Below are 52,495 nucleotides of genomic sequence, written 5' to 3' on the forward strand. Positions count from 1 at the left end.
ACAGCGCAAAAGCGGAAGCGGCCGACAAGCCGGCGGACAATTCGTCCCCCCAGTCCTGAACCGCCTTCCTGCGCCATCGGTGCGGCTATGGCCCGTCACCGTCCTGCTTGTGTGGCAGCAGTGCCCGTCATTCCCGGTCGCTGCTGCCAACGCCTCCCTCCGGATGCCCTCCTAGCCTGTTGATCAGCGATCAATCACAACAACAAGCTGGAGTGTGCCTGCATGTCCCGTCGACCCTGGTTGCGATGCCGCATGGGCGGTATCGCTCTGTTCCTGATGTTCCTGTTCGCCCGCGGTGTCCTGGCCGCCGACGGCGAGATAATCCAGCGCAGTTTCTGCGTGTTCGATCCGGTCGGCGCCAACGGCCCGCTGTTCGCGATCACCCAGACTTTCAAGCCGGTGGCCCTGCGCGAAGGAGTGGCGCTGGACCTGCGCGCCTATACCGATGAGAAGGTCGCCGCCGAGGACTTCAAGGCCGGGCAGTGCGACGCGGTGCTGCTGACCGGTACGCGCGCGCGGGAATTCAACAAGTTCACCGGCAGTCTGGAGGCGATGGGCGCGATTCCCGGCGAAGAGGAAATGCGCTTGCTGTTCAACACCTTGAGCCAGCCCAAGGCCAAGCCCCTGCTGACCAACGAGCGCTACGAAGTGGCTGGCATCTTCCCCGGCGGGGCGGTCTACCTGTTCACCCGCGATCGCCGCATCGACACCGTGGAAGAGCTGCAGGGCAAGAAAGTGGCAACCCTCGACTACGATACCGCGTCGCTCACCATGGTGCGCCACGTGGGCGCGTCGGTGGTGGGCGCCAACTCCGCCAGCTTCGCGGGCAAATTCAATAACGGCTCTGTGGACATCGCCTACGCGCCGGCGGTGGCCTACACGCCGCTGGAACTTTACAAAGGTGTCCAGCCGGATGGCGGCGTGTTCCGGTACGCCGTGGCCTACATGAATTTCCAGGTCATCCTGCATCGTGACCGCTTCCCGGAAGACGCCGGCCAGATGGTGCGTGATGAGGCGGTCAAGCGGATCAACGAGGCCTACCAGATCATTGCCCAGGCGGAGGCGGAAATCCCCGAGGAGGCCTGGATGAACCCGCCGCAGGAGGACGTGGCCGAGTACGACGAAATGTTGCGCCAGGTGCGGCTGTCGCTGCTGGAGCAGGGGGTGTACGACGAGCGGGCCATTCGCCTGATGAAAGCGATTCGCTGCCGGGTGGATGGGGCGCGGGCGGAATGCGCGTCGAGCTGAAGGGTGAATAGAGGAGCCGACCGGCGGCCCGGGCCGCCGGTCGCGGTGATTACTTGGAAACGGCCTCTTTCAGGGCCTTGCCGGCTTTGAAACCGACGGTCTTGCTGGCGGCGATCTTCATGGTGGCGCCGGTTTGCGGGTTGCGGCCGGTGCGGGCCTCGCGCTTGCGCACGTTGAAGGTGCCAAAGCCAATCAGGGACACGTCGTCGCCCTTGGCGGTGGCGGCGGAAATCTGGTCGGTAAAGGCGGTGATGACTTCGCTGGCTTTTTCCTTGGTCAGGCCGGTCTGTTCGGCGATGGCACTGGCAAGTTCGGGTTTACGCATGAATCTCTCCTTTCGTGGTGGACTGGTGACACCGTCTTGTCGCGGTTTCACCGACTGCGGCCGGGGTTCCACCCGACCATAGGTTACAGGTATAGCGTGTCGCCGATGGCTGTCAATGACTGTCGGCGGGCCGGCAAGACCCGGGGTCATCGCTTTGAGGGCTTTGTCTCACTAATCCAGGGGCCACTCACGGATAATTCATCGCTGTAAACAAATGTTACAGACCGTGCCGTGGTCCGACGGATCAAGTCACAGATGAACCCAACAATAACAAAGGCGCTCCAGGCGCCGCAGGACAGAAGGTGACAGGCAGATATGACAACCACAACACCATCCCGTTCCCGATTCTTCGAGGTTTTCAGGGCTATCCTGGCGACCGGCGGACTGATCGTGTCGCTGGCGGGCTGCGGCACCATGAACAACATGCTTTATTCCACCACCGGCGATGTGATGCAGGGCTTTTCCAGGGAACACACCATGCCCTACCTGCTGCACACCGGCGACCTGGACATGGCCTGCTCCATGAGCGAATCGGTCCAGCCGCTACTGATGTCATTCGGGCGGGTCACCGACGATCCCGATCAACTGGCGGTGATGCTCAACCTGCAGGCGGCGGGCTGCGCCGAGGACCGCGCCCGATCCGCCGAACTGGCCAGCATTGGCGCCCTGCGAGCGCGTCAGCCGGACCAGGCACAGGATGCCCAGATCCAGCAGAAGCGTTACTACGCCCTGGCGGCGGAACGCTATTTCCAGGGCTGGAAGCACTTCAAGGCGCACTACGGCGAGCCGGGAACCGGCGAGTGTCCGGATTTCGACGAGGACCTGGACGAGTTCATCTACCTGGCGGGTCTGCTGTCCGGCCTGCAGGCGCTGAATGCCGAAATCCAGTCCACCGTGCCGGTGGGTGTGCCGCGTAACGTCGGATCCGTGGTGGCGCGGGCGTCCGGCTGCCTGGACAACGACAAGTGGTGGGGCGCGCCCATGGCCCTGCGGGCCACGGTCTGGGCGATGATTCCGGGCACCGAACCCCAGGGCGAGAACGCCTTTGAGCGGCTGGCGGCCTCCGACGCCATCGGCGAGGCGGATGCGGTGCGCATCAGCCACGTCTTCCACGCCCTCGCCGCCTGGAACCAGGGCGACATGGCCCAGGTGAGGGCGGTCATCAGGCGCCACGCGGAAGCCATCAACAGCCAGCCGGCGGATCCCGAGTGGGTGCTGGTGGACCGCATCGCCACCCGCAACATCCTGGCGCTGTCGGACAAGCTGTGGATGGAGAACACCGGCCACCGCACGCCCGTCGGCGGTCTGGGCACCTTCTGGAACGATCCGGCGCCGACTGGCGAGGTGATGGAGCTGGACTCGCTGCTGTGAACGCGGCGGTCGCCCGCCAGCCATTCACGCCTCACAGGGACGATCCGCCATGCCGGTAACCGTGCTCAGCCAATCCGTGCCCTCGCGCAGCGGGCTGGAGTGGTTCTCCTCGCTGCCCGCCTGCCTGCTGCTCCTGCTGGTGGTGCTGTTTTCCACCAGCAGCGATATCCACAACCAGATGCTGCGCTTCGGCGAGCAGACCTGGAACGGCTATTACAAGCTGCGCACCGATCCGGTCGCCCCGCAGTGCAACCCGGCCCGGGACGTCGAGGCGGCGGTGGCGCGCAAGCTGGCGGAATCGCGCCAGGCCCAGGATGACCCGGTGATGGGCCTGCTCGGCGAGCAGGCGGTTGATCCGGCGGATGTCCGCGCGGCGGTGGAGAATGCCGTCGCCCTGTGTCGGGCGAAGCACGCCGAATTCGCCAGCCTCCAGGGCCAGCTCACACCGGCCCTGGAGGCCTATCGGGCCGTTGAGCGGGCGGTGGCCGACCTGATAGCCCTGGGTCTCACCTCCCAGCGTTACATCCTGGTGGTGCTGGTGATGCTCTGTGCGGCTACGGCCACGTTGACCCGCCACCACATCGCCATGCGCGCCATCGAGACGCGGCGGGACTACCGCGTCTCCTATGGCCTGCAAACCCTCGCCAACCTGATGCTGCTGGGTTCCAGCGTGCTGTTCCGCCAGACTTCCCATGACGCCGCGGCCATCAGCCTGGAGCGGGAGATCCTGCACGATCTGTGGATTGTCGGCTTCGCCGCGCTCAGTCTGGCCAGCGCCTATCGGCTGTGGCGCGTGCCGGATGATCTGGCACCGGGCGGCGACTGGTTCAAGGCCGGGCTGGCGGTGCCGTTGTACACCGGCATGTGCCTGGTCTCGGGCACCTACTTTGCGCTGCAGGGCCACGCCGCCGGTATTGGCGTCTACCTGGACAAGATGATGGAGCTGGCCGACATGTTCCTCAACGTGGCGCTCTACGTCTGGGTCGGCATGATGCTCAAGCAGACGCGGCTGGCGACCCTGGTTTTCAACGTGTTCCGGCCCTGGCGGCTGCCGCCGGAAATGCTGGCGGTGGTGGCAGTGATCGTGGCGGCGGTGCCGACGGCCTACACCGGCGCGTCGGGGATCTTCGTGATCGCGGCAGGCGCGGTCATCTACTCCGAGCTGCGCGCGGCCGGCGCCCGTCGGCACCTGGCGCTGGCGGCGACGGCCATGTCCGGTTCCATGGGGGTGGTGCTGCGGCCCTGCCTGCTGGTGGTGGTGATCGCTTACCTGAACCGGGAAGTGACCACCGATGACCTGTTTGGCTGGGGTGTCTGGGTGTTCATGCTCACCGCGGTACTCTTCCTTGTCGTGTCGCTGAGCGTGAATCGCCAGAGTCGTTTCCAACTGGCGCCTGTTTCGGAAGCCGGGCCGGCCATGATGCGGGCGCTGGTTCCCCTGGCCCCCTACGCATGGGTGACGGCCGCGGTGGTCCTGGGCTACCGCTGGCTGCTGGATGTGGACATGGATGAGTTCTCCGCCCCCCGTATCCTGCCGGTGATTATGCTGGCGCTCCTGGTCTACGAACACCTGTCACCGGGGCGCTCGGAAACGCGCAATGGAACGCGTCTCAACCGGCCGGGGATCGAGCGCTGCGTGCGCGGCGCTACCAACGACACCACCTCGGAAATTGGCGCGCTGTTGCTGTTGCTGGGATTGTCGGTGAGCATCGGCGGGGTGATCGAGCGGGCGGAAATCATGCAGATGCTGCCCCAAGCGTTTGCCTCGCCCTGGACGGCAATGATCTTGATGGTGGGGGTGCTGGTGATTCTGGGCATGATCATGGACGCCTTTGGCGCGGTCATCCTGGTCAGCGCCACGGTGGCGACCATGGCCTACGCCAGCGGCATCGATCCGATCCACTTCTGGATGACCACGCTGGTGGCCTTCGAGCTGGGTTACCTGAGCCCGCCGGTGGCGCTGAACCATCTGCTGACGCGCCAGGTGGTGGGCGAAGCGGAAGTCTCGGCGGCTATGGCCCAGACCGGCACCTTCTACCAGCGCCATGAGCGGATCATCATGCCTTTGATTGTCATGGGCATTGCGTTGCTGTTGGTGGCATTTGTGCCGTTGGCTTTTTATGCGTGATGAGATTCTTTGCGAAGGGTGAATCTCAGATAGCCCCACTTTCAGAGTGTGCTCTACAGGTTGCGGTTAAAAGCCTCTCCCGCCAGGGGAGAGGGAGCTGGCCTGTGCAAACCGGCAACATAGGTAACACCTCAAACCGGGGGCGTGGGTGATACGCTTCCTAGGTTGGCGCTGGCGCAGGAAGCCCAACAGGGCGCGGCAATAGGCTGATATCCCGTTCTCGCCTGATCGTTTGCTGGGCTTCCTGCGTTAGCCCAACCTACCTGTTTTCTATCATCCGGGCACAAAAAAGGCGCCCATCGGGCGCCTTTCTCAAACAACCGTTCCGGATCAGGCTTTGGGGCCTGCCGCCACGATGGCGTCGGAAACGTCGAACTTGGTGAAGTTGTCGACGAACTGGTTGATCAGTTCCTGGGCCTTGGCGTCGTACTCGGCCGGATCGCTCCAGGTGTTGCGCGGGTTCAGCAGCTTGCTGTCCACGCCCGGAACGTTGGTCGGTACGTCCAGGTTCAGCTTGTCCAGGTGTTCCACCTCGGCACCTTCCAGGTCGCCGTTCTGGATGGCGCTGATGATGCCGCGGGTGGTGGGGATGCTGAAACGCTCGCCGACACCGTAGGGGCCGCCGGTCCAGCCGGTGTTGACCAGGTAGACCTTGCTGCCGAACTCTTCCATCCGCTTCATCAGCAGCTCGGCGTAGACGCCGGCCGGGCGCGGGAAGAACGGTGCGCCGAAGCAGGTGGAGAAGGTGGATTTCAGCTTGGAGGACGAGCCCATCTCGGTGGAGCCCACCAGCGCGGTGTAGCCGCTCAGGAAGTGGTAGGCCGCCGCTTCCTTGTTGAGCAGGGACACGGGCGGCAGGACGCCGGTCATGTCGCAGGTCAGGAAGACGATGGACGATGGCTCGCCGGCGCGGTTCTCGAGGACGCGCTTCTCAACGTGCTCCAGCGGGTAGGCGCAGCGAGAATTCTCGGTCAGGGAAACGTCGGTGTAGTCCGGCTCGCGGGTCTCGTCGTCGATCACCACGTTTTCGACGATGGCGCCGAAGCGGATGGCGTCCCAGATGATCGGCTCGTTCTTCTGGCTCAGGTCGATGCACTTGGCGTAGCAGCCGCCTTCGATGTTGAAGACCGTGCCCGGGCCCCAGCCGTGCTCGTCGTCACCGATCAGGAAGCGATCCGGATCGGCGGACAGGGTAGTCTTGCCGGTGCCGGACAGGCCGAAGAACAGGCAGGTTTCGCCGTCTTCGCCAACGTTGGCGGAGCAGTGCATCGGCAGCACGTCTTTTTCCGGCAGCAGGAAGTTCTGCACGGAGAACATGGCCTTCTTCATCTCACCGGCGTAGTGCATGCCGGCGATCAGCACCTTGCGCTTGGCAAAGTTGATCATCACCGTGCCGTCGCTGTTGGTGCCGTCGCGCTCGGGATCGCACTGGAATCCGGCGGCGTTGAGAATCTGCCACTCCTGCTTGTCCGCCGGGTTGAAGCTGTCCGGGCGGATGAACAGGGTGCGGCCGAACAGGTTCTGCCAGGCGGTTTCGGTGGTCATCTTGACCGGCAGGTAGTGCTCCGGATCGGAACCGACGTGGACGTGAGACACGAACTGGGTCTTGTCCGCCAGGTAGGCTTCAACCCGGTCCCACAGGGCGTCGAACTTGTCCCCGTCGATGGGGCGGTTGATCGGGCCCCAGTGGATCGCGTCGGAGGTGCTGGGCTCCTCGACGATGAACCGGTCCATCGGTGAACGGCCGGTCCGCTTGCCGGTTTTGACAACCAGTGACCCGTTGGCAGCCAGACGGCCTTCTTTGCGCTCCAGCGCCAGTTCGACCAGTCGTGCTGTACTCAAATCAGTGTAAGTGTTACTCACTTCTCGACCTCGCCCTCGAGTAGTTTCGGCATTGTTCGATCCGGCGCAGGATGCGGGCTAACCCACCCGAATCTGGCGGTTTTATGAACAATCGGATTCGCACAGGCGCGCTATTATGCCAGAGAGCTGTTCAAAAAACGACTGCCCGCAAAGCCCGTGGTTGACGGCTTTGCGGGCATTTCGAACGGCTCCCGGCAGCGTGCTCAGTGCAGTGGGTGTCCGTGGAACAGTTGATCGATCTCGTTCCGGTCAAACCGGTACTGCGTATGGCAGAACTGGCAATCCATCTCGATGGAGCCCTGCTCATCGAGAATGCTGTAGCACTCGTCCTTGCCGACGGATTCCAGCGCGGCCAGGGTACGCTCCCGGGAGCAGCTGCACTGGAAACGCACCGTTTCCGGATCGAACAGACGCAGCGTTTCTTCGTGGAACAGGCGATGCAGCACGGTTTCGCTGTCCAGACCCAGCAGCTCCTCCGCCTTGATGGTACTGGCCAGGTGGCCGACCCGTTGCCATAGATCGTCGTCGGCGCTGGTAGCGCCCGGCAGGCGCTGCAGCATCAGGCCGGCGGCCTGCTCGCCGTCGGCGAACAGGAACAGGCGCGTGGCAATCTGCTCGGACCGTTCGAAATAGTCTTCCAGGCACTCCGACAGGTTGTCGTGCTCGCGCGGCACCACGCCCTGGTAGCGCTGGCCACGATCCGGAGTGATGGTGATCGCCATGCGCCCCTCGCCGAGCAGCTCGTCCAGGCTTTCGCCGTCCGGTGCCGTCTCGTAGCGGGCGATACCGCGTACCGCCCGGTCGTGGCTGCACTCGGCCAGCAGCATGCGAACCGGCCCTTCGCCCTGGGCCTGGATGGACAGCGAGCCCTCGAACTTGAGGGTGCCGGACAGCAGCACACTGGCGCTCAGGGTTTCGCCCAGCAGATGCTGGATGCGGTCGGGGTAGGCGGCCTGGGACAGGATTTCGCGATAGCTGTCGGACAGGCGCACCCACTCGCCCCGGACCTGGCTGTCTTCAAAAAGGAATCGCTGGAACTGATCGTCCAAAGCCATGTACGGACCTCTTGCGGAATACGCGGATAATTCGGTTTCGGTTGTGCAGGCGACTGTGCGGGCCGTGCCGGACCTACAGTCCCTGCTGCTCACGGAAGCGTTGCAGGTCGCGGCGGTCCTTCTTGGTCGGCCGGCGGGCGGGGGGCAGCTGGGCGGCCTGCATGGTCTTGCGCTGCCAGGCCATTTCCTCGCGCCGCTTCTCGCTTTCCTGTGTCTCGTGGTAGAGCTTCTGGGCCTCGGGTGCGCCGCGGCGGCGGTCGCTGATGTCGTCGATGACGACTTCCTTCTCCTGGTGGCCCAGTCTCAGGCGCAGCCGAGCGCCCACTTCCACGGCCTTGCCGGGCTTGGTGCGCTGGCTGTTGTAGTGGACCTTGCCGCCTTCGATGGCTTCCTTGGCAATGGTCCGGGTCTTGTAGAAACGTGCGGCCCAAAGCCATTTGTCGAGCCGCACACGGTCACTCGTGTCCGTTGAACTCATGATGCTCCGGTTCTAGTCGGTCGATACCTGCTGTCGCCATGACGTCGTTACCCGTCAGTATAACGTGATCAGCCCGGCGATGGGACGATAGGAATGCTCGAAGACCCTGATCGGAAAATCCTCTTACCGGGCAATGGGCTCGCCGCTGACCGGATGCAGGAGTTCATCGAAGTGCGCGATCGACGCCAGCCCGTCGTGGGCCGGTCGCACCGGCTCGCGGCTGTCCGGTGCCAGAATCGCCAGCAGGTGCCCGATGCCGGCGCGGCGGGCGCTGTCCAGTACCGGCAGGCTGTCGTCCACCATCAGGGTGCGCTCCGGGCGATAGGGCTCGGTGTCGGCCAGGTCGGCCCAGAACTGGAGGTCTTCCTTGGGGCGCCCGAAGTCGTGGGTCGACAGGACCCGGTCCACATGCTGATCCAGGCCGGTTTTCTCCAGCTTCAGGGCCAGCGGTTTGGGATGGCAGTTGGTGACGATCACACAGCGCCGGCCGCTGGCGCGAATCGCCGCCATGAAGGCCCGGGCGTGCGGACGGTAGGCAATGCGGTCGCCGACTTCGCGCTTGAGGGCAGTGATGTCGACGTCCAGGCGATCGCTCCAGTAGTCCACGCAGTACCATTGCAGGGAACCTTTTTCCGACTCGATCCGGGGAATGATGTGGGCCCGGGCATCCTCGTGGCTGATGGCCTTGAGTTCGGCGTAGCGACGGGGCAGGTGTTCGAGCCAGAAATGGCTGTCGAAGTGCAGGTCCAGCAGTGTTCCATCCATATCCAGGAACACGGTATCGAGCGCTGGCCAGTCGATCATGGCGGCAGTCCCGCGGTTAAAGAATGTGCCGCCAGACTGCCGCAATCCCGGTGAGGGGGCAATAGGGCCTTGCCGTGACTAGTCCGCGGCGCCAACCGTATCCTGCTTGCGGCCGGAATGGATGCAGCCCAGGCAGCGTACGAAGGTCGAACGGGCCGGGCCCAGCACCAGTTTTTCACCGGCATCGGCGGCGTTACCGCCCAGCAGGGAGAAGGGCAGGGAAACGATGTAGACGGCGGTGCCGACCACGGTCGTGGCCAGCAGCAGCGGGCGCGCGATCACCGCATCGGCTGCCATCTCGGCCGCGTTTGGCTCGTTGTCCATGGACTGGGCGTGGCTGATTGAGGAAAAGGCCATCAGGGTCATGGCCAGGGTCATGGTGCATACACGGACAAGCTTGGTGATCATCGTTCTGCTCCTGGAATCGGTACACCTGGGCGAGGGCATTCCCCCGCCAACCGTGCGGGATGGGTCCTTCCTGACGGATGCCTCGAACGTTTCCAGAGCCCGAATCCGGGCAAAGAAAAGTCGTCCGCGAAGAGCCCCCTGCGGTCCCTTAACTATGTACCAATTCCCTGTAATTTCAAACGTCGGGATCAGCAATCGGTCGGTCAGCGCTGGCAGCGGGGGCAGTAGACCGTGGAACGCTGGCCGAGGCGGATTTCCTTCAACGGCGTGTCGCAGTGGCGGCAGGGCTCGCCGCCGCGCCCGTAGACGTTGAGAGACTGGGCAAAGTAGCCCGGTTTGCCATCGCTGTTGATGAAGTCGCGCAGGGTGGTGCCGCCCATGAGGATGGCGGCGGTGAGGATCTCCCGGATGGCTTCCACCAGGCGCATCATGCGCGCCTTGCCCACCTTGCCGGCGGGGCGCTTGGGGTGGATGCCGGCCATGTACAGGGCTTCGTTGGCGTAGATGTTGCCCACGCCGACGACGATTCGGCTGTCCATGATGAACGTCTTGATCGCCGTGCTGCGGCCGCGGGACTGGCGGTAGAGCTGATGGCCGGTAAAGGCCACCGGGTCCAGGGGCTCCGGGCCCAGGTGGCTGATCAGCGGGTGGGCGTCCGGGTCGTCGCTCCACAACCAGGCGCCGAAGCGCCGCGGGTCGTTGTAAAGCAGCCGGTGATTGTCGCCCAGGTCCAGCTCCACGTGGTCGTGGGTCAGTCGCGGACTGCCGTCGGTGACGATGCGCAGACTGCCGGACATGCCCAGGTGGATCATCAGCGTGCCACTGTCGAAGCGCACCAGCAGGTATTTGGCGCGGCGGTCGACCTCTCGCGCCAACTGGCCGGTGAGGCGCTGGGCCAGGTCGTCGGGGATCGGCCAGCGCAGGCGCGGTTCGTGCACCTGGACCGAGCGGATGGTGCGCTGCTCCAGGAACGGGGCGATGCCGCGACGGGTGGTTTCGACTTCGGGGAGTTCGGGCACGGGAATATCCTTGCGGGACCGGTCAGCTGAGGGCGGATTGTCGCCCACCCGGCGCCAATGTCAATGCGGCGCATCCGCCACAATTCGTTACCGGGGCACACAATCGGCAATCGCCGGCAACGCGCCGGTGCAGGCGGTCACAGAAGCAATCTGTTTCCTATTCGACCCTTGTTGTAGCTTACAGGTGTCAGCTAGACTGCGAACAGTTCAGGGGCTCATCCAATCAACGACAATGACCGGAAGCCACTGAGAACGTCAGGTTCCCACGGCGGGGAGATAAGGATCGTCTTTTCGCGCTCGCTATTTCTCTGAGGACATTACCTATGTGGTACAACGGTCTCCTGGACCTTTCGGCCTGGCAGCTGGTGCTGGTCGTTCTGGCCATGACCCACGTGACCATTGTCAGCGTCACCCTGTATCTGCACCGCCATTCCGCGCACAACTCGCTGGATCTGCACCCCGTGCTGTCGCATTTCTTCCGTTTCTGGCTGTGGTTGACCACCGCCCAGAATACCAAGGAATGGACCGCCATCCATCGCAAGCACCACGCCACCTGCGAGACCGAAGAGGATCCGCACAGTCCGGTGGTCAAAGGCCTGAAGAAGGTGCTGTCCGAGGGCGCCGAGCTCTACCGGGATGCGGCCACGCCGGAGACCCTGGAGCGCTACGGTCAGCGCACGCCGGAAGACTGGGTCGAGCGAAACGTCTACTCGCGCCACCGCATGTCGGGCATTGCGCTGATGGCCGTGCTCAATCTGGCGCTGTTCGGCGTGAATGGCATCTGGATCTGGGCGGTCCAGATGATGTGGATCCCGTTCTGGGCGGCCGGCGTGATCAACGGCATCGGTCACTATTTCGGCTACCGCAATTTCGAGTGTGCGGACAACGCCCGCAACATCAGCCCCTGGGGCCTGATCGTCGGCGGCGAGGAACTGCACAACAACCACCACACCTATCCCAATTCCGCCAAGCTGTCGCGGCGCTGGTACGAAGTGGACATCGGCTGGGGATACATCCGCCTGTTCCAGTTCTTCAAACTGGCCAAGCCCAAGGGCTACCGACCCATCGCGCACCGGGTGCCGGGCAAGCTGGATATGGATGTGGAAACCGTCCAGGCGATCGCCAACAACCGTTTCGACATCATGCGCCAGTACCGCAAGCGCGTGCTGGAGCCGGTGCTGCGTCAGCAGAAGACGGTGATGGAAGAGGACATCAAGCCGCTGTATCGGCGGGCGCGCAAACTGCTGTCACGGGAAGTGACCCTGATCCAGCCGCGCGACCAGAAACAGCTGGATTCCCTGCTGGAGCGCAACGCGGTACTGCGCCAGATCTACGACAAGAGCCACGAGCTGCAGGCCCTGTGGCGTCGCCGCGGCGTCAAGCCGCAGGACAAGCTGCACGCCCTGGCTCAATGGTGTCGTGAGGCGGAGGAGAGCGGCATCCGTTATCTCGAGGATTTCGCCGCGCACCTCAAGTCCTACGCCCTGCGTCCGGCCTAAGTCCGGGCGCGAGCACCCGGCGCGGGATCCCTGTGCCGGGCGTCACTTTCGCGTCACGGCACGCTTTCCATTCGGCTTTCTATTCGATGCGATACAGCCGGCAGCACACCTGACCGGCGGTTTTCTCGCGGTGCAGCGACCAGTGGGCCGGCACGCCCACGCCCGCCAGTTCCTTCTCGTGCTCCAGGTAGATCCAACTGCCCGGGCCCACCCAGCCGTTCTCATCAATCAGGGGCAGCAGGCGGCTGAGCCAGTCCTGGCGGAAGGGGGCATCCATCATCAGGATGTCCATCGGCGCCTCGGGGGCGCGCGCCAGGAACGCCGCCACATCCTCGCAGGCCACCTGGCCGGAGCGGCTTTTCAGCACGCCCAGGTTGTTGCGCAGGGCGTCTGTCAGGGCGCGGGTATGATCGACGAAGGTGACGTCGGCGGCGCCCCGCGACAGGGCCTCCAACCCCAGCACGCCGCTGCCGGCGAACAGGTCCAGGCAGCGGGCCCCGGGCACCACCGGCATCAACCAGTTGAACAGGGTTTCGCGCACCCGGGACGGAGTCGGACGCACCCCACCCATGGCGGGAAACGTCAGTCGCCGGCTGCGCCATTCGCCACCGATGATGCGGAGTTCGCCGGTCTCGACCGGTGCAGGGCGGCCACCGCGGCGGGCAGAGCCGGATTTTTGGGACGTTTTGCGAGGCATGGATTGGCCCGGTTAGCGATGTCTTGAATGACGCGGGCCGTCGCCCGGCGCGGCCCGAATGAAGCGCAGTGTACCCAAAAGCGGCGCCGGTTTGGACGATCCTTGGCCAGGCCGCTAGAATACGCCGTTCTGATGGCGTGCGCCGCCCATCGGCGCCGCCCCTTCGATGTCTCACCTTCTTGACCGACGGAACTGCAATATGATGGCAGAGTGGATTATGACGGGCCTGCTGGCCCTGCTGGTTCTTGTGTTTGTGGCGGAGCTTGTGGGCAAGCGTCGGAACCTCCCGCGCCCCAAGGCCGTTCCCCAGCGCAAACCGGAAGCCCAGCCCGGTGCCGAGCCTGTCGAGGCGGAGCCATCGCAGGACGCCAAAGCCCCGGTTGAGACCAAAGAGCCGCCCGTCGCCGAATCCCCGGCAGCGGCGGAACCCGAACCGGACGTTGAAACCAGGCCTGAAGCGGCTCCCGAGCCCGTCGAGGAGCCCGAGCCGGAAACCCAGGCCAGCGTGTTCCAGCGCATCAGGCAGGGCCTCGGTAAGACTCGTGCCAATCTGGGGTCCGGCCTGGCGGACCTGTTCTCGGCGGGCAAATCGGTGGACGAGGATCTGCTGGAAGAGATCGAGACCACCCTGCTGACCGCTGACGTGGGCATCACTGCCACCACCGAGATCATCGATTCGCTGACCGAAAAGCTCGAGCGCAAGCAGCTCAAGGACGGCGACGCGGTGCGCAAGGCGCTGAAGGACGAGCTGCGCGGCCTGCTGGCGGACAGCACCCAGCCGCTGACCATCGACGGCAGCAAGAAGCCCTACGTGATCCTCGTTGTCGGCGTCAACGGCGTGGGCAAGACCACCACCATCGGCAAGATGGCGCGCAAGTTCAAGGCTGAGGGCAAGTCGGTCATGCTGGCTGCCGGCGACACCTTCCGGGCGGCTGCAGTGGAACAGCTGCAGGTCTGGGGCGAACGTAACGATGTACCGGTCGTCGCCCAGCACACCGGGGCCGACAGCGCGTCGGTGATCTTCGACGCCGTGCAGTCGGCCCAGTCCCGCGGCACCGACGTGGTGATCGCCGACACCGCCGGGCGCCTGCAGAACAAGGACAACCTCATGAGCGAGCTGGAGAAGGTGGTTCGCGTCATGAAGAAGCTGGACGTCGAGACCCCGCACGAGGTGATGCTGGTACTGGATGCCGGAACCGGTCAGAATGCCCTCAGTCAGGCGCAGGTCTTCCAGCAGGCAGTCGGCGTGACCGGCGTGACCCTGACCAAGCTGGATGGTACGGCCAAGGGCGGCATCATCTTTGCGGTGGCCCGTCAGCTCAAGCTGCCGATCCGTTATATCGGCGTCGGCGAGCAGGCCGAGGATCTGCGTCCGTTTGAAGCCGAAGCCTTCGTCGAAGCCCTGTTCGACGAATAGGGCCCGCGCGGGAATTTGCCAGACAGGACGGACAGCCGTTGATCCAGTTTGAGAAAGTCAGCAAGCGCTATGAAGGGGGCCACACGGCCCTGCAAGGCGTCAGCTTTGAGATGGCCCGGGGCGAACTGGCGTTTCTCACCGGCCACTCCGGCGCCGGCAAGAGTACCCTGCTCAAGCTCATCACCCTGATGGAGCGGCCCAGCGCCGGCCACGTGATCGTCGGTGGCCAGCGTCTGAACGAACTGCCGCGCCGTCAGGTGCCCTTCGTGCGTCGCCATATCGGCGTTGTCTTCCAGAATCACCAGCTCCTGTTCGACCGTTCCGTGTTCGACAACGTTGCCATGCCGCTGGAAGTCACCGGCGTGCCGCACCGGGAGATCGGTCGTCGCGTGCGGGCGGCGCTGGACAAGGTGGGCCTGCTCAACAAGGAAAAGATGAACCCGATCCAGCTCTCCGGCGGGGAACAGCAGCGCGTGGGCATCGCCCGGGCCGTGGTCAACAAGCCGCCGCTGCTGCTGGCGGACGAGCCCACCGGTAACCTGGACCCGGAGCTGTCGGCGGACATCATGCACCTGTTCGAACAGTTCAGTCAGGTAGGCGTCACCGTGCTGATCGCCAGTCACGACATTGCCCTGATTCGCCATATGGGCCGCCGCGTGCTGACCCTGCGTCAGGGGGAGCTGAACGTCGGCGACCGCATGCCGTCCGAAGAGGTGCTGTATGGCGTCTGAACGTCGCAACCGCGGTGCCGCCGCCAGCCGGTCGCCCTGGCGTGAGCTGCTGGAAAGCTACGTCCTGCACCATCGCAAGACCGCCCGCGACAGCGCCCAGCGTCTGGTCCAGTCCCCCGTGGCCAGCGCGATGACCTGGCTGGTCATGGGCATTGCCCTGGCCCTGCCGGTGGGGCTCCTGCTGTTGCTGAGCAGCCTGCAGGGCGTCAGCGCCGGCTGGGAAAGCACCGCGCGGGTAACGGTCTATCTCGAGCAGTCCGCCACGCTGGAAGACCTGGACCGGCTGCGCGTCCGCGTGGCCAGCCGGGCGGACGTCACCGACGTCAGTGAAATCACCCGGGACGACGCCCTGGCCGAGTTTCGCGCCTCGTCCGGGCTGGCCGACGCCCTGGATTACCTGGACGAGAACCCCCTGCCGCACACCCTGCTGCTCACGCCCAGCGAAGGCATTCGCAACGAGGCCGGCATGGAACAGTTGATGGCGGCGCTCCAGAAGCTGGATAACGTCGCCCGGGTGCAGGTGGATCTGGGCTGGCTGCAGCGGCTCAATACGCTGACCGACCTGCTGGGGCGGGGCGTCTGGGCGCTGGGGCTGCTGCTCGCCGCGGCAGTGATCCTGGTGATCGGCAATACCATTCGTCTGGCCATCGAGAACCGCCGGGACGAGATTCTGGTGGCCAAGCTGGTCGGTGGCACCGACGCCTTTGTGCGTCGCCCCTTTCTCTATACGGGGATCTGGTATGGCCTGGGCGGCGGCATCATCGCTTTCATCCTGCTGCAGCTGACCCTTTGGTGGCTCAGCGGCCCGGTCCAGCGCCTGGCCAGCCTCTACCGCAGCGAATTTGAACTGTCCGGCCTGTCGTGGGACGGTACCCTGACGCTGCTGGTGGTGTCGGTCCTGCTGGGGTGGCTGGGGGCCTGGCTGGCGGTGAAGCGTCATCTGGATGCCATAGAACCCAGTCAGATTGAAGCAAGTCGTTGAGGCGTCGTTCAGAGGGGGCCGGTGATCCATCCGTTTCGGGTTCACCGTATGGCGTCTTCACCGTTCAATGGTAGACATTAGAGAGAAGGGAAGCCGTCAAACGCGCTTTTATTTTGTAACCGACAGCGTTTGATTTTGGGCTAACCTACTGAATTCAAAAGTTTCATCATGCGTTGATTGGAACTTTGCGGCGGCTTGGCGATCAAAACATTGATTGCTATATTAATGGGTCGCCACGTTGCGGAGGAAAAGCATGGGTACAAGCTTACAGCTGACAGATCGAATGGTTCCGGGTGCCAATCTTGAGGCCTACATTCAGGCCGCAGGCCGCATCCCGATGCTGTCCGCCGCAGAGGAAAAGGAACTGGCCGAGCGCCTGCACCAGGAAAACGACCTGGAAGCGGCCCGTCGCCTGGTCATGTCTCATCTGCGCTTTGTGGTTCACATTGCCCGCAGTTATTCCGGTTACGGGCTGGCCCAGTCCGACCTGATTCAGGAAGGTAACGTTGGCCTGATGAAGGCGGTCAAGCGCTTCAACCCGGAGTATGGCGTTCGCCTGGTGTCTTTTGCCGTGCACTGGATCAAGGCCGAGATTCACGAGTTCATCCTGCGCAACTGGCGCATCGTGAAAGTGGCCACCACCAAGGCGCAACGCAAGCTGTTCTTCAACCTGCGTAGCCAGAAGAAGCGTTTGGCGTGGTTGAATCAGGACGAACTCAAGGCAGTGGCCGCCGATCTGGGCGTCGAGCCCAAGGTGGTTCGCGAGATGGAAGGTCGTCTGGCCTCCCAGGACACGGCGTTCGATGGTCCGATGGACGATGACGACGACCACGCCTACCAGGCACCGGCCTATTATCTGGAGGATCGCCGCGGTGATCCGGCCCAGCAGCTGGAGCAGTCCGACTGGACCGAGGACTCCAACACGCGCCTGATGAACGCGCTGACCGGTCTGGACGAGCGCAGCCAGGATATCCTGCGCGAACGCTGGCTGACCGAGAGCAAGTCCACACTGCACGAGCTGGCGGACAAGTACGGCGTATCGGCTGAGCGGATTCGCCAGCTCGAAAAGAACGCCATGAAGAAGATCCGCATGCAGATGGGCGAGCCCGAGCCCGCCTGATCCGGCATTCCTGTCCGCGGTTGATCGAAACGCCACTGCCCGAAAGGTCAGTGGCGTTTTTGTTTTCCGGCTCCGGCAGGGGCGGCCGACTCCACAGCATGGTCCGGAATCCGCTATGATCCCGGTTATCCACTCGATCCGTGACGGCAAGATGTTATGAATCAACCGCATATCGCCTTTCTGGGGGTTGGCCTGATGGGGGCTCCGATGGTGGAGAACCTGCTGCAGGCCGGCTTCCCCATGACCCTGTGGAACCGCACCGCGAGCAAGTGCGAGCCGTTTGCCGCGCGCGCCGAGGTGGCGTCGACAGCGGCGAGCGCCGTGGCCGATGCCGACGTGGTGATCACCATGCTGGAGAATGGCCCGGCGGTGGACGCCGTGCTGGTGGAGCAGGGCGTGATCGACGCGCTGCGGCCGGATGCGGTCGTGATCGATATGAGCTCCGTACCGCCCTCACTGGCCCGCGAGCACGCGGCCCGTTGCGCAGCTGCCGGCGCCGGATACCTGGATGCTCCCGTCTCCGGTGGCACCGTCGGGGCCGAATCCGCCGCGCTCAGCATTATGGCGGGGGGCGAAGGCGCAGTGCTCGAGCGCGTCCGTGAGGTACTGGAGAGTCTGGGCAAGGTGACCCACATCGGCCCGGCCGGCAGCGGCCAACTGGCCAAGCTCGCCAACCAGGCCATCGTCGGCATCACCATCGGCGCCGTGTCCGAGGCCCTGCTTCTGGCGGCCCGGGGCGGCGCCGACCCTGCAGCCGTGCGCGAGGCGCTGATGGGCGGGTTTGCCGGCAGCCGCATCCTGGAGCTGCATGGCCAGCGCATGATCGATCGCCGGTTCGAACCCGGTGCGCCGTCCCGGATCCAGCTCAAGGACATGCGCATGATCCTCGATGAGGCCCGCGCCGAGGGGCTGACGCTGCCCCTGGCTCAGCGCACCCACGACGAGTACCAGGCGCTGCTGGCCAACGGCCAGGGAGAAGCGGACCACAGCGGCCTGCTGCTGGCCCTGGAACACCTCAACGGCGTCCGGATGACCGCCGCCGACCTGCCGCCGCGGGCCCAGGCCAACCGGGAGTAACATCATGCCGCGCTTTGCCGCCAACCTGACCATGCTGTACCCCGAGCACCCGTTCCTGGATCGTTTTGCCGCGGCTGCGGCGAATGGCTTCACGGGCGTTGAATACCTGTTTCCCTATCCCTGGCCGGCTGCCGAATTGCGCCAGCGACTCGACGACCACGGCCTGACCCAGGTGCTGTTCAACCTGCCGCCCGGGGACTGGGATGGCGGCGAACGCGGCATCGCCTGCCTGCCGGACCGGATCAACGAATTCCGCGAGGGCGTGGACCAGGCCCTTGAGTACGCCCGAGCCCTGGAGTGCCAACAGCTCAATTGCCTCGCGGGCATCCGACCCGACGGCCTGGCCGGCGACAAAGCCCGCCAGACGCTTGTGGACAACCTGCGCTGGGCGGCGCAGCGGCTGGCTCCGGACGGCATCACGCTGCTGGCGGAGGCGATCAACTCGACCGTGGACATGCCGGGATTCTTCCTCGACACGGCCGGGAAAACCCTGGCGGTGCTGGCGGAAACCGGCGAGCCCAACGTCGCTTTGCAGTATGATCTGTATCATATGCAGATCATGTCCGGGGATCTGGTGCGTTCGCTGCGTCAGTATTTACCGCAGGTGGGCCATGTCCAGTTCGCTGACAATCCCGGACGCCACGAACCGGGCACCGGGGAAATCAACTTTGATTTTATTTTCAAAGCATTGGACGAAATGGGGTACAGTGGCTGGGTGAGCGCCGAATACCACCCCAGCCGGGACACCCCGGACACCTTGGGGTGGCTGAGAGCGTCGCCATGAGCTGACCGTCGCCAATTGCGACACCCTCTTACAAGATGTTAACTGGCTGTTTAATGTAGCGGTTCGTACTCTGTAGCCAATCCATTCACGCATAGCGGGAGGCCTGACCGGTGAGAGCGCTGGTAATTGAAGACGATCACGATGTAGCAACCTATCTGGTCAAGGGACTCAAGGAGTCCGACTTCGTTGTCGATCACGCCGCCGATGGCAAGGATGGACTCATGCTGGCGGCCAGCGAAGATTACGACATCATGATCGTCGATCGCATGCTGCCGGGAATGGACGGTCTGAACATCATCAAGACCGTGCGGGCCACCGGAAACAGCGTGCCGGTGCTGATCCTCAGCGCCCTGGGCGACGTGGACGACCGCGTGGAAGGTCTGCGCGGCGGCGGCGACGATTACCTGACCAAGCCGTTCTCGTTCACCGAACTGCTGGCCCGGATCGACGCCCTGGTGCGTCGTAACCGCCAGTCGCCGGAAGCCGAGACGGTGCTGCGCGTGGCGGACCTGGAAATGGATCTGCTGGCGCGAACGGTCAAACGCTCCGGCCAGAACATCGACGTGCAGCCGCGGGAATTCCGGCTGCTGGAGTACCTGATGCGTAATGCGGGGCAGGTCGTCACCCGGACGATGCTGCTGGAGAAGGTGTGGGACTACCACTTCGATCCACAGACCAACGTGATCGATGTGCACATCAGCCGCCTGCGCGCAAAGATCGACAAGGAATTCGATACGCCGCTGCTGCAGACGGTTCGGGGCGCGGGATACATGTTGCGTGAAGATACTTAGTCAGCTTAAAACCTCCACGTTTCAGCTGGCACTGCTCTACATGGTGGTTTTTGCCACCTCGGTTTTCCTGTTGCTGGCGTTTATCTACTGGCGAACCGCCGGTTTCATGACCGAACAGACGGATGAAACCATCGAGGCGGAAATCGCCGGTCTGGCCGAGCAGTACCGGGGGCGTGGCATCAACGGCCTGATCACCATCATTCGCGAGCGGGTCTCCCGGGACCCGAACGCCAAGTCCCTCTATCTGCTGGCCACCGACGACTACCTCAAGCTGGCCGGCAACCTCAGTCACTGGCCGGAAGAAGCCCAGATCCAGAACGGCTGGATCAACTTCACGCTCGACGATGCCGTCGGCTGGGAAGGCTCCGAGCGCCTGGCCCGGGCGCGGGTGTTCGAGGTCCAGGGCGGCCTGCGCCTGCTGGTGGGCCGCGACGTCCAGGAGCTGACCACCCTCAAGCGCCTGATCGAGCGTGCCATCAACTGGGGCATGGGCATCACCCTGGCGCTGGCCCTGCTGGGCGGTTTCATGATGAGCCGCAGCACCACCAAGCGCATCGAAGTCATCAACGCCATTTCCCGGCGCATCATGAACGGCCATCTGTCCCTGCGGATCCCCACCCGCGGCACCAGCGACGATTTCGACCAGTTGGCCGAGAACCTCAACCAGATGCTCGACCGCATCGTCTACCTGATGGAAGGCATCCGCCACGTCTCCGACAGCATCGCCCACGATCTGCGCACGCCCCTGACGCGCCTGCGCAACCAGCTGGAGACCACGCTGCTGGCGGTGGACAACGACGAGGCCCGGGACCAGGCGGCCAAGGCCGTGACCGAGGCGGATCAGCTGCTCGCGACCTTCAACGCCCTGCTGCGCATTGCCCGTCTGGAAACCCGGGGCAACGCCGCCGACAAGACCGTGATCACTCTTGGTGAACTGGTGGCGGACGCCTGCGAGCTCTATGAAGCGGTGGCGGAAGACAAGGAGCAGACCTTCGAGCAGGCGATCCGCGAGGACGTGAAAATCGAGGGCGATCGCGACCTGCTGTTCCAGATGGTCTCCAACCTGATCGACAACGCCATCAAGTACACGCCGGAATCCGGGGACATCCGGGTGGCGGTGGATATTCAGGACGGCGATGCGGTGCTGGAAGTGGCGGACAGCGGTATCGGCATCCCCGACAGCGAGAAAGACAACGTCTTCCAGCGCTTTTACCGGGTCGGCAAGAGCCGATCATTGCCGGGCAACGGTTTGGGGCTGAGTCTGGTCAGTGCGGTTACCGAGATCCATCAGGGCCGTATCGAACTGAAGGACCGGCGCCCGGACGAGGAGGAATTTCCCGGCCTGTCCGTGAACGTTTTCCTGCCGCTGTATCGCCCCATCAAGCGCAAGGCGCTGCGGGCCCAGGAGCAGGCGGTGACGTCGGCGGACAGCGAGGAGAAAGAGCCGGAAGCCGCGTCGGCGCAGGACGACGACGCGCACCTGCGCCAGACGTAAGGGGCCTCTGATTGGCTCCTGTGTTTACGCCAGAATGTTATCAGGCCTGCGCCCGACCACGGACCCGTTTGATCAGGTGCTCGACGCGCCGGAACTGTGAGCCGTAGCGGGCCTGCAGGCTGTCCCATTCCCCTTCCAGATGCTTCTGCTCGGCCATGGCCAGGGCAATCAGGGTGTGGCGGTTCACCTTGCTGGTGACGCCGAAACGGTCGAGTTGGTAGCCCACCGCATCAAGTCCGTTCAGGGCTGTGTCCAAAAGCTTCTTGCTGTTCATTCAAGGCACCTCGTGTTCCCGTATGGGCTGAAAGCTGAGAATCCCATTATGTCGCAGGACTCTATGTTGGCCTACTAGAGTGCTCAACCTAAAACGCGCAAAAGTTCCCGAACGGCGCTTAACAAAGCGTAATTGCCCGGCCACTTGGGTGTAACCCCGGCTGTGTAAACTAGAAACTGTCGAGTAAGCAATACCGGACGCGGAACGCTCCGCTGACGGTATTGTTCCCTCCAGCACAGCGCTAGCCTTAACCCCGCCTTTTGCGGGGTTTTTTTATGTCCAGGGAAAAGGTTTGACGAGGTCGTTGCCGGCGGAGGCGCCATGCAGCCTGGCGGCAGCTCAAGAGCTGGTATTGCCAGAGATGGGAAGCCTTGCGGTGTAAGGCCTCTCAGTCACTCCGTATCCTGCACATACTCTATCGCCGTAATCACCCAGTAGGCCGTGCCGTTGGGCGTGTGCACCTCGGCCTCGTCGTCCACTTCCTTCTTGAGCAGGGCGCGGGCCATGGGCGTGTCGATGGAGATGTAGTCCTTGCGGTCGAAAATCTCGTCGTAGCCGACGATGCGGAAGCGGCGGGTGTCGCCATCCTCGCTTTCGACCGTAACCCAGGCGCCGAAGAACACGCGGCCTTCCTGTTCCGGGGCGTAGTCCACCACTTTCAGGTCCGACAGGGCCCGGCGCAGGTAGCGCACGCGCCGGTCGATCTCGCGCAGCAGTTTCTTGTTGTACTGGTAGTCGGCGTTCTCGCTGCGATCCCCCAGGCTGGCGGCCCACTGCACCTTGCGGGTGATCTCCGGGCGGTGTTCCCGCCACAGGTAGTCCAGTTCCTTCTGCAGGGCGTTGAAGCCCTCGCGGGTGATCAGTTTTGCGCGCATACCCTTTCGTATCCCGAGCGTTGTCGACCGGAGCCGTTGAAAACAGGCTCCAGTCTACCAGATCAGGCGCGGGCGCTTCCGGCGTCGGTGACCTCCAGGACCACCCGGTGGCCGCCGGGAGCCGGGTCGTTGCGATAGGTCCAGCCCAGGCGTTCGGTAAGCTGAGCGGTCAGTTGCAGCCCCAGACCGAAGCCCAGGTCGTCGTTGGCCTCCTCGTCACTGGCCTGGTGGTTGTCGATGTGCACGGTGTGCCCGTGCTGGCGGATGCTGACCTCGCCCGCCCAGGTGTGCTGGAAGGCGTTGCGGATCAGGTTGCCGATGACCACCCGGGCGGCCACGTCCGGCAGCGCCACCGTGGCCGGATCGGTCTGCACGTCCAGGGTCACGTCCTTGTCCCGCAGCAGGTAACGGTGCTCGCTGACCAGCTCCTGAATCAGGTGATCCAGGGCGACGCTGCGTGTCGGCAGGTTGTCCGGCTCCTCCCGGCTCAGCCACAGCAGGGTCTCGGTCAAATGCTTCATGGTCAGGCTGGCGCGGTCCACCCGGTCGATGATGGACGCCAGGATGCTGTCCGCCGCCGCGGCCTGCTCCGGCGGCAGCGAGCGAATCAGCTCGACGTTGTTGCGGATCACGCTGATCGGCGTGCGCAGCTCGTGACTGGTGTGGCGCAGGAAGCGATGCTCCCGCTCCAGGCTGTCTTCCAGGGATGACAGGCTGGAGCGGACCAGTCCCGCCAGCTCGTTGAGTTCGGGATAGCGGAAGTCGGGCAGGGGATCGCGCAGGTTGCCGGTCTCAAGGCCGTGGGCCCATTCGCCCAGCCGCGCCACCGGTTTGGCGACCCGGCGCATGACCAGCCAGATCACCGCGGCCAGCGCCAGCGCGGAGCCGATGCTGATGATCAACAGTGCGTTGAGATTGTTGTGGATGGTGTCTTCCACCAGATCCGAGACCTGCTTGCGGGAAATCGCGTGGCTGATAAACAGGTCGCCTCCGTCCGACTGGAAACGCATGGCGAAATAGAGCCGGCCACGATGACCGTCCTGGCCCTCGGTATGCTGTTTGGCCAGGGTGGCGGGCCCATGGGGCGGCTGGGGTAGCGCACGGCGTACCGCTTCCGGTTGTTCCTGCCAGGACGAGGTCACCGTAAACGGGCCCACGTCCGGCTGGACCGTGCCGCCGGCCCGCTGGTCTTCGTAGCGTTCTACCGCGCGCTCCAGGGCGCCGACCATAGTGCTGTCCATGCCCAGCATGAAGTAATGGGCCGCTAGCAGGGAGTAGCCGCCCACCAGCAGGGCACCCAGGCCCAGGAAAATGGCGGCGAGCTGCCACTTAAGCCGGATCTGCCGGATCATCGCCGTCCTCCTTCAGAACGAAACCACGGCCGGGGACGGTGTGGATCAGTGGACGCCCGAAGCCCTGATCGACGATCTTGCGCAGGTGATGCATATGGACCTTGAGGCTGTTGCTGTCCGGCGGCTCGTCGCCCCAGACGGCCTCCTCCAGCGCCCGACGGCTGACAATCGCCGGCGAGGCGCGCAGCAGGGTTTCCAGCAGGCGCCAGCCGGTGGGGGAGAGCTTCAACGGCTGCCCGTCGCGGGTGGCACTCTGGGCGGACAGGTCCATGTCCAGCCCGGCGCAGCCCAACCGCTGGACCTGGCCGCTGCGGCGGTGGGCCAGGGCGCGGATGCGCACCAGCATTTCCTGCAGTTCGAACGGTTTGACCAGGTAGTCGTCGGTGCCGGACTCGAAGCCCTCGACCTTGTCCGCCAGCTGGTCCCGGGCGGTAAGCATGAGGATGCTGGTGTCGTCGCCGGCCTGTCGCACTTCCCGACACACGCTCAGGCCGTCCAGGCGCGGCAGGTTCAGATCCAGCAGGATCACGTCGTAGCGGTTGTCACGGATCAGCTGCAAGCCGCTGGCGCCATTGCTGGCGTGGTCGCAGCGGATCTGCTGGATGTCCAGGTACTGGACAATGGTCATCGCCAGGTCCCGGTCGTCCTCTACCAGTAGCACGTTCAGCATCAGGTCGTGGCCTCGTCGGTGTGCGGCTGGATCCGGAACCAGCGCTTGAAGCGTTCTTCAAGGTCGGTCTGGATGCGCAGCAGCACCGGGATCAGGATCAGGGTGATCACGGTTGCGAACAGGATACCGTATGCCAGCGAGACTGCAGCCGGAATCAGGAACTGGGCCTGGTGCGAGGTCTCGCCGAGCAGCGGATAGAGGCCGGCGAAGGTGGTGGCGGACGTCAGGATGACCGCGCGCATCCGGCTGGTGGCCGACTCCACGATCGCCTGCTTGCGGTCCATGCCTCCACGGCGCAGATCATTGTAACGCGAGACCAGCAGCAGGCTGTCGTTCACCACCACCCCGCTGAGGGCGATGATGCCGTTGAGCGACAGGATGCCCAGGGACAGGTCGTTAAGCCAGTGGCCCAGCAGGGCGCCGACGATGCCGAAGGGAATCGCCGTCATGATCAGCAGCGGCTGCACGTACGACTTCAGCGGAATGGCCAGCAGCATGTAGATCACCAGCATGGCGATCAGGAACACCTGCGTCATGGAGGACTGGGTTTCCTGCTGCTGCTCCGCCTCGCCGGCGAAATGCACATCGACTCCCGGGAAGGCGCTCTGCACCTCGGGCACCACGTCCCGCTGCAGCAGGGAGACCAGCTCGGTGGAGGACATGGCGTCCTTGTTCACATCGCTGGAAATGTAGACCGCGCGCTTGTTGTCGATGCGGGTGATGGTGTCGCGGGTATAGCCCAGGCTTGCCGTGGCCACCGTGGACAGGGCCAGCACCGTGCCGTCCGGTGCCCGGACATTGGACTGCATCACGTCCACGATGGACTGGCGGTCGGCCTCGGGGAAGCGCACCTTCACTTCGATCTCGTCGTTGTTGCGCTGATAGCGCTGCACCACCTGGCCGTTGAAACCCTGCATGACCTGCTCGGCCAGGTCGTCGGTGGTCATGCCCAGCGCTTCCCCCTGGGGCGTGAGGGCCAGGTGCAGCTGGGGCTGGCCCGGCTGCAGGTTGTCTTCGATGCCGCTCACCGCGGGAATGGCTTCCAGCTTGCTGCGGAACAGTTCGCCGGCGCCGGTCAGCAGGCTGTCGTCGTTGGCGCGCAGCTCCACACGCAGGGCGTCGACGCCTTCGCGACGACTCTGGATGCTCAGGGTGCGGGTGCCCTCCGGATTGCCCGCCAGCGTGGTCCATTCCCGCACGAACTGATCGAGGTTGAAGGGGGAATCGTCCACCAGCTTCACGGTGACCGTGCCTGACTGGTCGGCCGACGAGGTCACCTGCAGGTGCTCGATGGCGCTGTCGCCCTCGTTGTGGCGCAGGTCGCGGTCCGCCTGGCGTGCGCTATCCTCCAGGTTTGTCAGGGCTTTGTGGGTCAGGCCGTAGCTGGCATCGTTCTGCAACGTGATATTGGCGCGTGCGGTATCGCCGGCGATGTCCGGGAAGAAGCTCATGCGGATGGTGCCGTCAAAGGGCATGGCCAGCACCAGGATCAGTACCGCCATGAACAGCACCACCACGGTGTAGCGGAAGTTCAGCGCCAGTCTGATCAGCGGGCGATAGGCCCGTTCGGTGAACGTTTCCATCGCGCCGGAGGCCAGGCCCTGGATACGGCCCCAGAGCTGGCCGACGGGGTTGCGGGACGCCGTCGTACGGGTTTTCAGGTGAGCCAGGTGCGCCGGCAGGATCAGCTTGGATTCGATGATCGACAGCACCAGGCACAGGCTGACCACGGCGGCAAACTGGGCATAGAGCTTACCCAGGCCGCCCTCGATCTGGGACAGGGCGAAGAAAGCCACCACCGTGGTGAAGACGCCGAACAGGGTGGGGACGGCCACCCGCATGGTGCCGCGTACGGTGTTGCGCAGGGTATCGCCCTCGGCCCGGCGCACGGCGTAGACGCTTTCCCCGACCACCACGGCGTCGTCCACCACGATCCCCAGCGCCATGATGAAGCCGAACGTGGTGAATTCGTTGAGCGTCAGCCCCAGGAAGGGTTCGCCCATGAAGTACAGGGTACCGAAGAACACGAAGGGCAGACCCATGGCCACCCAGAACGCCACCCGCAGGTTCAGGAACAGCGCCAGCAGGGCAAACACCAGCAGAATGCCGAACAGGGCGTTGTCGATCAGCAGTTGCAGGCGCTCGTTGATGGAGGTGCTGCGGTCGTACCAGGTCGCCAACTGAACGGTTTCCGGCAGCTTGCCGTCGTCACGCCACTGCTGGACCACTTCCCGGGCGCCGTTGACCGAGTCGGAAATATCGTCGGTACCGGTGGTGACGATCTGCAGCGCGATGCTGTCCTTGCCGTCGAAGCGCGACAGGGTGGAGGTGGTGTCGTCGAAGGTGTCGCGGATCTGCGCCACGTCGCCAAGCCGGATGCGATCGCCGCTGGCGGTGGTGATCAGCGGAATATTGGCAAAGTCTTCCTTCAGGTAGGCCTGTTCCGAGGCCTTGAGCTGCAGGTACAGGTTCTCGTCCCGCAGGACCGCGGTCATGGCGCTGCTGGAGCCGGCGTTGACCGCGTCTTCCACGTCCGACAGGGTCAGGCCGTAGGCTTGCAGCCGGCCTTCGTCGATCTCGATGGCCATCATCGGGTCCAGCCAGCCGGAAATGGACACGCGACTGACGTTGTCGTGGGCCAGCAGGTCGGTTTTCAGGTTGTCCGCCAGCTGCTGCAGGGTGCGTCGGCCGGCGTCGCCGTAGAGCTGGATCCACAGCGAGTGTTCTTCCCGCTCGCCTTTGCTGATCACCGGGTTATCGGCGTCGGCCGGGAAGTTGGAGATGGCGTCCACCTGGGTTTTGACGTCCCGCAGCAGGGTGTCCAGATCGTAGTCGGAGGTTTTCTCCACGGTGACGGTGGTGCCGCTGGTGGTGGAGGAACTGGTGATCGAGTCGATGCCGGTCACGCCCTCGAGGGCGTCCTCAATCTTGATGGCGAGACCCTCTTCCGACTGCTTGGCCGAGCCGCTGTCGTAGGTCACCGAAATGGTGAGACTGTCCGGCTCCATGCTGGGAAAGGCTTCCTTCTGCAGCGAACCCAGGGCAATGGCGCCCAGGGCAATCACCAGCACCATCAGCAGGTTGGCGGCGACCGGGTTGCGTGCAAACCAGGGGATGATCCCCCGCTCCAGGGACGGTTCAGACATTGCCCTGCTCCTCGACCGGCTGCACGGCCATGCCTTCCATATAACTGCTCAGTGGCTGTCGCACCACCTGCTCGGCCTTGCCGTCCAGTTCCGCCGGGGGCGCGATGTAGATCGAGCCGTCGCTGGCGAACACCGGGTCGGCGGCGAAGTGGGCCAGGGTGTTGTCGGCGGTGACGTACCAGATCTCGCCGCTCTGGCTGAGGGCGGTCGAGGGCAGTTTCCACAGGCCGTCCACGTCCCTGCCGGCCAGGGACGCCTGCACGAAGGTGCCCGGTAACAGGGCGGGGGACTGGTCGAAGGGCGCGTCCACGGCGATCACCAGGGAGCGCTGGCGGCTGGTGCTGTCCAGGTGCTGGCGGGCGCGGATGACGTGGCCGGACCAGTGCTGGCCGCTCTCGGTGTGGGTCAGGGTGACCGGCCAGTGGCCGCTGGTGAGGACAGACAGTTCGGGGAGCTGCGACCATTCCTCGGCGGACAGGCTGACGCTGATCTCCAGCCGGTCGGTACTGACCAGGGTGGCCAGCTCGGTGCCGGATTGCACGTAGCTGCCCGGTGCCACACTGCGGGCGGTGATCAGGGCGTCGAAGGGTGCTTTGATGTGGGTCTGGTCCAGGTTGTAGCGGGCGGCATCCACCGCCGCCTGGGCTTCGGTAACGGCGGCGCGGGCGGACGTCAGCTGGGGCGCCCGCAGCACCAGCGGGGAATCCGGCTCGCCGGACAGGCCCGACGACTGCCATTCCATCTTCGCCTGTTCCCCCTGACGTTCTTCCTCCAGCAGGCTGACCCTGGCGCTGGCCAGGGTGTTCTGTGCGGTGGCCAGCGATTCGCGATAGCTGCTGTCCTCCACGCTCGCCAGCAGATCGCCCTGGGCCACGCGGTTGCCGGCTTCGAAGCCGTCGGTCAGGGTGGCGATCTGTCCGGACACCTGGGCACTGAGCGTCAGCTCGTAGTGGGCGGCGGCTTCGCCGTAGGCGTCAACGCGCGCGGCGTAGGTGCCGGTCTGCGCGGTGACCACCGACACGGTCGTGCGCTGGACCGGTGTTTCCGGCTTGGTGAAGGGGCGCTGGTTGAAAGCCTGGGCCTGTTCCTGGATATAGAACACCACCGCGACCACCAGCACGATGGCGCCGGTCAGGGGCAGGCTGCGGATCAGTTTGCGTTTCATGACTTCACTCCCAGTCCAAGTGCCAGTCCCAGATCAATCCGGTTGGCCAGGCGTTGATAAATCAGGTCGTCGAGCTGTTCTTTGAGGTCGTAGGTTTCCTGCTGCACCGACAGCAGGTCGAGGATGTCCACCAGGCCCGAGCGGTAGCTCGCCTGGTATTGCTCCAGCGTGCTCTGCTGCCGCGCCAGGGCTTCGGCAATGTGTGTCTGGCGGAGGCTCAGGGATCGCTCGAGGCCGAGGGCGTCTTCCACCTCACCGACGGCATCCAGCAGGGTTTCGCGGTAGGCCTGGTAGGTCTGCGCCGTTTCCAGTTCGGCGGCGTCGGCGGCGGCGCGCAGCTCACCGCCCTGGAACAGCGGTGCGGTCAACTGGCCCAGCAGGCTCCAGGCAGGGTCGGTCAGCAGCGCCTGGGAAGGCGAGTCGGCTACGTCTTCCAGGGCGGCCTGCAGGTTGATGCTGGGCAGCAGGTCCTTGTAGGCAGCGCTGGTGCGGTAGTCGGCCGCTTCGATGGCGCGGTAGGCGGCTACCAGGTCCGGCCGGCGTTGCAGCGTCTGGGCCGGCAGGTCCGCCAGGGGCGTGAGCACCGCCGGGTAGTCGCCGGGCACGTTGCTGCCAGTGGCGGGGATCTCGCCCAGCAGGGTTTTCAGGGCGCGCTCCTGTTGGGCCAGGGTTTCGCGATCGCTTTCCAGGGAGGCTCGGGCGCTGGCGGTGGAGCTGCGCGCGCTGTCGAGATCCTCCAGGGTGCCCAGCCCGTTGCGGTAGCGCTGCAGGATCAGCGTTTCGTTGCTTTCCAGAGTCGTCAGGCGCTCCTGCTGGATGGCGATGGCGTGGTGCTGGGCGATCAGCTCCAGCCAGCTGCTCATCACGTCCGCGGCGAGCGTGTCCCGGGCCGAGCGGTAGAGTTCCGCCTGCTGCTCCACATCCTTGCCGGCCGCGGCGGTGCGGTCGGCGATCTTCTGCCAGAGGTCGGCTTCCCAACTGACGGATACGGAGCCGGTATAGCTGTCGTCGCTGTCTTCGGCGTCACTGGCGGAAAAGCCGGCCTCCACGTCGGGGAAGCGGTCGGCGCCGGTCTGGCGCAGTTCCGCCTCGCGGATACGCAGGGTCAGCAGGGTCTGCTGCAGGCCGGGGTTGGCGTCGATGGCTTGCTGGATCAGTTGATCGAGTGCGTCGGACCGGATCAGGTCATTGAGCGCGGTGACCGGTTCGCCGTCGACCTCGGTGGACCAGTCCGGCACCTGCCCGACCAGGGTCTGGGTCTGCTCCGGGTAGTCGGGTTGGTCGCCGGTCATGGCGCAACCGGTCAGCGTCAGCACAAGCGCGCCGGCAAGCAGGGAGTGGAAGTGGGCCCGAACCACGATGGCTGTTCTCCTCAATGACTGGCGTGTGTGGATAACACGCTCTGACGGCATGGGTTTCTCGACGACCTGCACTCTATCGAAGGCGAGGTTAAGGCGGGGTTAAGGCCGTTCGGGCCCCGTGTAGTTGAATACCGTCACAATTCTGCGGGTTGGTTAAACAGGCTGCTTTAAGTGGCGATAAACTGAACAGGTCGGGTCGTGTTACGGCGCTGCATCGGGCGCCGAGGCGGCCATCGCAATTCGTCCAGGGAACAGGCTATGAAGGGCCAGTGGAGGCAATACAGCAAGAGCGTCGGGGCGATGGCCGGGCTGCTGGCCGCTGCGTTGGGAGCGCACGCGCAGGACACCCCGCTGGATACCAACGCGCGCACCACGATGCAGACCATTCCGTTCGAGTCGCTGGACGCCGCCGGTCTGGCCGATACGGCCATCGAGGGCGGGCTTGCGGCGCCGGCGGCCGGGCCGTCAAGCGCGTCCGCGTCGCCGGAGGACGATTACTACCTGGACCCGCTGGCGTTACAGCCCCGGGATGAGCGCACGGATCTGGGGCGCTACGAAATCCCGGCTGAGATCCGCTTCAGCACCCCCAAGGAGATTCCGGGGCAGACCCGGGGCAGCAACTACGTGATCCGTCCGCCGCAGAACCGCAGCTACGACGCCCTCAACACCCGCGTCCAGGGTCGCTGAGCCCTTCAGGCGCCGGACGGGAGACTGGCGTCGCTCTGGCCGATCACTTCCTCGTAGAAAAACTTCAGGGCCTGACGGGCCTGATTGAGTCGGGCGCGGGACAGGCGCAGCTTATCCTGCAGGTGCCCCAGAAACGCCTGGCGTTCGCTGTCGCCCAGGTCGGCCGGGTCACGCAGGTCGTGGAACATGACATAGCGGCTGATCCAGTGCAGGTAGGTCTGCCCGGTGCGCTGGTTTAACTGATGGTTCTGGATGGCGCGATGAACGCGCGAAAACAGGCCGGACTGACTCTGGTCCAGCGCTTCGGTCATACTCATGGGAACTCGGTATCCGTCGATCTTGTTGTTGTTAGGGTGCGGGCATTCTATGACAAAGAGTTGAAAGAGGCACGTGTCGGTTCGGGTAAAAACGAAGCGCGCCCGAGGGCAGGGCGCGCGGCAGGCGTCAGTCATTGCGCATGGCGTTGACCCGGTCGATGTACTTCTGCATCGCGTCCTCCTGGGACAGGCCCTTGAGCTCGGCCCAGGCGTTGTACTTGGCCCGTCCCACCACGTCGAGCATGCCCGGCTTCTTGCCGGAGACGTCGCCCTGGGTGGCCTGCTTATAGAGCGCGTAGAACTCCAGTTTCAGTTCATTGGAGGGATTGGCGTTGCCTTCGCCCGTCTGGACGTAGTTCACCGCTTCCTCGAAGGTCGCTTTCAGGTCACTCATGGTCTTCCTTTCCTCCGTGACGGATCACTGCCGTCGTGGGTGTCTTTACCGGCTGAGTATAGCCTTGCCGTATACGCGCGTCACAGTCCGCACGGGCCGGCCGTTTCCAGCGCCGCCGGGATCGGCTACGCTTGCCCGGCGCGCCCGGAGAGGCGCATTCAGACACCGGAGAAAAATTATGAAAGCAAACAACAAACTGCACGGCATCGTCAGCCGCATCAATCGTCTGCCGGACTTTGCCCGTCCCCGGGCCCTGTCGCTTTTCTTTGGCAAGGCGGTTCCCTTCACCGGCACCACCGGTATCCGCATCGAGACGCTGGACGACAGCCGTTGCGTGATCAGCCTGGCCAACAAGCGCCGGGTGCAGAATCACATCGGCGGTGTTCACGCCGTGGCCTCCCTGCTGCTGGCGGAATCCGCCACCGGCTTCCTGGTCGGTCTCAACGTGCCGGACGACAAGGTGCCCGTCATCAAGACCGTGCGCGCCGAGTACACCAAGCGCGCCAGCGGCGATATGCGTGTCGAAGCCCGGATCACGCCGGAGCAGCAACAGCGGATGAAGACGGAGGAGAAAGGCGAGGCACCGATCCAGGTGACCCTCCACGATGCCGAGGGCAAGGAACCGATCGAGATTGAGATGATCTGGGCCTGGACGCCAAAAAAACGCCGTTAGCGTAAGACTTTGTGGTCATACGGTAACCACGTATACATTGCCAAAACCTTGATTTCTTGTAATTTTAGGCAGCCTCCGCTGGCAATAAGTTGCCCGTCGTACACAATTCGTACAAAAAGTGGCGATTTTTTGCTTGCGGGGGAAACGTGACGATGTGTAGAGTCTCGTCCGTACAGCGTGCCTGGAAGGCGCGCTTAAAGGAGAGTACCACGCCAACGGAGTTAGGGAGTCGTTATGGCTAAGGAAGGTTCCGTCGCGCCTAAAGAGCGCATTAACATTAAGTATATCCCCGCCACCGGTGATCAGCAGGCAGAAATGGAATTGCCGCTGAAGATGTTCGTCGTCGGTGACTTCAAGGGACACCCCGAAGAATCCTCGCTCGAAGAACGCAAGAGCATTTCCGTCGACAAGAACAACTTCCAGTCAGTGATGAAAGAAGCTGGCCTGAAGCTGTCCACGTCGGTATCCAACCGCCTCGACGATGAGGCCGACGACCTGCCGGTCAACCTCGAAATCGGCAGTCTTTCTGACTTTTCTCCCGATAGCATCGCCCGCCAGGTGCCTGAGCTGCGCAAGCTGATCGAGCTGCGTGAGGCGCTGATGGCCCTCAAGGGTCCGCTGGGCAATGTGCCGTCTTTCCGCACCAAGCTGCAGGAGCTGCTCGACAGCGACGAAGCGCGCGAGAAGCTGCTGGCCGAGCTGGAGCTGGCGACCGGCGAAGAAGAGCCCGAGAAAGGCTGAACCAAACAACCGTCCATTGAACCGGCGACCGGGCTGAATCCTCCAATCGCTGACCGCAGGATGCGGACAGGCCGGACCGCCTATGTTTGAAGACCCAAAACGTACTGAAGGGATGTGGTATGTCTGACACAGCTGTACAGCAGTCCGCTACGACCGAATCCGCCGAGGGGTCGCTCCTCGATCAGGTAATGGCCAACAGTCGTATGGCCCCGGCCGACGAAGGTTACGACGTTGCCCGTCGCGGCGTGGCGACCTTTATTGCCAACCTGCTGAAAAGCGATGAAAAAGGCCAGCCGGTCAACAAGGCCCTGGTTGACCAGATGGTGGTCGAGCTCGACCGCAAGATCAGCGCCCAGATGGACGAAGTCCTGCACGCTCCTGAGCTGCAGGAGCTGGAATCCTCCTGGCGCGGCCTGAAACTGATGGTCGATCGCACCGATTTCCGCGAGAACATCAAGGTCGATATCCTGCACGCCACCAAGGCGGAACTGCTGGAAGACTTCGAGTTCGCGCCGGACGTTACCCAGACCGGTTTCTACAAGCACATCTACGCCACCGGCTACGGCCAGTTCGGCGGCGAGCCGGTCGGCGCCATCGTCGGCAACTACGCCTTCACGCCGTCCTCGCCGGACATGAAACTGCTGCAGTTCGTGTCCTCCGTCGGTGCCATGGCCCACGCGCCGTTCCTGTCCTCCGTCGCGCCGACCTTCTTCGGTGTCGACAGCTTCCAGGAGCTGCCGGCCATCAAGGAACTGGCCGACGTGTTCGAAGGCCCGCGCTACGCCAAGTGGCGTTCGCTGCGTGAGTCCGAAGACGCCCGCTACCTGGGGCTGACCGCGCCGCGCTTCCTGCTGCGTACGCCGTACGACCCGGAAGAGAACCCGATCCGCAGCTTCAACTACACCGAGGACGTCAGCGGCGACCACGAGCACTACCTGTGGGGCAACACCGCCTACCTGATGGCCACCCGCCTGACTGACAGCTTCGCCAAGTACCGCTGGTGCCCGAACATCATCGGTCCGCAGAGCGGCGGTGCCGTGGAAGACCTGCCGGTGCACCTGTACGAGTCCTTCGGTCAGCTGGAAGCCAAGATCCCGACCGAAGTGCTGGTCACCGACCGTCGTGAATACGAGCTGGCGGACCAGGGCTTCATCGCCCTGACCATGCGCAAGGGCAGCGACAACGCCGCCTTCTTCTCGGCCAACTCCGTGCAGAAGCCCAAGGTGTTCCCGAACACCAAGGAAGGCAAAGAAGCCGAGACCAACTACAAGTTGGGCACCCAGCTGCCGTACATGATGATCATCAACCGCCTGGCCCACTACATCAAGGTGCTGCAGCGCGAGCAGATCGGTTCCTGGAAGGAGCGTCAGGATCTGGAACGCGAACTGAACACCTGGATCAAGCAGTACGTGGCCGACCAGGAAAACCCGCCGGCGGAAGTTCGCAGCCGCCGTCCGCTGCGCGCCGCCCAGGTGACCGTGGCCGACGTCGAAGGCGATCCGGGCTGGTACCAGGTTTCCCTGGCCGTGCGTCCGCACTTCAAGTACATGGGTGCCAACTTCGAGCTGTCTCTGGTCGGACGCCTCGACAAGGAGTAAGTCGTGAGCTGGGACACCGGTGACCACGGTGTTCAGGCCACAGGGGGCAGCCTGTTCGAGCGACTCGACCAGGCTGCCCAGCCCGCAGGGAACGCAATGGGCGAAACCACCGGTGTGGTGGACTCCATCAAACGGCATCTTGTCAGGCTGCTCAATGCCCATCCGGGCAACAGCGCCAGTGCACCGGCCCTCGGGCTGGTGGACTTCAACGATGCCACCCTCGGCACCCAGGACCTGAACATCCGGATTCGTAGCGCCATTCGGCAGTGCATCGAGCACTACGAGCCGCGCGTAAAGCGCGTCGATGTGAAGACGCTGCCCGATGACTCCGATCCCCTGCAGCTGCGCTTCCAGGTTACCGTCCACCTGCGCGTGGACGATGTCGAAGAGCGAGCCACGATCGACCTTCTGTTGGACGACAAACGCTTTTACCGCGTGGTGTAGTCGTGAAGTTAAACAGATTCTATCGAGACGAACTGAATTTCCTGCGCCTGCAGGGACGCGAGTTTGCCGAGGCCCATCCTCAGCTGACCCGCTTCCTGTCGGAACAGAGTACCGATCCGGACGTCGAGCGCCTGCTGGAAGGCTTCGCGTTCCTGACCGGTAAACTGCGGGAAAAGGTGGAGGACGAGTTCCCGGAGTTGACGCACTCGATGCTCAACATGCTCTGGCCGAACTACCTGCGTCCCGTACCCAGCGCCACCATCATGCGCTTCGATCCGCTGTTGCACGCCATCAGCGAGCGCCAGATCATCCCCAGCCACACCGAAGTGCGCAGTGGTCTGGTGGGGGATCGCCGTGGCCAGACCCAGTGCCGGTTCCGCACCTGTCGCGACATCGCCATGTACCCGATGACGCTGGCCGATGCCCACGCCGAACTGTCGCGGGAAGTGTCCGCCGTGGAACTGACCATGGCAATGCACACCGACCAGCCGCTGTCGGAACTGGGTATGGACAGCCTGCGCTTCCATCTGGGTGGCGACACCTTCACCGCGCAGACCCTGTACCTGTGGCTGAACCACTGCCTGCAGGGCATCGAGCTGGAAATCGACGGCAAGGTGTTGCACCTGCCGAAGGACAGCCTGCGCCAGGTGGGTTTTGCCGCCGAAGACGCGATGCTGCCGTACCCCAAGAACGCCTATCCCGGGTACCGCATCATCCAGGAATACCTGAGTTTCCCCGAGTCGTTCCACTTCATGGACCTGACCGGACTGGACAAGCACCTGCCGGGCATCCAGGTGGACGAGTTCAAGCTGCGCTTCCGCTTCAACCGGACGCTGCCGCCGGACGCCAAGGTGCGTTCCGAGAACTTCCAGCTGTACTGCACCCCGGCGATCAACCTATTCAGCCACGAGGCCGAGCCCATCGACCTCAATGGCCGGCAGACCGAATACCGCATGCAGCCGTCGAGCCGCTTCGCCTCCCACTACGAGATTTTCAGCGTGGACCAGGTGGAAGGCTGGCTCGACAACCCGGTGGGCCGGGAGCGGGGCGAGCCCCGTCTGTATAGCGCGTTCGAGAGTTTTCAGCACCAGATCGAGCGCGATCGCAACCGAACGGCGCTGTATTACCGGGTCCGGGTGCGCGAGAGCGTGCGCGGCGACGGCTTCGATCACTACATTTCGTTCGTCCGCGGCGACGAGGAGCTGTGCCTGAACCAGCACGAGGCCATCTCCCTCACTGTCACCTGCACCAACCGGCAGCTGCCGGCGCAACTGGCGGTCGGCGACATCTGCGAGGCGACCCAGAGCACGCCGGCGTTCGCGTCGTTCCGCAACATCACCCGGCCCACGCCGACGTTGCGGCCGACCCTGGACGGCAGCCTGCTGTGGACCCTGGTGTCCAACCTGTCGCTGAACTACCTGTCGCTGCTGGATGTGGACGCCCTGCGCTCGGTGCTGCGGGTCTACGACTTCCGCGCCCTGGTGGACCGCCAGGCGGAGCGGGTCTCGCAGCAGCGACTGGCGGGCATCCAGAACATCGAAACCCAGCCGGTGGATCGCATGTATCGCGGCCTGCCGGTGCGGGGCATCCAGTCGACGCTGACGCTGGATCAGCAGTCGTTTGCCTCGGAAGGGGACCTGTACCTGTTCGGCACGGTCCTCAGTCACTTTTTTGCCCTCTACGCGAGTATTAACGCCTTTCACCTGCTGGACGTGGTGAATTCGGAGAACCAGGAGCGGTACACATGGACGTTGCGGACCGGGCAGCAGCCCCTGATGTAGCCGGCCTGCAGCCCGTTCTCGGGAACGCGCGCCGCTACAATTTCTTCCAGCTGGTGGACCTGATCCACCGCCTGCACGGGGACGACCTGGAGCGGGCCACCGACGATGCGCCGCAGCACGAGCGCATCCGTTTCTCGTCGTCGGCGGGCCTGGGCTTTCCGGGCAGCGACGTGCTGTCCGCCGGCCTGCCGGAGCACGAGTACGCGCCTTACCAGATGGAAGTCAGCTTCCTCGGGCTGCACGGCTCCCAGTCGCCGCTGCCGGGCTATTACCTGGAGGATCTGGCCTGGGAATACGGCCAGCAGTCGGGCATCCGGCGCTACTTCCTGGATTTCTTCAACCACCGGCTGGTGACCCTGTTCCACCGGGTCTGGCGCAAGTACCGCTATTACGTGCGCTTCCAGCCGGGCGCCAGCGATGCCTTCTCCGAACACGTCTTTTCCCTGGTGGGCCTGGGAGACAGCGACCTGCGCGGGGACACCCCGATCAACTGGTCGAAAATGCTGTCCTACGCCGGGCTCATGGCCGGGCGCAGCCGCTCGCCGGACGTGGTCAGCGGCATCGTGGCCCACTGCTTCGATCTGCCGGAAGTGGAGATCGAGCCCTGGGTGCTGCGCAAGGTCAGCATTCCCGCCGACCAGCAGACCCAGCTGGGTCGCGCCAACGGCCGCCTGGGCGAGGAAACCCTGGTGGGCGACAGCATCCGCGACCGCAGCGGCAAGTTCATCCTGCGCCTCAAGGAACTCAGCCGCGAACGCTTCATGGACTTCCTGCCCATCGGCCAGGACCACCAGAGCCTGGTCAAGCTGGTGGAATTCACCATGCGCGAGCAACTGGCCTTCGATCTGGAGCTGGAGATCCGCTCCGACGACGTCGAGCCCATGCAACTGGGCAACGACGCCCGCCTGGGCTGGACCACTTTCGTTAACCCGACACCGGGCGAGCCGCAGCAGGCCGTCCGCATTCAAATCCGGCGGTGATTTATGGAAACAGCAACCAAGACACGTCTCAGGCTGAGCATCTCCAATCCGGCGGACGTGGGCGTCAGCTCCGACCTCGGCTGCGACTTCGGCGAACGCGGTGGCTCCATCGGCTCGGCGGACAGTGACACCTGGCGCCTGTCGCCGCACCGCACTGGCGTCCTCCCCGGGCACACCGAGATCCGCATGATCGACGGCCACTACTGCGTCATCGACCGCTCCGGGCGCACCTACGTCAACAGCGGCAGCATGCCGGTGGGTCGCGGCCGCCGCGCGCGCCTGATGGACGGCGACCGGCTGCGGGTGGGCAACTACATGCTGCAGGTGGACCTGATCGAAGGCGACGGCCCGCACGACATTCCGCTCGACGAAGCGCCGGACGACCCCATGCTGGTCAACGCCGAGGAGCGCGAGCTGGAAAAGGTCGATTTCGACGCGGAGAAGCCCGAGCAGCTCAACCCGCTGGACCACCTGGACCCGGCCCCCACCGAACGCCAACAGCGCGATCCGATGGACGGCTTTGGCGAGCTGGAGCAGCAGGCGCGGGAGCGGCGCCAGACCGAAGAACTGCTCGACGACAACCCGGACTGGTACGGCAACCAGGCGGAGTCGAGCGATCCCTACATGGACGAACGGGAACGGGCCCTGCGCCTGCCCGTGATCAACGGAGGAAAGCGGCGCATGGAAGACGACCGCAGCGATCTCAGCCGTGGCGAGGCCACGCAACAGAGCCGCAAGCACATCAGTGGCGCGCCGCTGATGCGCGGGCTCGACAGCGATATGCGTTTTGACAGCAGCGACGCCATGCAGGGCTTCCTGGAAGAAGCCGGTCGCACCATCAAGGCCACCATCGAAGGCCTGCTGGACCTGCATCAGCGCGAAGACAGCCGCCACCAGGCGCTGCGCACACGCCTGCAGCCAATCGAGGACAACCCGCTGCGCCTGGGCCAGGGCTATGACGACGTCATGCAGACCCTGTTTGCCGCCGAGCGCAGCCCGGTGCACCTGTCGGCGCCGTCCGCGGTAACCGAGAGCCTGACCGGCCTGCGTCATCACCAGCAGGCGACCCAGGCAGCGATCAGCGAGGCGCTCGACGCCATCCTGCACGCCTTCTCGCCGGAGAACCTGCTCAACCGGTTCCACGGCTACCGCCGTTCGCTGCAGCCGGGCGAGAACGAAGCGGCCTGGGCCTGGGACATGTACACCCACTATTACCAGGAGCTGCGCTCCAGTCGTCAGCGTGGTTTCGAGCGTCTGTTCGAGGAGGTCTTCGAGCAGGCCTACGATCACCACCTGCGCAAGCTGCAGCGGGAGTCCGTGCTGTGAGAATCGGTCAGTGGATCCTGTTGTGCGCGGTGCTCGGCCTGGCCGGCTGCTCCGGGCCCTTCAAGGCCATTTCCAAGTCGGCCCAGGTGATGTGGGATCCGGACACCCCGGTCGGTACGCCGGATGAGCAGCCGACCACCGTCGACCTGACCATGCTGGCGGAGCCGGACGTGAACCCCAACGACGCCATGCAGCCGGCGCCGATCATGTTCAAGATCATCGAGATGGAAGACAGCTCGATGATGCTGGCGGCGGATTTCGACCAGATCTCCGAAGACCTGGAAGACGCGCTCGGCGCCAATTACATCGACCACAGCGATTACGCCATGGTGCCGGGCCAGTTCAAGTACATCGAATCGTTCGAAGTGGACTCCGGGACCCGTTACCTGGGCGTGGTCGCGTTCTACGCGTTTCCCAACGAATCCCAGTGGAAGAAGGTGGTCAAGGTCGACCCCATGGGCGGGCGCTATCACATCCTGGTGAACCTGCGCGAACGCGAAGTCATGATGCAGAAGGCGGATCAATAAGTATGTCGGCACATAACCGGGTGGTGTGGAGCGATGGCCTGTTCATCAAACCGCAGCACTTTCAGCAACAGCAACGATACCTAGAGCAGCAGATCACCGACCGTGCCTTTGCCGTGTCCGACTACCTGTACGGCTTCGGCGACCTGCAGCTCAACGACGAATACCTGAGCTTCGGGCGCATCGGCCTGGTGCGGGCCAACGGCCTGTTCCCGGACGGCACCGGCTTCAATCTGCCGATGGAAGACGTCATGCCCGAGCCCCTGGAGATCACCGATTCCTCGGTGGCCAACCAGGTGGTCTTCCTGGCCCTGCCGCTGACCTCGGACAGCCTGCCGGAAGTGGAATGGCCCGAGTCCGGTGTCTCCGCGCGTTTCCGCTCGGAGACTCTGGACATCCGCGACCTGCATTCCATCGACGGCGACCGTCACGCCATCGACCTGGCCAAGGTCAAACCGCGCCTGATGCTCGAACGCGAGGACCTCAGTGCCTACGCCGCGCTGGCCATCGGCCGCATCCTGGAGAAGCGTCCGGACGGCAGCCTGGTGATGGACCCCAGCTTCATGCCGACCATGCTGAGCGTGCGCGCAGCGCCCAAGCTGCAGCGTTTCGTTGGCGAAATGGCGGGGTTGATGCGCGAACGCGCGAAGAACATCGCCGAACGGGTCGGGTCGCCCAATCAGGGCGGCGTCGCCGACGTGTCCGACTTCATGCTGCTGCAGATGCTCAACCGGGCCCATCCGCGCTTCATGCACCTGGCGCGGGTGCGTCAGCTGCATCCGGAGCGTCTCTATGAGGCCCTGCTGGAACTGTGCGGCGAACTGGTGACTTTCACCGACGAGAACCGTCTGCCCAGCGAGTACCCGGGCTACGACCACGACCTGCCGGAAGCGTCCTTCTCGCCGCTGATGCAGGTGTTGCGTCAGTCCCTGAGCACGGTGCTGGAGCCGCGCGCCGTGGCGATCCAGCTGCAGCAGCGCCAGTACGGCCTGACGGTCGCGCCGATCCAGGACAACCAGCTCATGGGCCAGGCCGAGTTCATCCTGGCGGTGCGCGCCGACATGCCCACCGACGACCTGCGCAAGCAGTTCACCCAGCAGTGCAAGGTGGGTTCGGTGGAGAAAATCCGCGACCTCATCAGCCTGCAGCTGCCGGGCGTGCCGCTGGTACCGCTGCCGGTGGCACCGCGCCAGCTGCCGTACCACGCCGGATTTACCTACTTCCAGCTCGACGCCCGCAGTCAGGCGTGGCAGATGCTGGACAACGCCAGCGGTTTCGCCTTCCACGTGGCGGGCGATTTCCCGGGCATCGAGATGCAGTTCTGGGCCATCAGGAGCTAGATCATGGACGATTCCAGCGTAATGTCAGCCCCGCAGGAAGACGCTTTCGGCAAGATGCTGTTTGAAGAAAACGGCCACAGCGAAACCACCGCCGATGAAACCTTCCGCCTGCGCGGTTTTGAACACAACCGCCTGGTGGACGCGGCCCTGCCGCTGCTGGGACTGGTGATCCGGGCGCGCCGGCTGGCGGATTTCAGCCGCGTGCCGCAGCTCTACCAGCAGGTGGTGGACGAAGTCACCGACATCGACCGCGAGCTGATCGAGCAGGGCTACGAGCGCCCCACGGTGGTGGCCTACCGCTACGTGCTCTGCGCCTTCATCGACGAGGCGGTGCTGGGCACCGACTGGGGCGCCCACAGCGTCTGGTCCCAGCAGTCGCTGCTGTCGCGCTTCCACAACGAGACCTGGGGCGGCGAAAAGGTGTTCGCCATCCTGTCGCGCATGGAGCAGGAGCCGGATCGCTACCGCGACATGCTCGAGTTCATCTATCTGGCGCTGTGCCTGGGCTTCGAAGGCCGCTACAAGGTGATGGAAAACGGACGCGACGAATACGAGCGCGTGATCGCCGGCCTGCACCGCCAGATTTCCGACCTGCGCGATGAGGAAGTGCCCGAGTCCCTGGGCAATGCCCTGGAGCACGTGACCCCGTCGCGCAACCGCTTCCGCACCGGCCTGCCGCTGTGGAGCATTTTCGGCGTCTTCATCGCCGCCATGGTCACCGTTTACAGCCTTTACGACACCGCACTGGATAAGCGCATCACGGACGTGCTCACTGTGCTGGCACAACTCCCGAATTAGGAAAGGAGAACACATGCTTCGGGTTGAATTACCGGCGCTCATCGGGCGCCTCAACGACATTTCCCGGGAGGCGCTGGAAGCCTCCGCCGCCCTGTGCATCGCTCGCCAGGGTGCGGAAATCACGCCGGCACACCTGCTGTTCAAGCTGCTGGAGACGCCGTATTCCGACATCCGCCTGATGCTGGACCAGGCGGGCCTCGACCACATGGCCCTGCAGCCGCTGGTGGGTGAGAGCCTGGAAGGCGGGCCGCAGGTGGCCGACGCCTACCCGTCCTTCTCGCCGCTGCTGATCGAGCTGATCCAGGACGCCTGGCTGCTGGCCTCCACCGAGCTGGAACATGGCCAGCTGCGCTCCGGCCCCATTTTCCTGGCGCTGCTGATGAATGCCGACCGCTACCTGATGCCGCGCCTGGCGCGGGAGCTGGACGGCCTCAACCGCGAGCACCTCAAACGTCAGTTCGCCACGGTGACCCGCGGTTCCATCGAAGAGCCGGTGGCGGACGCCGAGGGCGGCCCGGCGGCGCCGCGGGCGACGGACGAGTCCATGCTCAGCCGCTACGCCTCGGATTTCACCCAGCGCGCCCGCAACGACGAGCTGGACCCGGTGCTGTGCCGGGACGCCGAGATCGACCAGATGATCGACATCCTCTGCCGTCGCCGCAAGAACAACCCGATCGTGGTGGGCGACGCCGGCGTCGGCAAAAGCGCCGTGGTGGAAGGCCTGGCCCTGCGCATTGTCGCCGGGGAAGTGCCGGACCGCCTCAAGGACGTGGCCCTGTGGGCCCTGGACCTGGGCGCCATGCAGGCCGGCGCCTCGGTGAAAGGCGAGTTCGAGAAGCGCCTGAAGGGCGTGATCGAGGCGGTCAAGGAATCGCCGACGCCGATCATCCTGTTCATCGACGAAGCCCACACCCTGATCGGGGCGGGCAACAACGAGGGCGGATCCGACGCCGCCAACCTGCTCAAGCCGGCGCTGGCCCGCGGCGAACTCTGCACCGTGGCCGCCACCACCTGGCGCGAGTACAAGAAGTACTTCGAGAAGGATCCGGCCCTGAGCCGGCGCTTCCAGCCGGTGGCCCTGGGCGAGCCCACCACCGATCAGGCGGTGCACATCCTGCGCGGCCTGCGCCCGGTGTATGAAAAATCCCACCAGGTGCTGATCGACGATTCCGCCCTGACCGCCGCCGCGTCCCTGTCCGCCCGCTACCTGGCCGGTCGCCAGCTGCCGGACAAGGCCATCGACGTGCTCGATACCGCCGCCGCGCGGGTCAGCCTCAACCTGAGTACCCCGCCGCGCCGGCTCAGCCACGTGCGCAGCGAGCTGCACCAGCTGCGGATGGAGCAGGAGCTGCTCGAACGCCAGAGCCACCTGGGCCAGGACACCGACCGCGAACGTCACGACGGCGTGGCCACCGAGGTGGCGGCGCTGGAAGCGGAAGCGGCCGAGTTGCAGGAACGCTGGGAAAGCCAGCGCGAGCTCGTGGCCAAGCTGGTCGATGTGCGTGAGCGCTTGCTGACCCCGGAATCATCGGAAGAGAAGGGTGAAGGCGGCGAAGACAGCGAAACGGCAGAGGCCCCGCTGGACGCCGATACCCTGCGCCAGGAAGCCGCCGCCCTGCAGCAGGAGCTGGACCAGCTCCAGGCCGACGAGCCGCTGGTGCACGCCCTGGTCGACACGCGGCAGGTGGCTGAAGTCATCGCCGACTGGACCGGTATTCCGGTCAACCGCATGACCGCCGACGAGCTGCAGAAGATCACCCATCTGCCCGATCACCTGGAGGCCCACATCAAGGGCCAGGACCCGGCCATCGCCGCGCTGCACCAGCACCTGCTGACCGCCCGCGCCGACCTGCGCCGCCCGGGCCGCCCGATGGGCGCCTTCCTGCTGGTGGGGCCGTCCGGCGTGGGCAAGACCGAAACCGTGGTGCAACTGGCCGATCTGCTGTACGGCGGCCGCCAGTTCCTGACCACCATCAACATGTCCGAATACCAGGAGAAGCACACCGTTTCGCGCCTGATCGGTTCGCCGCCGGGCTACGTCGGCTTCGGCGAGGGCGGCATCCTGACCGAGGCGATCCGCCAGAAACCCTATTCGGTGGTGCTGCTGGATGAAGTGGAAAAAGCCCACCCGGAAGTGCTCAACCTGTTCTATCAGGCGTTCGACAAGGGCGAGCTGGCGGACGGCGAAGGCCGTCTGATCAACTGCCAGAACGTGGTGTTCTTCCTCACCTCCAACCTGGGCTACGAAACCATCGTCCAGCACGCCGAGCGTGACGGCGAGTTCGACGCTTCGGCCCTGGATGACGACCTCTACCCGGTACTGGCCGACTTCTTCAAGCCGGCGCTGCTGGCGCGGATGGAAGTGGTGCCGTACCTGCCACTGGGCGAGGGCACCCTGGATCGGATCGTGGGCGACAAGCTGGAACGTCTGGCGGATCAGATCCGCGATCGCTACCGCACCGAGGTGGTGCTGGAAGAAGGCCTGGTGGCGGCGGTGCGCAGCCGGGCCACCCGCAGCGAGAACGGCGCGCGCATGCTCGAGTCCATCATCGAGGGCGAGCTGCTGCCGCCGGTGTCCCTGGCGCTGCTGGAAAAACTGGCCGCACGGGAGACCGTCAGCGAGGTGCGTCTGGGCATCGCCGACGGCCGCTTCACCGGGACGGTCAGCTAAGGACACGTTATGGGACGGATGCAGATGGAACTGCACACCGGGATTGACTTGGCTGTGGAGCTGGTGGGGCAGCGCGACCGCTCGACCCTGCTGGCCTGCGCCACGGCGCAACTGGAGCGGGTGTTCGGCCTGAGCCGCTGCTGGGTGCTGGAGCTGGACGCCAGCGGCCGGACCCTGCTCTGCCCGGCGCTGGACGCCGAGCTGGCGTTCGAATGCGACGACTTCTCGCACCCGTTCGCCCACGTGTTGCGCGAGGGCAAGGCCCGGGCGCTGTCGTCGGCGGCCTGCGCGCGGCTGGATCACGCCGGCCTGAGCCGACTGTTCCAGGCCAGCCGCGGTGCCGATTCCATCTGGATACAGCCGCTGCGCTCGGCGGATCAACGCACGCTGGGCATTCTCGTGCTGTGCGGCGTCGATCCGGTGTGGGACGCGCTGGTCGCCCAGCCCCTGTTCGACGGTTTGCTGTCGCTGATCACCCTGCAGTGGGTGGCGCACCGGGACCGGGACGACCGCCTCTGGCAGCAGCGCCTGCTCAGCCGCTCGCTCAGTTCCCTGCGCGACAACGAGACCGAACGCCAGAAGAGCGACCAGTTGGCCCGCTCCCTGGTGGGACAGTCCCGCGCCATGGCTGATCTGCGCGGGCAGGTGATCCGCGCGGCGGGCAGCCAGCTGTCGGTGCTGGTGCAGGGGGAAACCGGGTGCGGCAAGGATCTGGTAGCACGCGGCCTGCACGATTTCTCCGAGCGCAGCGACGGGCCCTTCGTGGTGGTCAACTGCGCGGCGATCCCCGATAGCCTGCTGGAAAACGAGCTGTTCGGCCACGCCAAGGGCGCGTTTTCCGGCGCGGATGCCGCCAAGCAGGGGCTGCTGGCCCAGGCCGATGGCGGCACCCTGTTCCTCGACGAAATCGGCGACATGCCCATGGCGCTGCAGTCCAAGCTGCTGCGGGTGCTGGAAACCCGCCAGTTCCGGCCGCTGGGCGCGCGTGAAGAGGTGCATTCCGATTTCCGCCTGGTGGCGGCGACCCACCAGCCGCTGCAGGAACGGATCGGCGACGGCGCCTTCCGCCGCGATCTGTTCTACCGTCTCAGCCAGTTCCCGCTGCGGGTCAAGCCGCTGCGCGAGCGCCCCGAGGACCTGGAACAGCTGTGCCGCCACTTTGTGCGGATCTACCGCGAGCGCGAGGGTCGTGGCCCGCTGGGTATCAGCAGCCACGCCCTGGAGCACCTCAAGCAGTACGCCTTCCCGGGCAACGTGCGCGAGCTGCGCAACGTGATCGAGTTTGCCTGTGTGCAAACCCCGGCGCAGGAAGACATCCAGGCCGAAGACCTGCGTCTCGACGCCCTGGCCGCGTCGGAGGAAACGGACGGCGAGCTGGACCTCAATGACGCGCCCGTGCCCCAGCCGGGTGTACCGGCCCTGCACGACATTGACGACCTGCGCGCCGCCGCGCAGGAATTCGAAGCCGCCGTAATCAGCGCACGCCTGCGCCAGTACGGCGGCAACCGGGCCCAGGCGGCGGAAAGCCTGGGGCTGCCAAAACGCACGCTGGCCCACAAGTGCCAGAAGTTCAACGTATCGGAGGCCGGATGACCACGCGTCCGCGTTTATTGATGTTTGTCGCGGCCCTGGCTGCCGTATCCGGAATCACCCACGCCGCTGGCTCAGATCGCGCCGATGGCACAGATCACGCCAAGGTCAGCGGAGGCGACACCCTGACAGCGGCCCAGGCCTGCACCGCCAAGGTCGCGCGCCTGGAGCGCCTGGCCTGTTTCGACGACGTGTTCGACACGCCGGTGCGCACCCTGGAAGAGCAGCAGGCCGCGCTGCCAGCGAAGAAGCCCGCAGTATGGGTGGCCGCCTACGCCCAGGAACAGGCCCGCACGCCGGACGACAATGCCCTGCAGCACGACGGCGACGCCGGCAAGCTGGTCACCGTGCCGGCGCTGGGTGCCGTGCCGCCGCGCCCGCTGCTGACGGTGCGCTGCCACAACGACATTACCCGCTTCGCGCTGATGCTGCCCAAGGCCAGTACGGCGGAGCGGGTGCCCCTGGAGCTGGACGCCGACGGCCGCGTGCAGGCACAGACCTGGCGCGTGCGCGACGACGGCTACGTGATCAGCGGCGGGCGCGGGTTGCCGGCGATCCGCACCGTACGCCAACTGGTCAATGCGCAGCGGCTGACGCTGCACAGCGATGAATCCGCCCTGGACGGACTCATGTTCGACCTCAGTGGCTTCCGTCAAGCCCTGGCGCCGCTGCGCGCCGAGTGCGGCTGGTAAACCGACCCGAACGAACAGGACGTTGGCAACGATGCAGGCAGTAGAACAACATCCCTATGTCGAACCGGTGCTCTCGCCGCTGGCAGGGGAGTCGCCCCAGGGCCAGTTGCTGGAAGAAGACCCGACGCTGGAATTCCTCGACGGCGAGATCATGAAAATGGGCTCCCTGTCCCACGGCGAGATCGAGTGGGACAAGGTGGAGCAGGAAGCGCTGCGGCTGCTGTCGGACATCTCCAAGGATCTCAAGGTGCTGGGCTTCCTGCTGCTTGCGCTGCAGCGCGGCGGCAGCGGCGAACGCTTCGCCCTGTCCATCCACCTGCTGTGCGAGGTGATGCAGGGCTGGTGGACCGACGCTTGGCCCTATCCCGGCGCCAAGGGCGCGCGCCCGCGCAAGATGATGTTCGCCCAGATGATGCAGCGCGCCGGCGCGGAAGTGGGGCGTCTGAGTTTCGACAGCGCCGTAGGCGACGGCCGCCAGTTCTGCCTGGACCGGCTGGACCGCCTCAAGGCGCTGGCGGAGGCCGACTCACTGGCCACCGACGGCATCGATGACCTGCGCCACGCCATCACCAACCTGCCGGAAGTGGGGCAGGTGGCCGAAGCGCCGGCGGCGCCCGCGAGCACCCAGGAAACGCCGGCCCGACGCGGCGGCGCGGCGACCACGTCCTCCGGCGCGTCCGGCAGCCTGGGCAGCGTGACCCTCGACCCCAAGGACGAGCGCGCCACTCGTCAGAGCCTGCTGCGCGTCGCGGACCTGCTGACGGACCTAGAACCGGGCTCGCCGCTGGGCTACCAGATGCGCCGTTTCGCCATCTGGTACAACATCACCGCCACCCCGCCGGCGCGCAAGGGCGGCCGAAGCGACCTGGCGGCGGTCAGCTCCGACCGGGTGTCGGAATACCGCGAGAGCCTGGGGCGCGGCGTGGACATGAACCTCTGGGGCCGCATCGAGCAGAGCCTGTCAGTCAGCCCGTTCTGGCTGGAAGGGCATTACCTCAGCGCCCAGGCCGCCGAGCAGACCGGCCACCCCAAGTGCGCCGAAGCCATTCGCAACGCCCTCAAGGGGTTCATCGACCGCCTGCCCGCGCTGGCGGACATGACCTTCTCCGACGGCTCGCCGTTCTTGCCCAAACCGGTGCGTGAGTGGTTGCTGACCAGCTCGCCCGGCGGCGCCGGCAAGCAGGGGCGCGGTGCCGACTGGCACAAGGCCTACGAAAACGCCCAGGACGTGCTCAAGCAGGACGGTCTGGCGCCGGCCATGAAACTGCTGGAAGACGGGCTCAGCAAGGCCAAGGAACCGCGCGCCCAGTTCTACTGGCGCCTGATGAGCGCCGAGCTGCTGCGCGACAGCGGCATGAAGGCGCTGGCCAAGCAGCAGTTCGGCGACCTGAAGCAGCAGGCGTCCGGCCGCACACTGGAAGACTGGGAGCCGTCGCTGGTGGCGCATCTGGAGCGACTCACCTGATGACACCGACACGCACATGGACAACCGTTTCAACCGGGGGCGCCACCGCGTCGCCGCACAGGGAAAGCAGGAAGTAAAGGCATGGATATCCGTAGCACGTTAGTCAAGATCGGCAAGAAGCTCTGGCCGTTCATCCGTACCGGCGGCCCGATTGTGCTGGCCCTGGGCTTCGGCCTGCTGGTGGCCGCCATCTGGTGGCTGGGGCCAACCTGGGAGTGGCGCGAACAGACGCCGCTGGCCAGTTGGCAGACCCGTGCCCTGGCCACCCTGGGGCTGGTGCTGATCGTCGCCGTCCTGTGGGGATGGATCCTGTCGCGTCGCCTGAAGAAGGTGGACCAGGCCCAGTCCGAGGCCCGCGAGGAGGAAGAGGACCCGATCCTGGTGTACGAGCGCCGCCAGACCCGGCTGCTCAACCGCAACCTGGCGTCCCTGCGCGACAACATCCGCGGCCGCAACCGCATCTACCGTCTGCCGTGGTACCTGGCGATGGGCCTGGAGGACGCCGGCAAGACCAGCCTGATCCAGCGGTCCGGCCAGACCTTCACCCTGACCAACGTGACCCGCAACCGCCAGACCGAGCGCAACCCGCTCGGCTTCGAGTGGTGGATCAGCGACGACGCCGTGGTGATCGACCCCGACGGTGAGCTGATGAGCCAGGACGGCGGTTCCGCCAACGGCGGCAGCATCCAGCAACGTCTCTGGAAGCACTTTATCGCCTGGCTGGAAGAGAGCCGCCCGCGCCGGCCGCTCAACGGCGTGATCCTGACCATCGACCTCGCCTACCTGAGCTCCCTGGGCGAGGCTGAGCGCCGCACCCAGGCGGTGGTCCTGCGTACCCGCCTGCGCGAACTGATGGAGCAGATCGGCTCGCGCCTGCCGGTCTACGTCAGCTTCACCAAGCTGGACATGTTGCACGGCTTCACCGCCTTTTTCCGCAAGCTCAACAAAGCCGAGCGCGAGAAGCCGCTGGGCTTCACCTTCGAGCTGGAATCCCTGCAGGATCCGGATCAGTGGCTGGATCAGTTCGAGGCGGCGTTCCACAAGCTGGTGGACCAGGTCAACGCCCGCGTGCCGCAGTTGATGTCCGAGAGCCGCGAGCCGGAAGAGCGCGCCGCGATCTACTCCTTCAGCCGCCAGATCTCCGGCCTGATGCCCATCGTCCAGCAGTTCCTGACCGAAATGCTGGCGGCGGACGCCTTCTCCACCCCGGCGCTGGTGCGCGGCGTCTACTTCACCTCCGTCTACCAGGAAGGGGTGCCCGAGGACGCCTTCATCTCAGCCACCGCGCGCCACTATGGCCTGGCCGACGCCATCCAGCCGGCCCAGCGCAGCGGCCAGTCGATGACCTATTTCAGCGAGAAGCTGTTCCCGGAAATCATCTATCCCGAGGCGGGGCTGGCCGGTGACAACGTGCGCGTCACCAAGCAGCGTCGCCGCAACCTGGTGACCGTGGCCGTGGCGGCCGTAGTGGCGGGCCTGGGCCTGAGCGCCGGCTGGCAGCACTACTTCGTCAAGAACGCCGACGCCGCCCAGATGGTGGTGGACCGGGTGCACGGCTTCCTCGACAACTACCAGCCCGCCGGCCAGGAGCGCGACACCACCGGCCGCAACCTGCTGGAACCACTGGACCAGCTGCGCGCCGCCACCCTGGCGTTCGGCGACTACCGCAACCAGTGGCCGCTGGTCGCCGACATGGGCCTGTACCAGGGCGACGTGGTCGGCCCGGAAGTCGATAAGTCCTATCTCGACATGCTCAGCTACCAGTTCCTGCCGGCGCTGATGTCGGGCGTGATGCACGAGATGAATCAGTTGCCCGAGGGCAGCGCCGACCGTCTGGCGCACCTGCGCGTGCTGCGCATGCTGTACGACGCCAGCGGCCGTCGTAACGACATCGTCGACGACTACATGGCGCGCTACTGGCAGACCAAGTTCCCGGGGCAGCGTTCGGTGCAGGACCGCCTGAACAACCACCTGGAATACGCCATGAACTACACCGACCTGGCGGATCGCCAGGCTCACGGTGACGTGGCCGCCGACACCGCCCTGGCGCCGTTCCAGAACAGCGTCAAATGGGCCCAGGACGAGCTGGGCCAGATGGCCACGCCGGATCGGGTCTACGATCAGCTGCGCCATCGCGGCCGCCTCGACCTGTCCGCGCCGCTGGATCTGCGGGCCCTGGGCGGGCCGGCGTTTCAGCTGGTGTTCTCGGAAGTGCAGGACGGCCCGCAGGCCACTGACAGCGCCATGGACGTGGACAGCGATCCGCTGCGCATCCCGCGTATGCTCACCGGCGACGGCATGAAGAACTACTTCGTGCGCGAATCCGAGGAGATCACCGAGCTGGCCCTGGTGGACGCCTGGGTACTGGGCCGTCGCGCCGATGTCGATTTCAGCAAGGCCGACGAACAGCAACTGCAGGGTGAGCTTCGCAAACACTACGCGGAGGATTACGCCCAGTCCTGGCGCGGAGCACTCAACCACGTAGCCATCCGCGACTTCGAGGATCTCAACGATGGCGTGCGCGTGCTGGAAAACCTGACCGGCACCCGCCAGCCGATGGTGGAGCTGCTGTCGGAAGTGAACGCCAACACCCAGATCTACCCGCCGCAGACCCAGCTGCCGGAAGAGCAGCGCGAGGCGTTGGTGAACTCGCCGGCGTACCGCATGGCGCAGAACATCGAGCAGCAGTTTGAAGGCCTGCACGGCCTGTTCCTGAAGGACGGCGACGCGCCGACCCAGATGGAGGAAGTGCAGAAGGTGCTGGGTTCATTGCACGACTACCTGCGCTCGATCCAGGAGTCGCCGGACAGCGGCAAGGCCGCCCTGGCCGCGGCCCGCGACCGCCTGACCCTGGAAGGCGCGGACCCGATCTTCACCCTGCAGCGCATGGCGCGTGGCATGCCGGCGCCGGTTGATCGCATGCTCGACAAGGTCGCCGCGGAAAGCTGGCGCGTGGTGCTGGACCAGGCCATCGCCCAACTGGAGCGCCAGTGGTACGACGAGGTCTACCAGCCGTTCCAGCAGAACCTGGCGCGCAACTACCCGTTCAGCAGCAACGCCGGACGTGACGCCGCGCTGCAGGACTTCGAGCGCTTCTTCGCGCCGGACGGCACCCTGGATACGTTCTACAAGGACAAGCTGAAGCTGTTCCTGGAAGACCATCCTGAGCACGTCAGCCTCGGCAAGCGCGCGACGCTGATCCGCCGCGACGTCATGGCCGCCATCGACCAGGCCGAGCGCATCCGTCAGGCGTTCTTCACCCGCAAGGGCAGCCTGGATGTGGAGTTCGCGCTGGAGCCGGTCAACCTGTCGTCCAACAAGCGTCGCAGTGTGATGAACGTCGACGGCCAGCTGGTTGAATTCAGTCACGGCCCACGGCAGAGTATTCCGCTCATCTGGCCGAATACGCTGCGCGACAGCGTCGAGAGTGAAGTCACCCTGGTGCCGGTGGAAGTGAACCGTTCGCCGCGCAGTCAGATCGCGCGCGGTCCCTGGGCGTTCTTCCGCCTGCTGGACAAGGCCGACATCACCGGCGTCAGCGCCAGCGCCGTGGACGTGAAGTTCAACCTGGACGGCGGCAGCGTCCAGTACCGGCTGCACGCCGCCGGTGGCGTCAACCCGTTCACGCAGCAGATGCTGGCGGGCTACGAAGTGCCGCGCAGCCTCTATTGAGGACGTCGCAATGGATCACTTCGTGACATAGCAACGAAGATCCGTAAACGGTCGTATTGTGGTCCCGGCTCTGCCGGGCCACACTGTCGATCCATGTTTGGGAAGGAACCCGGCACTGTCCTGACGGGCAGTGCGAGGAGTAGGGAGAGCAGTCATGGCTAAGAACGTCGTACTTCTGGGCGATATCGGCACCGATCACGAAGGTTATCCGCCCACCCCCGTTATTGCCGCCAGCAGCACCGTCCTGATGGACGGCAAGCCCGTCGCCCGCCAGGGCGATCCGCTGGCACCGCACACCAAACCCCATCACCCGCTCCACCCGCGCAAGATTGCCGGCGGCAACGGCACCGTGCTCGTGGAAGGCAAGCCCATTGCGCTGACCGGCCACGCCGTCGATTGCGGTGGTGTGGTGATCGGCAGCGGCTCCGGCGTCAGCCGCTAAACGCGGCGCGCTGGCCGAATCGATAAAGCGCCCGGAGCCGGAACGCGCCGGGCGGCTGGATACCTGGATTCTTTAACCCGGATCATTCAAGGACGACACCATGCCCCAAGCCACCGGCCTGCAGTTCACGGCCCGCCTCGGCAGCCTGCCGGACGACACCTTCGCGGTGGTCGAGTTCGAGCTGACCGAGCGCCTGTCCCAGCCCTTTGTCCTGACCCTGAAGCT

At 64.9% G+C, this 52,495-nt stretch carries 47 protein-coding genes (1 of these 47 only partly in view); 30 read left to right on the forward strand and 17 right to left on the reverse strand.

Features of this window, described 5'->3' with window-relative positions; translation table 11 throughout:
- Together DKK67_RS21185 and DKK67_RS21190 are read left to right on the forward strand one after the other, a co-directional pair.
- Window positions 1-59, forward strand: the final stretch of a protein-coding gene (locus DKK67_RS21185; protein WP_111498528.1) for a hypothetical protein. 262 nt of this gene lie to the left of the window's left edge; only the last 59 of its 321 coding nucleotides appear in the window; the start codon falls outside the window, past its left edge; its stop codon occupies window positions 57-59.
- Window positions 60-276: 217 nt separating this feature from the next.
- Window positions 277-1,248 (forward strand): putative solute-binding protein, encoded by a 972-nt coding sequence (locus DKK67_RS21190; RefSeq protein WP_228160733.1) that lies wholly within the window; start codon window positions 277-279, stop codon window positions 1,246-1,248.
- Between the two features lie 49 nt (window positions 1,249-1,297).
- Here DKK67_RS21190 and DKK67_RS21195 read toward each other — a convergent pair whose 3' ends face one another.
- Window positions 1,298-1,573 carry an HU family DNA-binding protein gene (locus DKK67_RS21195; RefSeq protein WP_111498530.1) on the reverse strand — a complete coding sequence of 92 codons (276 nt, stop codon included), beginning with the start codon at window positions 1,571-1,573 and terminating at the stop codon, window positions 1,298-1,300.
- A 315-nt stretch (window positions 1,574-1,888) separates the two neighbouring features.
- Between DKK67_RS21195 and DKK67_RS21200 the strand changes: the two genes are divergently transcribed.
- Together DKK67_RS21200 and DKK67_RS21205 are read left to right on the forward strand one after the other, a co-directional pair.
- Entirely contained in the window at window positions 1,889-2,944 is a 1,056-nt protein-coding gene (locus tag DKK67_RS21200; RefSeq protein WP_204355894.1) for a hypothetical protein, read from the forward strand.
- A 49-nt stretch (window positions 2,945-2,993) separates the two neighbouring features.
- Window positions 2,994-5,072: a TRAP transporter large permease subunit gene (locus tag DKK67_RS21205; protein ID WP_111498531.1), complete on the forward strand. Its 2,079-nt coding sequence runs from the start codon at window positions 2,994-2,996 to the stop codon at window positions 5,070-5,072.
- Between the two features lie 330 nt (window positions 5,073-5,402).
- Here DKK67_RS21205 and DKK67_RS21210 read toward each other — a convergent pair whose 3' ends face one another.
- The 6 genes from DKK67_RS21210 to mutM form a co-directional block, all read right to left on the reverse strand.
- The gene (locus DKK67_RS21210; protein WP_111498532.1) at window positions 5,403-6,935 is read right to left on the reverse strand and encodes a phosphoenolpyruvate carboxykinase; all 1,533 of its coding nucleotides are present in this window, start codon (window positions 6,933-6,935) and stop codon (window positions 5,403-5,405) included.
- A gap of 203 nt (window positions 6,936-7,138) precedes the next feature.
- Window positions 7,139-7,990 carry an Hsp33 family molecular chaperone HslO gene (gene hslO, locus DKK67_RS21215; protein ID WP_111498533.1) on the reverse strand — a complete coding sequence of 284 codons (852 nt, stop codon included), beginning with the start codon at window positions 7,988-7,990 and terminating at the stop codon, window positions 7,139-7,141.
- 73 nt (window positions 7,991-8,063) lie between these two features.
- Window positions 8,064-8,468, reverse strand: coding sequence for a ribosome-associated heat shock protein Hsp15 (gene hslR, locus DKK67_RS21220; RefSeq protein WP_111498534.1), 405 nt, complete (start codon window positions 8,466-8,468; stop codon window positions 8,064-8,066).
- A 123-nt stretch (window positions 8,469-8,591) separates the two neighbouring features.
- A complete protein-coding gene (gene yrfG / locus DKK67_RS21225) occupies window positions 8,592-9,272 on the reverse strand; it encodes a GMP/IMP nucleotidase (RefSeq protein WP_111498535.1) in 681 nt (226 codons plus the stop codon).
- 78 nt (window positions 9,273-9,350) lie between these two features.
- A complete protein-coding gene (locus tag DKK67_RS21230) occupies window positions 9,351-9,680 on the reverse strand; it encodes a hypothetical protein (protein WP_111498536.1) in 330 nt (109 codons plus the stop codon).
- Window positions 9,681-9,883: 203 nt separating this feature from the next.
- The gene (mutM, locus tag DKK67_RS21235) at window positions 9,884-10,699 is read right to left on the reverse strand and encodes a bifunctional DNA-formamidopyrimidine glycosylase/DNA-(apurinic or apyrimidinic site) lyase (RefSeq protein WP_111498537.1); all 816 of its coding nucleotides are present in this window, start codon (window positions 10,697-10,699) and stop codon (window positions 9,884-9,886) included.
- A gap of 323 nt (window positions 10,700-11,022) precedes the next feature.
- Here mutM and DKK67_RS21240 point away from each other — a divergent pair, with 323 nt between their 5' ends.
- On the forward strand, window positions 11,023-12,198 hold the full coding sequence (locus DKK67_RS21240; RefSeq protein ID WP_111498538.1) for a DesA family fatty acid desaturase: 1,176 nt from the start codon (window positions 11,023-11,025) through the stop codon (window positions 12,196-12,198).
- 79 nt (window positions 12,199-12,277) lie between these two features.
- Here the strand turns inward: DKK67_RS21240 and rsmD are convergent, their stop codons facing one another.
- The gene (rsmD, locus tag DKK67_RS21245; RefSeq protein ID WP_111498539.1) at window positions 12,278-12,895 is read right to left on the reverse strand and encodes a 16S rRNA (guanine(966)-N(2))-methyltransferase RsmD; all 618 of its coding nucleotides are present in this window, start codon (window positions 12,893-12,895) and stop codon (window positions 12,278-12,280) included.
- A 199-nt stretch (window positions 12,896-13,094) separates the two neighbouring features.
- On the opposite strand from rsmD, the gene ftsY reads away from it, so the two are divergent.
- From ftsY to DKK67_RS21285, 8 genes are all read left to right on the forward strand, one after another.
- Window positions 13,095-14,312, forward strand: coding sequence for a signal recognition particle-docking protein FtsY (gene ftsY / locus DKK67_RS21250; protein WP_111498540.1), 1,218 nt, complete (start codon window positions 13,095-13,097; stop codon window positions 14,310-14,312).
- 38 nt (window positions 14,313-14,350) lie between these two features.
- Entirely contained in the window at window positions 14,351-15,043 is a 693-nt protein-coding gene (gene ftsE / locus DKK67_RS21255) for a cell division ATP-binding protein FtsE (protein WP_111498541.1), read from the forward strand.
- Complete coding sequence (ftsX, locus tag DKK67_RS21260) at window positions 15,033-16,025, forward strand: permease-like cell division protein FtsX (protein WP_111498542.1); 993 nt, start codon at window positions 15,033-15,035, stop codon at window positions 16,023-16,025. The genes ftsE and ftsX overlap by 11 nt, the downstream gene beginning before the upstream one ends.
- 253 nt (window positions 16,026-16,278) lie before the next feature.
- Complete coding sequence (gene rpoH / locus DKK67_RS21265) at window positions 16,279-17,145, forward strand: RNA polymerase sigma factor RpoH (RefSeq protein WP_111498543.1); 867 nt, start codon at window positions 16,279-16,281, stop codon at window positions 17,143-17,145.
- 156 nt (window positions 17,146-17,301) lie between these two features.
- The gene (locus DKK67_RS21270) at window positions 17,302-18,222 is read left to right on the forward strand and encodes an NAD(P)-dependent oxidoreductase (protein WP_111498544.1); all 921 of its coding nucleotides are present in this window, start codon (window positions 17,302-17,304) and stop codon (window positions 18,220-18,222) included.
- 4 nt (window positions 18,223-18,226) lie between these two features.
- Window positions 18,227-19,006 carry a hydroxypyruvate isomerase gene (gene hyi / locus DKK67_RS21275; RefSeq protein ID WP_111498545.1) on the forward strand — a complete coding sequence of 260 codons (780 nt, stop codon included), beginning with the start codon at window positions 18,227-18,229 and terminating at the stop codon, window positions 19,004-19,006.
- A 110-nt stretch (window positions 19,007-19,116) separates the two neighbouring features.
- Window positions 19,117-19,797 (forward strand): winged helix-turn-helix domain-containing protein, encoded by a 681-nt coding sequence (locus DKK67_RS21280; protein WP_111498546.1) that lies wholly within the window; start codon window positions 19,117-19,119, stop codon window positions 19,795-19,797.
- On the forward strand, window positions 19,784-21,292 hold the full coding sequence (locus DKK67_RS21285; protein WP_228160730.1) for a HAMP domain-containing sensor histidine kinase: 1,509 nt from the start codon (window positions 19,784-19,786) through the stop codon (window positions 21,290-21,292). The genes DKK67_RS21280 and DKK67_RS21285 overlap by 14 nt, the downstream gene beginning before the upstream one ends.
- Window positions 21,293-21,332: 40 nt before the next feature.
- Here the strand turns inward: DKK67_RS21285 and DKK67_RS21290 are convergent, their stop codons facing one another.
- The 7 genes from DKK67_RS21290 to DKK67_RS21320 form a co-directional block, all read right to left on the reverse strand.
- Window positions 21,333-21,566: a hypothetical protein gene (locus tag DKK67_RS21290; protein ID WP_111498547.1), complete on the reverse strand. Its 234-nt coding sequence runs from the start codon at window positions 21,564-21,566 to the stop codon at window positions 21,333-21,335.
- A 392-nt stretch (window positions 21,567-21,958) separates the two neighbouring features.
- On the reverse strand, window positions 21,959-22,441 hold the full coding sequence (greB, locus tag DKK67_RS21295) for a transcription elongation factor GreB (protein WP_111498548.1): 483 nt from the start codon (window positions 22,439-22,441) through the stop codon (window positions 21,959-21,961).
- A 62-nt stretch (window positions 22,442-22,503) separates the two neighbouring features.
- Window positions 22,504-23,793, reverse strand: a complete 1,290-nt coding sequence (locus DKK67_RS21300) for a sensor histidine kinase (RefSeq protein ID WP_111498549.1) — start codon at window positions 23,791-23,793, stop codon at window positions 22,504-22,506.
- Entirely contained in the window at window positions 23,771-24,463 is a 693-nt protein-coding gene (locus DKK67_RS21305; RefSeq protein WP_111498550.1) for a response regulator transcription factor, read from the reverse strand. The genes DKK67_RS21300 and DKK67_RS21305 overlap by 23 nt, the downstream gene beginning before the upstream one ends.
- Window positions 24,463-27,609 (reverse strand): efflux RND transporter permease subunit, encoded by a 3,147-nt coding sequence (locus DKK67_RS21310; RefSeq protein ID WP_111498551.1) that lies wholly within the window; start codon window positions 27,607-27,609, stop codon window positions 24,463-24,465. Before DKK67_RS21310 ends, DKK67_RS21305 begins: the two co-directional genes overlap by 1 nt.
- Window positions 27,602-28,774: an efflux RND transporter periplasmic adaptor subunit gene (locus DKK67_RS21315; protein ID WP_111498552.1), complete on the reverse strand. Its 1,173-nt coding sequence runs from the start codon at window positions 28,772-28,774 to the stop codon at window positions 27,602-27,604. Before DKK67_RS21315 ends, DKK67_RS21310 begins: the two co-directional genes overlap by 8 nt.
- Window positions 28,771-30,132, reverse strand: coding sequence for a TolC family protein (locus tag DKK67_RS21320; RefSeq protein ID WP_228160731.1), 1,362 nt, complete (start codon window positions 30,130-30,132; stop codon window positions 28,771-28,773). Before DKK67_RS21320 ends, DKK67_RS21315 begins: the two co-directional genes overlap by 4 nt.
- Before the next feature lie 261 nt (window positions 30,133-30,393).
- Between DKK67_RS21320 and DKK67_RS21325 the strand changes: the two genes are divergently transcribed.
- On the forward strand, window positions 30,394-30,822 hold the full coding sequence (locus DKK67_RS21325; RefSeq protein ID WP_111498553.1) for a hypothetical protein: 429 nt from the start codon (window positions 30,394-30,396) through the stop codon (window positions 30,820-30,822).
- A 5-nt stretch (window positions 30,823-30,827) separates the two neighbouring features.
- Here the strand turns inward: DKK67_RS21325 and DKK67_RS21330 are convergent, their stop codons facing one another.
- Both DKK67_RS21330 and DKK67_RS21335 read right to left on the reverse strand, forming a co-directional pair.
- Window positions 30,828-31,139, reverse strand: a complete 312-nt coding sequence (locus tag DKK67_RS21330) for a site-specific integrase (protein ID WP_111498554.1) — start codon at window positions 31,137-31,139, stop codon at window positions 30,828-30,830.
- Between the two features lie 127 nt (window positions 31,140-31,266).
- Window positions 31,267-31,533: an acyl-CoA-binding protein gene (locus tag DKK67_RS21335; protein ID WP_111498555.1), complete on the reverse strand. Its 267-nt coding sequence runs from the start codon at window positions 31,531-31,533 to the stop codon at window positions 31,267-31,269.
- A gap of 178 nt (window positions 31,534-31,711) precedes the next feature.
- Between DKK67_RS21335 and DKK67_RS21340 the strand changes: the two genes are divergently transcribed.
- The 16 genes from DKK67_RS21340 (at window position 31,712) to DKK67_RS21415 (ending at window position 52,270) form a co-directional block, all read left to right on the forward strand.
- Complete coding sequence (locus tag DKK67_RS21340; RefSeq protein ID WP_111498556.1) at window positions 31,712-32,206, forward strand: DUF4442 domain-containing protein; 495 nt, start codon at window positions 31,712-31,714, stop codon at window positions 32,204-32,206.
- Window positions 32,207-32,440: 234 nt separating this feature from the next.
- Window positions 32,441-32,947 carry a type VI secretion system contractile sheath small subunit gene (gene tssB, locus DKK67_RS21345; RefSeq protein ID WP_111498557.1) on the forward strand — a complete coding sequence of 169 codons (507 nt, stop codon included), beginning with the start codon at window positions 32,441-32,443 and terminating at the stop codon, window positions 32,945-32,947.
- A 119-nt stretch (window positions 32,948-33,066) separates the two neighbouring features.
- On the forward strand, window positions 33,067-34,545 hold the full coding sequence (gene tssC / locus DKK67_RS21350) for a type VI secretion system contractile sheath large subunit (RefSeq protein ID WP_111498558.1): 1,479 nt from the start codon (window positions 33,067-33,069) through the stop codon (window positions 34,543-34,545).
- A gap of 3 nt (window positions 34,546-34,548) precedes the next feature.
- Window positions 34,549-34,989, forward strand: coding sequence for a type VI secretion system baseplate subunit TssE (tssE, locus tag DKK67_RS21355; RefSeq protein ID WP_111498559.1), 441 nt, complete (start codon window positions 34,549-34,551; stop codon window positions 34,987-34,989).
- Window positions 34,990-34,991: 2 nt separating this feature from the next.
- A complete protein-coding gene (gene tssF / locus DKK67_RS21360) occupies window positions 34,992-36,770 on the forward strand; it encodes a type VI secretion system baseplate subunit TssF (RefSeq protein WP_111498560.1) in 1,779 nt (592 codons plus the stop codon).
- Entirely contained in the window at window positions 36,734-37,750 is a 1,017-nt protein-coding gene (gene tssG, locus DKK67_RS21365; RefSeq protein WP_111498561.1) for a type VI secretion system baseplate subunit TssG, read from the forward strand. The genes tssF and tssG overlap by 37 nt, the downstream gene beginning before the upstream one ends.
- A gap of 3 nt (window positions 37,751-37,753) precedes the next feature.
- Entirely contained in the window at window positions 37,754-39,076 is a 1,323-nt protein-coding gene (gene tagH / locus DKK67_RS21370; RefSeq protein WP_111498562.1) for a type VI secretion system-associated FHA domain protein TagH, read from the forward strand.
- The gene (gene tssJ / locus DKK67_RS21375) at window positions 39,073-39,603 is read left to right on the forward strand and encodes a type VI secretion system lipoprotein TssJ (protein WP_111498563.1); all 531 of its coding nucleotides are present in this window, start codon (window positions 39,073-39,075) and stop codon (window positions 39,601-39,603) included. The genes tagH and tssJ overlap by 4 nt, the downstream gene beginning before the upstream one ends.
- Window positions 39,604-39,605: 2 nt before the next feature.
- A complete protein-coding gene (gene tssK / locus DKK67_RS21380) occupies window positions 39,606-40,940 on the forward strand; it encodes a type VI secretion system baseplate subunit TssK (protein WP_111498564.1) in 1,335 nt (444 codons plus the stop codon).
- A gap of 3 nt (window positions 40,941-40,943) precedes the next feature.
- The gene (gene icmH / locus DKK67_RS21385; protein WP_111498565.1) at window positions 40,944-41,738 is read left to right on the forward strand and encodes a type IVB secretion system protein IcmH/DotU; all 795 of its coding nucleotides are present in this window, start codon (window positions 40,944-40,946) and stop codon (window positions 41,736-41,738) included.
- A 13-nt stretch (window positions 41,739-41,751) separates the two neighbouring features.
- Window positions 41,752-44,409, forward strand: a complete 2,658-nt coding sequence (gene tssH, locus DKK67_RS21390) for a type VI secretion system ATPase TssH (protein ID WP_111498566.1) — start codon at window positions 41,752-41,754, stop codon at window positions 44,407-44,409.
- Window positions 44,410-44,418: 9 nt separating this feature from the next.
- Window positions 44,419-46,002 carry a sigma-54-dependent Fis family transcriptional regulator gene (locus DKK67_RS21395; RefSeq protein WP_228160732.1) on the forward strand — a complete coding sequence of 528 codons (1,584 nt, stop codon included), beginning with the start codon at window positions 44,419-44,421 and terminating at the stop codon, window positions 46,000-46,002.
- On the forward strand, window positions 45,999-46,691 hold the full coding sequence (gene vasI / locus DKK67_RS21400; protein ID WP_111498568.1) for a type VI secretion system-associated protein VasI: 693 nt from the start codon (window positions 45,999-46,001) through the stop codon (window positions 46,689-46,691). The genes DKK67_RS21395 and vasI overlap by 4 nt, the downstream gene beginning before the upstream one ends.
- Before the next feature lie 31 nt (window positions 46,692-46,722).
- The gene (gene tssA, locus DKK67_RS21405; RefSeq protein ID WP_111498569.1) at window positions 46,723-48,156 is read left to right on the forward strand and encodes a type VI secretion system protein TssA; all 1,434 of its coding nucleotides are present in this window, start codon (window positions 46,723-46,725) and stop codon (window positions 48,154-48,156) included.
- Window positions 48,157-48,237: 81 nt separating this feature from the next.
- Entirely contained in the window at window positions 48,238-51,828 is a 3,591-nt protein-coding gene (tssM, locus tag DKK67_RS21410; RefSeq protein WP_111498570.1) for a type VI secretion system membrane subunit TssM, read from the forward strand.
- Between the two features lie 154 nt (window positions 51,829-51,982).
- A complete protein-coding gene (locus tag DKK67_RS21415; RefSeq protein ID WP_111498571.1) occupies window positions 51,983-52,270 on the forward strand; it encodes a type VI secretion system PAAR protein in 288 nt (95 codons plus the stop codon).
- Window positions 52,271-52,495 lie beyond the last annotated feature (225 nt).

The sequence above is a fragment of the Marinobacter bohaiensis genome (genome assembly GCF_003258515.1).
GTDB classification, from domain to species: Bacteria; Pseudomonadota; Gammaproteobacteria; order Pseudomonadales; family Oleiphilaceae; genus Marinobacter_A; species Marinobacter_A bohaiensis.

Excerpts from the sequence above, each read along its gene's own strand:
- DKK67_RS21190 (WP_228160733.1), top strand. The coding sequence starts at position 277 with ATGTTCCTGTTCGCCCGCGGTGTCCTGGCCGCCGACGGCGAGATAATC.
- DKK67_RS21195 (WP_111498530.1), bottom strand. The coding sequence starts at position 1,573 with ATGCGTAAACCCGAACTTGCCAGTGCCATCGCCGAACAGACCGGCCTG.
- DKK67_RS21200 (WP_204355894.1), top strand. The coding sequence starts at position 1,889 with ATGACAACCACAACACCATCCCGTTCCCGATTCTTCGAGGTTTTCAGG.
- DKK67_RS21205 (WP_111498531.1), top strand. The coding sequence starts at position 2,994 with ATGCCGGTAACCGTGCTCAGCCAATCCGTGCCCTCGCGCAGCGGGCTG.
- hslO (WP_111498533.1), bottom strand. The coding sequence starts at position 7,990 with ATGGCTTTGGACGATCAGTTCCAGCGATTCCTTTTTGAAGACAGCCAG.
- hslR (WP_111498534.1), bottom strand. The coding sequence starts at position 8,468 with ATGAGTTCAACGGACACGAGTGACCGTGTGCGGCTCGACAAATGGCTT.
- yrfG (WP_111498535.1), bottom strand. The coding sequence starts at position 9,272 with ATGATCGACTGGCCAGCGCTCGATACCGTGTTCCTGGATATGGATGGA.
- DKK67_RS21230 (WP_111498536.1), bottom strand. The coding sequence starts at position 9,680 with ATGATCACCAAGCTTGTCCGTGTATGCACCATGACCCTGGCCATGACC.
- DKK67_RS21240 (WP_111498538.1), top strand. The coding sequence starts at position 11,023 with ATGTGGTACAACGGTCTCCTGGACCTTTCGGCCTGGCAGCTGGTGCTG.
- rsmD (WP_111498539.1), bottom strand. The coding sequence starts at position 12,895 with ATGCCTCGCAAAACGTCCCAAAAATCCGGCTCTGCCCGCCGCGGTGGC.
- ftsY (WP_111498540.1), top strand. The coding sequence starts at position 13,095 with ATGATGGCAGAGTGGATTATGACGGGCCTGCTGGCCCTGCTGGTTCTT.
- ftsX (WP_111498542.1), top strand. The coding sequence starts at position 15,033 with ATGGCGTCTGAACGTCGCAACCGCGGTGCCGCCGCCAGCCGGTCGCCC.
- rpoH (WP_111498543.1), top strand. The coding sequence starts at position 16,279 with ATGGGTACAAGCTTACAGCTGACAGATCGAATGGTTCCGGGTGCCAAT.
- DKK67_RS21270 (WP_111498544.1), top strand. The coding sequence starts at position 17,302 with ATGAATCAACCGCATATCGCCTTTCTGGGGGTTGGCCTGATGGGGGCT.
- hyi (WP_111498545.1), top strand. The coding sequence starts at position 18,227 with ATGCCGCGCTTTGCCGCCAACCTGACCATGCTGTACCCCGAGCACCCG.
- DKK67_RS21290 (WP_111498547.1), bottom strand. The coding sequence starts at position 21,566 with ATGAACAGCAAGAAGCTTTTGGACACAGCCCTGAACGGACTTGATGCG.
- greB (WP_111498548.1), bottom strand. The coding sequence starts at position 22,441 with ATGCGCGCAAAACTGATCACCCGCGAGGGCTTCAACGCCCTGCAGAAG.
- DKK67_RS21300 (WP_111498549.1), bottom strand. The coding sequence starts at position 23,793 with ATGATCCGGCAGATCCGGCTTAAGTGGCAGCTCGCCGCCATTTTCCTG.
- DKK67_RS21305 (WP_111498550.1), bottom strand. The coding sequence starts at position 24,463 with ATGCTGAACGTGCTACTGGTAGAGGACGACCGGGACCTGGCGATGACC.
- DKK67_RS21310 (WP_111498551.1), bottom strand. The coding sequence starts at position 27,609 with ATGTCTGAACCGTCCCTGGAGCGGGGGATCATCCCCTGGTTTGCACGC.
- DKK67_RS21315 (WP_111498552.1), bottom strand. The coding sequence starts at position 28,774 with ATGAAACGCAAACTGATCCGCAGCCTGCCCCTGACCGGCGCCATCGTG.
- DKK67_RS21325 (WP_111498553.1), top strand. The coding sequence starts at position 30,394 with ATGAAGGGCCAGTGGAGGCAATACAGCAAGAGCGTCGGGGCGATGGCC.
- DKK67_RS21330 (WP_111498554.1), bottom strand. The coding sequence starts at position 31,139 with ATGAGTATGACCGAAGCGCTGGACCAGAGTCAGTCCGGCCTGTTTTCG.
- DKK67_RS21335 (WP_111498555.1), bottom strand. The coding sequence starts at position 31,533 with ATGAGTGACCTGAAAGCGACCTTCGAGGAAGCGGTGAACTACGTCCAG.
- DKK67_RS21340 (WP_111498556.1), top strand. The coding sequence starts at position 31,712 with ATGAAAGCAAACAACAAACTGCACGGCATCGTCAGCCGCATCAATCGT.
- tssB (WP_111498557.1), top strand. The coding sequence starts at position 32,441 with ATGGCTAAGGAAGGTTCCGTCGCGCCTAAAGAGCGCATTAACATTAAG.
- tssC (WP_111498558.1), top strand. The coding sequence starts at position 33,067 with ATGTCTGACACAGCTGTACAGCAGTCCGCTACGACCGAATCCGCCGAG.
- tssG (WP_111498561.1), top strand. The coding sequence starts at position 36,734 with ATGGACGTTGCGGACCGGGCAGCAGCCCCTGATGTAGCCGGCCTGCAG.
- tagH (WP_111498562.1), top strand. The coding sequence starts at position 37,754 with ATGGAAACAGCAACCAAGACACGTCTCAGGCTGAGCATCTCCAATCCG.
- tssK (WP_111498564.1), top strand. The coding sequence starts at position 39,606 with ATGTCGGCACATAACCGGGTGGTGTGGAGCGATGGCCTGTTCATCAAA.
- icmH (WP_111498565.1), top strand. The coding sequence starts at position 40,944 with ATGGACGATTCCAGCGTAATGTCAGCCCCGCAGGAAGACGCTTTCGGC.
- tssH (WP_111498566.1), top strand. The coding sequence starts at position 41,752 with ATGCTTCGGGTTGAATTACCGGCGCTCATCGGGCGCCTCAACGACATT.
- DKK67_RS21395 (WP_228160732.1), top strand. The coding sequence starts at position 44,419 with ATGGGACGGATGCAGATGGAACTGCACACCGGGATTGACTTGGCTGTG.
- vasI (WP_111498568.1), top strand. The coding sequence starts at position 45,999 with ATGACCACGCGTCCGCGTTTATTGATGTTTGTCGCGGCCCTGGCTGCC.
- tssA (WP_111498569.1), top strand. The coding sequence starts at position 46,723 with ATGCAGGCAGTAGAACAACATCCCTATGTCGAACCGGTGCTCTCGCCG.
- tssM (WP_111498570.1), top strand. The coding sequence starts at position 48,238 with ATGGATATCCGTAGCACGTTAGTCAAGATCGGCAAGAAGCTCTGGCCG.
- DKK67_RS21415 (WP_111498571.1), top strand. The coding sequence starts at position 51,983 with ATGGCTAAGAACGTCGTACTTCTGGGCGATATCGGCACCGATCACGAA.